The organism is Pseudescherichia sp. (assembly GCF_031979925.1).
Taxonomy (GTDB): domain Bacteria; phylum Pseudomonadota; class Gammaproteobacteria; order Enterobacterales; family Enterobacteriaceae; genus Pseudescherichia.
The window spans coordinates 325034-382704 of sequence record NZ_DALZFB010000004.1 but is presented as its reverse complement, the minus strand read 5'-3'; the positions used below and the strand labels follow the sequence as shown (position 1 = coordinate 382704).

Sequence of the window (57671 nt, the reverse complement as noted above, 5' to 3'; positions counted from 1 at the left end):
GCGGCTTCGCCCACGGGTTTTTCGCCTGCACGTCGGCTGGCAGCGTAGAGACGGCGCGTTTCGCTTCATCTTTCGAAGCATAGACGCCACTCACCAGCACATACCACGGCTGGCCGTTACGCGAGGTCTGATAAACGACGAAGTTTTTCAGATTCTCTTTCTTCGCCCACGCGTTCAGGTTGTTGTAGTTCGACGAGCTGCTCAGCTGCAGCGTGTAACTGCTGCCCGGCGCTGACTTCAGGGAGCCTACGTTGCCGGTAGAGGCGTTGCCAGAAGCCGCTGGCGCTGCTGCTGCCGGTGCGGCGGCGGCTGGCGTAGTGGTTGTGGCAGGCTTCGCCGACTGGGTTGGTGCCGTTGCCGTTACCGCTGCAGACGGTTTCGCTGCAGGGGCTGCGCTGGCCGATGCTTTAGGCTGGGCGCTGGCCGCTGGCGCGGTGGTCGCGGTCTCGGTGCGCTTCGGCTGGGCTGCTGCTTTCGGTGCGCTCTGGGCAGGCTTCGGCTCGATCGTTGTCTGCTGGCGCTCGGCACGTGGTGCAGCGCGATGTTCGGTGGCTGATGTCTGACGCTCAGAAGCGGCGGTCTGGCGCGACTCTGCTGCCTTGCTGTTGTGCACCGGAGCAACGGTAGCAGGCTCGGTTGGCAGGGTGGAGTTCACCGCCACGCTGTCTACCTGGTTTTGATTCTGCGGCTGCGCCAGAGCGTTGTTCAGATCGCCCTGCACTTCTACGCGCTGCTGCCCTTCCGGCGCGGCAGTGGTCTGCCCCTCGGTTGGGGTAGAGGCGATTGGCGGCAGGGAGACATCCTGCGGATTACCCGCCGTCTGCTCAGCGGACGTTGTACCCGGCGCAGGCTGCGTGCCGTTGGCCTGGTCGGCGGCGTTATCTGAGAGGTTGACGCTCTTCTCCGTCGAGGCCTGCTCGCTGCCGGATTTATCGGCAGGCGATTTCAGCGCGGAGCCGATGCCGACGATCAGCAGCAGCAGAACCAGGATCCCCAGCCCCATCATCAGGTACTGGCGCGAGGCGGGCTTGGCGGCAGGGGCTTTTTTACGCTTGCGAGGACGACGCTCTACGCGCTCCTCATCCACGGCGCTCTCTTCCAGCTCAGCCTCTTCTTCATAGCTTTCGTCAATCTCTTCACGTGCTTTACGCGTCCGTGAAGGGCGACGATCGTCAGCGTCCAGGTCGACATCATCAAAGTTGATCTGCGGATCGCTGTCGCGTTCAGAAGACGGGCGATTACGCCCAGGGCGACGATCGCTGGGATCGGTTTTCAGCTCGTCTTCTGGTTTGAATTCATCCATTTAACACCCCACTCAAAGGCTAATGCCAACCACTAGTGCGCATCGCCCGAAGTTAAACACCACGACTGGCGTGGCCAGACCTTTCTATTTTTACGCCTGCTGGCAATCAGCAATAGCGCCAAGAACAACATCGTGTGGCACTCCGCCACGCACTTCACTCTTCCCTATTGCCAGCGGCAGGACTAAACGCATCTCGCCCGCCAGCACCTTTTTGTCACGCAACATGTGAGGAATGTAGGCCTCTGCGGACATCTCCTGCGGACCGTTGACCGGCAGGCCAGCCCGCGTGAGTAAAGTGATGATTCGTTGCGTATCGTCACGGCTAAACTGCCCGAGGCGTTCAGACGCGCGTGCTGCCATAACCATTCCCGCCGCCACCGCTTCACCGTGCAGCCAGTTACCGTAGCCCATCTCGGCTTCGATAGCGTGACCAAACGTATGGCCCAGGTTGAGTAAAGCACGTAAGCCTGTCTCGCGCTCGTCTGCGGCGACAACTTCGGCTTTCAGCTCACAACAACGGCGAATGCAGTACGCCATGGCTGGACCGTCGAGGCGCAGAAGCGCATCAAGATTCTCTTCCAGCCAGCCAAAAAATGCGGCGTCAAGGATGATGCCGTACTTGATCACTTCAGCCAGACCAGAGGAGAGTTCACGCGCCGGAAGCGTCGCCAGGCAGTCGAGATCGACGACCACCGAGACGGGCTGGTAGAACGCGCCGATCATATTTTTGCCGAGAGGGTGATTCACCGCCGTCTTGCCGCCAACGGACGAATCGACCTGAGAAAGGAGCGTGGTGGGCACCTGAATAAAGCGCACGCCACGTTGATAGCTCGCTGCTGCGAAGCCGGTAAGATCGCCGACCACGCCGCCGCCAAGGGCGACCAGCGTTGTGTCGCGCCCGTGAGGTTTCTGCAACAGGGCGGTGAAGACCGTATCCAGTACCGCCAGGCTTTTGTACTGCTCGCCGTCCGGTAGCACGACGCTGTCAACCCGCACGCCCGCCTGTTCGAGAACATGGCGAATTTTTTCGAGATAGAGCGGAGCCAGCGTCTCGTTAGTGACCAGCATCACCTGGTCGCCAGACTTCAAAGGCAAGAAGGAAGCTGGATCGTTAAACAAACCAGCCGCGATGGTGATTGGGTAACTACGTTCCCCAAGAGTGACGGTAATCCTCTCCATGACGCGACATCCACCTCAATTGCTAAAACCTGCAGGCGTTATATTAAGCCAGAATCAGTTGCTTTCCAGCATATGAATAATCTGGTTTGCGACCACTTTTGCGCTCTGATCGTCGGTGCGGATGGTGACGTCGGCAATCTCTTCATAAAGAGGGTTCCGTTCGTCAGCCAGCGCTTCGAGAACTTCCCGCGGCGGCGTCTCCACCTGTAACAGTGGACGCTTTTTATCGCGTTGAGTACGAGCCAGCTGCTTTTCGATAGTGGTTTCCAGATACACCACTACGCCACGGGCGGAGAGACGATTACGGGTTTCGCGAGATTTCACAGAGCCGCCGCCTGTCGCCAGCACAATGCCCTGCTTCTCGGTCAGTTCGTTAATGACCTTTTCTTCGCGATCGCGGAAACCTTCTTCACCTTCTACATCGAAGACCCAGCCCACATCAGCTCCGGTTCGTTTCTCAATCTCTTGATCAGAATCGTAAAATTCCATATTGAGTTGTTGAGCTAACTGACGCCCAATAGTGCTTTTGCCGGCACCCATAGGCCCAACCAGAAAGATATTGCGTTTCTCTGCCATTTTTTCGGTACTACTATAAGACTATTCGTTAATGGTAAACCCACTTCGCAGACACCTGGCGGAGCAGGACATGAACTGAAACCTCATATGCGTAAGTTCGAGAATCAGACTGAAAATTATCTCAATACTCGCGCCGTTTTGGCAACTGAATAAATCACCAACCTTGCGAAGAGGTCAATTGAGGTAAGACGGGAGTAGCTGACGCTCAAAATCGGTACTCCTTGTAAGCTAATTCATCTCTCACGTCAAACACCTGAGTTCAGTTCACGGCAAAAATCATCATATTTAAGCTTTACCCTTTCCGCCTCCCTGCAGCGGCATGAGGCGTGGCGTGATAAAAACCACCAGCTCGCGCCGCTCGTTATCGTGGCCGTCGTGGCGAAAGAGGTGGCCCAGCCAGGGCAGCCTGCCAAGCCCTGGCACGCTCTCACTGCCGGATTTATTCTGTTGCTGAAAGATCCCCCCCAGCGCCAGCGTATCGCCGCTGCCCACCTCCACCTGAGTTTCAATCTCCTGCTTATCGATGGCCAGCACCTCACCGTCCGCCTGCTGGAGTACCTGGCCAGGCATATTCTGGCTGATGTGCAGCTTCAGGCGCACCCTGCCGTCCTGCAGCACCGTTGGCGTCACCTCCATGCCGAGCACCGCTTCCTTGAACTCCACCGAGGTCGCGCCGCTCTCCCCGCTGGAGACCTGATAGGGGATTTCGCTGCCCTGCTTAATGCTCGCGGGTTGCTGATGAGAGGCCAGCAGGCGCGGGCTGGCGATAATCTCCAGCTGCTGCGCCTGCTCAAGGGCTGACAGCTCAACGTCCAGCATTCGGCCATCGATGCGCCCGATGTTAAATCCGACCCGCGTCGTGGCCTCGCTCACCGCGAGATCGCTGCTCAGTGCAGTGATATCGCCGATCTTCCCAGTCGCCTGTGCCTCGGCTAGCGTCCACTTCACCCCCAGCTCGCGCAGGCTCTTTTCATTAATAGTCACAATATGCGCCGCCAGCTCCACCTGGGCGACGGGCAGATCCATCTCCGCTATCCAGCGCTCGATGGCCTGCAGCGTAGCCGCATTGTCGCGCAGTAACAGGCGGTTCATGCGCTTATCGGCCATCATCGTTCCCTGAGGGCTGAGCAGCTTGCCACCCGCTTTGGCCAGCTCCTCAGCCTCGGCATAGCGTAGCGTAATGCTCTTTCCCACCAGCGGCAGGGCGCTCTGCTGCTTCGCCTTTTTGGCCTCACGCCTCTCCTGCTGCTGCTGCCACCAGGCCTGAGTGTGCACCTGGAGAATGCTCCCCTCTCTCTGTAAAACCAGCCCGGCGCTGGCGATCACCGTCTGCAGGGCCTGCGTCCACGGGACCTCCACCAGATGCAGGGAGAGCGTACCGCTGATCTCTGGCGCAGCGATGAGGTTGTACTTTCCCAGCTCCGCCAGGGTCTGCAGTACCTGCACCACCGGCACATCATCGACGACCAACGTCACCGGTACGGGGCTTTTTGCCTCCGCCGTCAGTGCGCTGAGAAGCAGCCCTGCTGCTATCCACTTTTTCATTCCTGGCTCCTTGTCGCTGCCACTGCCACAGCGCCGGTTCGCAGCCTGCGGCAGTGGCAATCTGTAACGTCTGCTCTGTGACCGAGACGACGCGCCAGCCGGTCGGCAGGCTCTTACCCGCTACCGCTCTGTGCCATCCCCCCTCGGGGTTACGCAGCACGCCCCGGCGCTGGCCGTTAACGGTAATAAACCCCTGATAGCGCCACTGGGACAACGCCGCGGTCTGACAGCGGTCCGGCAGCGGCTGGAAAGGGTCGCGCATACCCAGCAGCAGCGGCAGCGCCAGCAGCAACGCTCTGCGCATGTCATGGATCATTGCCGCTCTCCAGCTCCAGCCGCAGATGCAGCACCTCCTCTTTTAACGCCAGCGAAAAGGCAGTGACCTGCATACCCTGCTCGGCGAGGCGGGCAAAGGTCTCTGGCACATCCTGCCATCCGCTTTGCAGCACCATCTCACCGCCATGCTCGTTCGGATGCCAGCTGAGCAGCCGGGCGCTGCCGGTCTGGAAAGCCAGGGCAGAAAAAGCGCGTCCGGATAGAGGCGCTGTTGCCGTCTGCTCTCGTGCCTGGCGCAGCGGCATAATGCTCGCCCACAGCTGGCTGCGGCTCTGCTGTTGCGCATGCAGCTCGGCCAGCCGCTGCGTCTGCTCGCTTGCATATGGCCGCACCATCAGGAGCCAGGCCAGCACGGCGCAGCACATCGTCACGCTTAGCCAGGCGGCTACCCGACTGCGGGCAGAGAGCGCGAGCCAGCCTTCAGGGCTAAGGCGCATGGCGCACATCCAAAACCAGAGCGTAATTAAATTGCCATCGCCCCTGCGCATCCCGCGAGGCTGGACCAGGTTTGCCCATTTGCAGGCCGGGGAGAGCATAGAGCGCCGTTTCAAGCTGGCTTAACGCCGTAAAGCCGAGTGCATAGCCCGCCAGCGACAGCGCTCCCTGCTGGTAGCGCAGCTCGCTCAGCCACGCCTGCTCCGGCAGCGTGTCAGCAAGGCCGGTTAAGATCTGCTGCCACTCCCGCGTAGCCTGCAATCGTTGTTGACGCTGCTGCTGTGCCTGCCGCTCTGCCTGTCGGGCGTGCAGGCGCGCCTGGCGCTGCGTCAGCCCTGCCTGCAATGTTACACCCGCCTGCTGCAACAGCCCCAGCCGCCGACTCTCCTGCAACGTCCGCATACGGATTACCGCGGCCAGCAGCACAATCAGCAGCAGGGTGACAGAGAAGATCGTCAGCCAGAGACGCAGGCATTGGCGCTGCCGCTGGGCGCGCCAGGGGAGAAAGTTGACCGCCTGCGCCACTACTCACCTCCCAGCGCCAGGCCAATGGCAATCGCCCAGGACCCGCCGTTTTCCGGCAGTGGCGGATAGCGGCGGGTAATCGCGCTCCAGGGATCGAAGCTCCCCGATTCGGCATCACAAAGCGTGGCCTCCTCCAGCGGCAGACCTAACACCTGCGCCAGTTCATCAAGGTTACTGGCATCCTCACGCGGTCGCCGCCCCCAGCCGCTGCGCGTTGCCCACAGCCACTGGTTTGCATCGCGCCAGGCCAGCCAGCGCAGCGGCGGAGCAAGCAGCGGGATAAAGCGCTGTAGTGCACAGGCGTCGGGGGTGATGGCCGAGAGGTGCAGGCTCAGGCTATCCGCCAGCGTCAGCAGCGCGGCAACCTCGCTGTTCTGCGCCGCCGTCACGCTGTACGCACGCTGCACGCTGTCGTCGGTGTAGTCAAAGCGCAGGTCGTCGGCAGGCATACCCAGCTCACGGGCGAGCGTATTTGCTACCCACTGTAGCTGGGCGCTCTCGCCTAGCCGTACGGCGGGACGGGGCATCCTCTTTTGCAGCGTACGCGCGGCGGGAAAGGCGAGGCTAATCTGGTGCCTGCGCGGCAGGGTTTTACTCCACGCCTGTAGCGCCGCGCGGAGGTGATCAGGCTGCTTGATCTGCCCATCGATAAGGGTGCCCGCTGCCAGCGGCAGCTGCCACCAGTGGCGTAACACAGAGTGGGATTTTTCCTGCGTTAGCGCGATGGCATAGATGCCATCCTGCTGAATATGAAGGCCTATTCGCCAGCGACTGATTGCCATAAATCACGATCTCCTTATCGTCCGTCAGGGTGACTGCTATATCAATGCATCAGGCTTGCCTTTATACTACCGCGCGATTGTTTATAAACTGCCCAAAGAAAACTAAATGGGAAATCTCCGGTGAAGTTCGTAAAGTATCTATTTATCCTTGCAGTCTGTTGCATTCTGCTGGGAGCAGGCTCGGTTTATGGCCTCTACAAATTTATTGAGCCACAGCTGCCCGACGTCGCCACGCTGAAAGACGTGCGGCTGCAAATTCCGATGCAGGTCTATACCGCTGACGGCGAGTTGATCGCGCAGTACGGCGAAAAGCGTCGTATTCCGCTGACCCTGGATCAGATCCCACCCGTTATGGTCAAGGCCTTCATTGCAACGGAAGACAGCCGTTTCTATGAGCATCACGGCGTCGATCCGGTGGGGATTTTCCGTGCCGCCAGCGTCGCGCTCTTCTCTGGCCACGCGTCTCAAGGGGCGAGTACCATTACGCAGCAGCTGGCGCGTAACTTCTTCCTGAGTCCGGAAAAGACCCTGATACGTAAGCTGAAAGAGGTTTTCCTCGCCATTCGCATCGAGCAGATGATGACGAAGGATGAGATCCTTGAGCTCTATCTGAACAAGATCTACCTCGGCTATCGCGCCTATGGCGTGGGGGCAGCAGCGCAGGTCTACTTTGGCAAGTCGGTCGACCAGCTTACCCTCAGCGAAATCGCGGTGATTGCCGGGCTGCCGAAAGCGCCCTCCACATTCAACCCGCTCTACTCCCTCGATCGGGCCACCTCACGGCGTAACGTGGTGCTGGCGCGTATGATGAGCGAGGGCTACATCAGCCAGTCGCAGTACGATAGCGCCCGCGGTGAAGCCATTGATGCCAACTACCACGCCCCGGAGATCGCCTTCTCCTCCCCTTATCTCTCGGAGATGGTGCGCCAGGATATGGTGTCGCGTTACGGCGAGAAGGCCTATGAGGATGGCTACCGGGTCTACACCACCATCACGCGGACGACACAGGAAGCGGCCCAGAAGGCGGTACGCGACAACGTGATGGATTATGACATGCGTCACGGCTATCGCGGACCGGCAAACGTGCTGTGGAAGCTGGGCGAAAGTCCCTGGGAGAGCAAAAAAATCACCGACTCTTTACGGGCGCTGCCGACCTACGGACCGCTGCTTCCCGCCGTAGTCATGCAGGCCAATGCCCAGGAGGCAACGGCGATGCTGGCCGACGGCACGTCAGTGTCGCTGCGCATGGATGGGGTGCGCTGGGCGCGTCCTTTCCGTTCGGATACCGCTCAGGGCGCGACGCCGCGCCGGGTGACCGATGCGGTGCAGGCCGGACAGCAGATCTGGGTTCGCCAGGTGAACGACGCCTGGTGGCTGGCGCAGGTGCCGGACGTGAACTCTGCCCTGGTCTCCATTAATCCGCAGAACGGGGCAGTCATCGCCCTGGTCGGCGGCTTCGACTTCAACCAGAGCAAGTTTAACCGCGCCACCCAGGCGCTGCGCCAGGTTGGCTCGAACATCAAACCGTTCCTCTACACCGCGGCGATGGACAAGGGGCTGACCCTGGCGAGCATTCTTAACGACGTGCCGATCTCACGCTGGGATGCAGGCGCAGGCTCTGACTGGCGACCGAAAAACTCGCCGCCGGAGTATGCTGGCCCTATTCGTCTGCGCCAGGGGCTAGGCCAGTCGAAAAACGTAGTGATGGTGCGAGCCATGCGGGCAATGGGCGTCGACTACGCTGCGGAGTACCTGCAACGCTTCGGCTTCCCGGCGCAGAACATTGTGCATACCGAATCGCTGGCGCTCGGGTCCGCCTCCTTTACGCCTTTGCAGGTCGCGCGCGGCTATGCGGTGATGGCAAACGGCGGCTTCCTGGTAGACCCGTGGTTTATCAGCAAGATCGAAAACGATCAGGGCAAGGTGCTGTTTGAAGCGCAGCCGAAGGTAGCCTGCGCAGAGTGTGATATTCCGGTGATCTATGGCGAAACGCAGAAGTCCAACGTGCTGGAGAACAGCAACGTTGAGGACGTGGCCGTATCGCAGGAGCAGCAGAATCTCACCGTGCCGATGCCGCAGCTGGAGCAGGCCAACCGGGCGCTGGTCGCGCAGACCGGTGCGCCACAGTATGCGCCGCATGTGATCAATACCCCGCTCTCCTTCCTGATCAAGAGCGCGCTGAACACCAATATCTTTGGCGAACCGGGTTGGCAGGGTACCGGCTGGCGCGCTGGCCGCGATCTCAAGCGTAACGATATCGGCGGCAAAACCGGCACCACCAACAGCTCGAAAGATGCCTGGTTCTCCGGTTACGGTCCGGGCGTTGTGACCTCGGTATGGATTGGTTTTGACGATCACCGCCGCGATCTTGGCCGCACAACCGCCTCTGGCGCGATTAAGGATCAGATCTCAGGTTATGAGGGCGGTGCGAAGAGCGCTCAACCCGCCTGGGATGCCTTTATGAAGAGCGTGCTGGACGGCGTGCCGGAAGCGCCGCTTACGCCGCCGCCGGGTATTATTACGGTGAATATCGACCGCAGCACCGGGCAGTTGGCCAACGGTGGCAACAGCCGTCAGGAGTTCTTCATTGAAGGCACGCAGCCAACGCAGCAGGCGGTGCATGAGGTGGGGACAACGCTTATCGATAACGGCGAGACGCACGAGCTGTTTTGAGTGGTTAACACGCCGGGTGGCGGCTTCGCCTGACCCGGCCTACATTTTGTCGCGGTAGGCCCGGCAAGCGTTAGCGCCGCCAGGCGTGATTAAATTTAAAGTCGTCCCTGCCCTTTCAGCCACTCGCGGACTAAAAACAGCGCGCTTACGTTGCGGGCCTCATTAAAATCGGGGTCTTCCAGCAGATCCATCAGATGTGCCAGCGGCCAGCGCACCTGCGGCAGCGGCTCTGGCTCATCCCCTTCCAGCGACTCCGGATAGAGATCTTCTGCAACCACGATGTTCATCTTGCTGGAGAAGTAGGAGGGCGCCATGCTGAGCTTCTTCAGGAAGGTCAGCTGGTTAGCGCCAAAGCCGATCTCCTCTTTTAGCTCGCGGTTAGCCGCTTCATAGACATTCTCGCCAGCGTCAATCAGCCCTTTCGGGAACCCCAGCTCGTAGGATTCAATGCCGACGGCATACTCACGGATTAGCATCACGTGCTCATCGACAATGGCCACAATCATAACGGCTTCACGGGTCGAGGGACGCATACGTTCATACACGCGGCGAACGCCGTTGCTAAATTCCAGATCCACGCTTTCGACGTTAAACAGGCGCGATTTAGCCACCGTTTCTACGTTAAGGATGGTGGGTTTTTGCAATGATTTGCTCATTCTGATGGGTCTTTCCAGTGAAAACTTTCGCCATTGTGCGGCAAACCGCACGGTTTCGGCAACGGCAATTGCCTTTTATTTACATATGTGCAACGTAGAATGAGTCATTAATCATTTAGCCAAAAAAGTCAAGAGGTTGAAATGAAACTAGGAATTTGCTGATATGGTCAACGATACGGCTTTGTTACTATCGGGCGCTGCTACTATTCGCTTCGCCAACAAGGTGCACTGACTACACCTCTGTAAGAAAAGTAAGATGGGAAAAGCATGAGCACCATTTTGATTTTTATCGCTGCTATGCTGGCCTGCGCACTCCTTGCAGGGTGGTTTTTCAGACGACGTTCACACCGTCGCTTCCGTCTGCCGTACCTGCCAGATTTTGCTGGCGCGGCGAACCGTAAGCTTACGCCAGAAGAGCGTAGCGCGGTTGAAGCCTATATCGAGACGCTGTCTCGTACCCAGCAGGCTCCCGGCCTGACGGGCGCAACCGCTGCCCCCGTCTCTCTCTCCCTGAATGCGCAAAGCAATACGGTGCTCTCCGTTACCCACTCGATCACCCGCTACGGTATTAACAGCGACGACCTAAACAGGTGGCGCTACTTTCTCGACTCGGTTGAAGTCCATCTACCGCCGTTCTGGGAGCAGTATATCACCGACGAGAACGTGGTTGAGCTTATCCGCACCGATACGCTGCCGCTGGTGATCTCCCTTAACGGCCATACGCTGAGCGACTATATCCAGGAAGCGCGCGGCTATGCGCTGGAGCTGCCCTCTTCCACCCAGACCTCTATCCGCGGGGAGGAGAGCGAACAGATTGAGCTGCTGAATATTCGTCAGGAGACGCGGGAGGAGTATGCCCTGAGTCGCCCGGATGGCCTGCGAGAAGCGCTCTTGATTGTGACCTCATTCCTGCTGTTCTATTTCTGCCTCGCGACGCCGGACGTCTTTGTACCGTGGATGGCCGGGGGCGCGGTTATGCTCCTCGCCGCCGGGCTGTGGGGGATCTTCGCCCCACCGGCTAAAAACACCCTGCGGGAGATCCACTGCCTGCGCGGTACGCCCCGGCGCTGGGGACTGTTTGGTGAAAACAATCAGGAGCAGATCAACAATATCTCGTTAGGGATTATCGATCTGATCTATCCCCGCCACTGGCAGCCCTACATCACCCAGGATCTGGGCCAGCAGACCGATATCGATATCTATCTTGACCGCCACGTCGTGCGCCAGGGACGGTTTTTATCCCTGCATGACGAAGCGATCAACTTCCCGTTACAGCACTGGCTGCGTAGCGCTATTATCTCCCTCGGTGCGCTGGTGGTGCTGGTTCTGCTGCTGATCTGGGTGCCGCTGGATATGCCGGTTAAATTCACTCTGTCATGGATGAAGGGCGCGCAGACCGTTGAGGCTACCAGCGTCAGTCAGCTGGAGCAGGCCGGGCTGCGGATAGGCGATACCCTAAGCATCCAGGGCACCGGGATGTGCAATATCCATATGCAGGAGAACTGGCGCGGGCGGCAAAACTCCCCCTTCTCGCCGTTCGACTGCTCGCAGATTATCTGGAACGACGCGCCGCCGCTGCCGCTGCCGGAGTCCGATATCGTTAATAAAGCGAACGCGCTGATCCAGGCGGTCAATCGCCAGCTGCACCCCTCCAGCGAAGAGGATTCCCACGTCAGCGCCGCGCTGCGCTCGGCGATTCAAAAGTCGGGCATGGTGCTGCTGGATGATTTCGCCGAGATTGTGCTAAAAACTCAGGATCTCTGCTCTGCTGACGACGAATGCGTGCGGCTGAAAAATGCGCTGGTGAATCTTGGCAACACCAAAGACTGGGAGACGCTGACCAAACGCGCCAGCGCTGGCAGGCTCAGCGGCGTCAACGTGCTGCTGCGTCCGGTCAGCGCCGAATCCCTTGATAATCTGGTGACCACCTCCACCGCCCCCTTCCTGCTGCGCGAGACCTCACGTGCCGCCCAGGCGTTGAATAGCCCGGCACCGGGCGGGTTTGTGATCGCCAGCGATGAGGGCAGCGAGCTGGTGGATCAGCCCTGGCCGCCGATTGCCCTGTATGACTATCCGGCTCAGGAGCAGTGGAACGAATTTCAACGGCTGGCGCAAATGCTGATGCAGACCCCGTTTAGCGCCGAGGGTATTGTCACTAACATCTATACCGATGCCAACGGAACGAAGCATGTCAGCCTGCACCGGATGCCATCCAGCGCCGGGCTGTGGCGCTATATTGGTACCGCGCTGCTGCTGCTGGCGATGATCGTCTGTACTCTCTATAACGCCGTCCAGGCAGTGCGTCGCTACCAGCGCCACCGCTCACGCCTTGCCGATATTCAGGAGTACTACGACAGCTGCCTGAACCCGCAGCTTCTTCAGGCCTCCGACAGCCTCATCTGATCGCCTCATCTGATAAATACGACGCGCGACAGGGTATGCTACCCTGTCGCGCTTATCCTCTCGCAGGAGTATCTCATGCATATTGATATTAACTGGCAGGACGTGGATACCGTGCTGCTGGACATGGATGGCACGCTGCTGGACCTCGCGTTCGATAACTACTTCTGGCAGACGCTGGTACCGGAAACCTTTGGTTCCGCACGTGGCTTAACGCCGCCCGAGGCGCAGGCGCACATGCAGGCGGAGTACCATGCCGTGCAGCATACGCTAAACTGGTACTGTCTGGATTACTGGAGCGAACGTCTCGGGCTCGATATTTGTGCCATGACCACCGCCGAGGGAGCACGTGCCGTTCTGCGTGAGGATACGGTGCCTTTTCTGGACGCGCTGAAAGCCTGCGGCAAGCGTCGCATTCTGCTCACCAATGCTCATCCGCATAACCTGGCGGTGAAGCTTGAGCATACCGGGCTTGGTGCACACCTTGATTTATTGCTTTCTACCCACACATTTGGTTATCCGAAAGAGGATCAACGATTGTGGCAGGCCGTTGTTGAGGCTACCGGCCTGAACCCGAAGAAGACGCTGTTTATTGATGACAGCGAGCCGATTCTGGATGCGGCGGCGACATTTGGTATTCGTTACTGCCTCGGCGTCACCAATCCTGACTCCGGGCTGGTGGAGAAGCGCTATCAGCGCCACCCTGGACTCAACGACTATCGCCGCCTGATCCCCTCCCTCAAATGAAGGAGACGCGATGAAAGAGAAGCCCGCGCAAGAAGTCCGCTTAGATAAATGGCTCTGGGCGGCGCGCTTTTACAAAACCCGCGCCCTGGCCCGCGAGATGATCGAGGGCGGCAAGGTGCACTACAACGGGCAACGCAGCAAGCCGGGTAAAATCGTCGAGCTGAATGCCACCCTGACCCTGCGTCAGGGAAACGATGAACGCACGGTAGTGGTAAAAGCCATTACCGATCAGCGCCGCCCGGCAAGCGAGGCGGTGGCGCTGTATGAAGAGACGGCTGAAAGTATTGAAAAACGCGAGAAGATGGCGCTGGCCCGCAAGATGAACGCGTTAACGATGCCGCACCCGGAGCGCCGCCCGGATAAAAAAGAGCGCCGCGACCTGATGAAATTTAAATACGGTGATGACGAGTAGTCGTCGCCCTCCAGAGAGATAATTATGGCCCAACACGACCAATTACACCGCTATCTGTTTGAAAACCACGCTGTTCGTGGCGAACTGGTAACGGTATCCGAAAGCCTGCGGCAGATCCTTGAAAACCACAGCTACCCGCAGCCGGTGAAAAACATCCTCGCGGAGCTGCTGGTGGCCACCAGCCTGCTGACCGCTACGCTGAAGTTTGCCGGTGACATTACCGTCCAGCTGCAGGGCGACGGCCCGATGAGCCTGGCGGTCATCAACGGCAACAACAAGCAGCAGCTGCGCGGCGTGGCCCGTGTTCAGGGCGAGATCGCGGACGATGCCGATCTGAAAACCCTGGTCGGCAACGGCTATCTGGTGATCACCATCTCCCCGGAAGAGGGCGAGCGCTATCAGGGCGTCGTCGGCCTGGAAGGCGATACGCTGGCAGCGTGCCTGGAGGACTACTTCATGCGCTCGGAGCAGCTGCCGACGCGCCTCTACATCCGCACCGGTGAAGTCGATGGCCTGCCAGCCGCAGGCGGTATGCTGCTACAGGTGCTGCCAGCCCAGAATACTGACGCTAATGACTTCGAACACCTGGCGACGCTGACCGACACCATCAAAACGGAAGAGCTGCTTACCCTGCCGGCGAATGAAGTGCTGTGGCGTCTCTATCACGAAGAAGAGGTGACGCTCTACGATCCGCAGGACGTTGAGTTTAAGTGCACCTGCTCTCGCGAACGCTGCGCCGGGGCGCTGAAGACGCTGCCGGATGAGGAGATCGACAGCATTCTGGAGGAGGATGGCGAAATCGATATGCATTGCGACTACTGTGGCAATCACTATCTGTTTAACGCCATGGATATTGCGGAGATCCGCAACAACGCCTCTCCTGCCGATCCGCAGGTACATTGATCCTTTTAGCGCGCCGTTGCCAGACGGCGCGCTGTTTGCTTACCGGAAAGCGATTACACTCACAATCTCACCGATAAATTGACCTGCGTTTTGCCTTTATAGAGCATTTTCGCTATGCATCTGATGAATCCTGCCATAATTTGTCTCGCTTACGGGTACCTGTAACAGCGTTTTCACCAGCGAAGGCTTGCCTGGATGCATAAATCTATGAGCCTCGTCGCGGTTAACCCCCTCAGAATAACCCTACAATCGCAGGCAATACATATTGGCTAAGGAGCAGTGACATGCGCGTTAAACGTTTAACCCCGCAGGATCTCAAGGCTTATGGTATCAATGATGTTCAGGATATCGTCTATAACCCCGACTACGATACGCTGTATCAGGAAGAACTCAGTCCAGACCTGGAAGGATTTGAGCGGGGCATAGTGACGAATTCTGGCGCTGTCGCTGTCGATACCGGCGTGTTTACCGGGCGTTCGCCGAAAGATAAGTACATTGTCCGCGATGACGTCACCCGCGACACCGTGTGGTGGGCAGATAAAGGCAAAGGCAAGAACGACAACAAACCGCTCTCTCCCGAGGTATGGCAGCAGTTGAAAGGGTTGGTGACTCAGCAGCTCTCCGGCAAGCGGCTGTTTATTATCGATGCCTTCTGTGGGGCGAATGCCGACACCCGCCTCGCGGTGCGCTTTATTACCGAAGTGGCCTGGCAGGCGCACTTTGTGAAGAATATGTTTATCCGCCCGACGGATGAGGAGCTGGCTGACTTTACGCCGGACTTTATCGTCATGAATGGCGCAAAATGCACAAACTCACAGTGGAAGGAGCAGGGTCTTCACTCTGAGAATTTCGTTGCCTTTAACCTGACCGAACGCATTCAGCTTATCGGCGGCACCTGGTACGGCGGCGAGATGAAGAAAGGGATGTTCTCGATTATGAACTACCTGTTGCCGCTCAAGGGCGTCGCCTCTATGCACTGCTCGGCGAACGTCGGTGAAGCGGGCGACGTGGCGGTGTTCTTTGGCCTCTCCGGCACCGGCAAAACCACGCTCTCCACCGATCCCAAGCGCCGCCTGATTGGCGACGATGAGCACGGCTGGGATGACGACGGCGTGTTTAACTTCGAAGGCGGCTGCTACGCCAAGACCATCAAGCTCTCTCGTGAAGCGGAGCCGGATATCTATAATGCTATTCGCCGCGACGCGCTGCTGGAGAACGTTACCGTACTCGACGACGGGACCATCGATTTTGACGACGGCAGCAAGACCGAAAACACCCGCGTCTCCTATCCCATCTACCACATCGATAATATCGTCAAGCCGGTATCAAAAGCGGGCCACGCCACCAAGGTTATCTTCCTGACCGCCGACGCCTTTGGTGTATTGCCGCCGGTCTCGCGCCTGACCGCTAACCAGACGCAGTACCATTTCCTCTCTGGCTTTACCGCCAAGCTGGCCGGTACCGAACGCGGCGTGACGGAGCCCACCCCAACCTTCTCCGCCTGCTTTGGCGCGGCGTTCCTCTCTCTGCACCCGACGCAGTATGCCGAAGTGCTGATCAAACGGATGCAGGCCGCGGGCGCGCAAGCCTATCTGGTCAATACCGGCTGGAACGGCACAGGGAAACGGATCTCTATTAAGGACACGCGGGCCATTATTGACGCCATCCTTGATGGCTCTATTGATAAGGCTGACACCTTTACGCTGCCGATCTTTGATCTGGCAATCCCCACCAGCCTGCCGGGCGTCGATCCGCAGATCCTCGATCCGCGTAACACCTACGCCTCTCCTGAGCAGTGGCAGGAAAAAGCCACCGCGCTGGCGAAGCTGTTTATTGAGAACTTTGAGAAGTATACCGATACGCCAGCGGGCGCGGCGTTGGTCAGCGCAGGGCCGAAACTATAAGCGTGTAAAACGCCGGGTGGCACTGTGCTTACCCGGCCTACGTCCTACACATTATTCTGACCACGGGTTACCGGAACGGGGAACCAGGCGCGAATCGAGAGACCGCCGCGTTCGCTGGTGCTTAGCTCCAGCATGCCGTTATGGTTGTCGACGATACGCTGCACGATTGCCAGCCCCAGGCCCGTACCGCTGGTGCTGCGGGCGCTGTCGCCGCGCACGAAGGGCTGGAACAGATGCTTACGCTGCTCCGGCTTAATGCCCGGCCCGTCGTCTTCTACCTGGAACCAGGCGCGGTTCGCCTCACTGCCGCTGCTAACCCGGATCCAGCCGTTGCCGTAACGGGCGGCGTTCACCACCATGTTGGCGATGGCGCGCTTAATCGACAGCGGGTGCATGCGCAGGTAGATCTCCTCCGGATGCAGCGCGGTATCAATTTCACGCTCGTAGCCGCTCTCTGCTGCAATTACCTCTCCCAGTACCGCATTCAGCTCGGCTATCTCCATCGGCATCTCCTGCCCGGTACGCAGATAGTCGATAAACTGCTCGATGATGGCGTTGCACTCTTCAATATCTTTGTTGATCGACTCCGACAGGTAGCCATCCTGCTCGCCCATCATCTCCGTCGCCAGCCGGATGCGGGTCAGCGGCGTACGCAGGTCGTGGCTGACACCGGCCATCAGCAGGGTACGATCGTCAGCAAGCTGCTTAACCCCTGCCGCCATCTGGTTGAAGGCCCGGGTTACCGAGCGCACCTCCGACGCGCCATACTCGCGCAGCGGGGGTGGGATCTGCCCTTTCCCCACCTTCAGTGCCGCGTGCTCAAGATCCACCAGCGGTCGGTTCTGAATACGTATAAAGAGCCATGCCCCGCCTATCGCCAGCAGCATAATCGCCAGGGTATAGCGGAACAGCGGCGAGAAGTCGCCCTGATGGATCTCAGTTAGCGGTACGCGTACCCAGATGTTGGGCGACAGCCAGGTCTTCAGCCACACCACCGGCGAGCTTTTGTTTACCTCAACGCGCACTTCCGTTGGGCCGCCCAGCTGTTGCGCCATCTGCTGGCTTAAAAAACCATAGTGCTGCGCCCAGCGCAGACCGGCATCTTCCGCCGCCTCGTTCGAGTAGAGGGAGATACCCAGCTCGCGATAGATCTCCCGGCGAAACGCCGGGGGCACCACCAGCTGCGTGCCATCCTCCAGCTGCAGCTTGTCGGTCATCAGCATACGCACTTCGTACGCCAGCACCTTATTAAACTGCTGCAGGCTGGGCAGAATGGCAAAGTTCAGCACCACCAGATAGGTTGTCACCAGGCTGACAAACAGCAGGGTGACAATCAGCAGCAGCGTGCGGGCAAAGGAACTTCGCGGCGAGAAGCGCAGTCGCCTCATGCTTTAGAGCCGTCCGGCACAAAGACGTAGCCCAGACCCCAGACGGTCTGAATATAGCGCGGGTGCGCCGGATCCTCTTCCACCATGCGGCGCAGGCGGGAGATCTGCACGTCAATGGAGCGCTCCATTGCCGAGTATTCGCGACCGCGCGCCAGGTTCATCAGCTTATCGCGGGAGAGCGGCTCACGCGGGTGGCTGACCAGCGCCTTCAGCACTGCAAACTCGCCGCTGGTGAGCGGCATCGGCTCATCTTCGCGGAACATTTCACGGGTGCCGAGGTTGAGCTTGAACTTACCAAACTGAATAACGGCTTCATCCTGCGACGGCGCGCCGGGCAGCTCGTTGGCCTGGCGGCGCAGCACCGCACGGATGCGGGCCAGCAGCTCGCGAGGGTTAAACGGCTTCGGAATATAGTCGTCCGCGCCGATCTCCAGCCCCACGATACGGTCAACTTCTTCCCCTTTCGCCGTGACCATAATGATCGGCATCGGGTTGCTCTGGCTACGCAGGCGGCGGCAGATGGACAGACCGTCCTCGCCGGGAAGCATCAGGTCGAGTACCATCAGGTGGAAGGATTCACGGGTAAGCAGGCGATCCATCTGTTCTGCGTTGGCCACGCTGCGAACCTGGAAGCCTTGCTCGGTGAGATAACGTTCCAGCAGTGCGCGCAGGCGCATATCGTCATCGACGACCAGAATCTTATAATTCTCTTGCATTGTTTGTACTCCCAAAGGTTCGGACAATATAAGTGCGTATTCTAAAAAAGTGTGCGCCGACCACCAGCTAAATCTGGTATACATTCTAGTCGAAATTGTTACAAAGCATATTTAACAGCAGCTTAAAGGCAGAAACCGGATGAAAACGCCACTTATCACCCGAGAAGGTTACGACAAGCTTAAACAAGAGCTGGACTATCTCTGGCGTCAGGAGCGCCCGGAGGTCACGAAAAAGGTGACCTGGGCCGCAAGCCTCGGCGACCGCAGCGAGAATGCTGACTATCAGTATAATAAAAAACGCCTGCGGGAAATTGACCGCCGCGTCAGATACCTGACGAAATGCCTGGAAAACCTGAAAATTGTTGATTACTCCCCGCAGCAGGAGGGCAAAGTCTTCTTTGGTGCCTGGGTGGAGATTGAAAACGATGACGGCGACAGCAAACGCTTTCGCATCGTTGGCTACGATGAGATTTTCGGCCGCAAGGACTATATCTCCATCGATTCCCCGATGGCCCGTGCGCTGCTGAAGAAAGAGGTCGGTGACCTGGCGATCGTCCAGACGCCGGGCGGCGAGGCGAGCTGGTACGTCAACGAAATCGAGTACGTTAAATAGTCCTGGAGCATCCTCCCCGGCTGGCATTTTTGCCAGCCAGTCCGTATAACTATCCCCCTGATTTTCGATCCACTACTCGATCCACTAGATGAAATAGCCATGATGAATGATTCGCTCTGCCGCATTATTGCGGGTGAACTTCAGGCCAGAGCCGAACAGGTAGAAGCTGCCGTTCGCCTGCTTGATGAAGGGAACACCGTGCCGTTTATTGCACGTTATCGTAAGGAAGTCACCGGCGGGCTGGATGATACGCAGCTGCGCAACCTGGAGACCCGGCTGGGCTACCTGCGGGAGCTGGAGGAGCGTCGCCAGGCGATTCTGAAGTCCATCGGCGACCAGGGCAAGCTGACCGACGAGCTGGCAAAAGCCATTAACGGCACCCTGAATAAAACCGAACTCGAAGATCTCTATCTGCCGTACAAACAAAAACGCCGCACCCGCGGACAGATCGCCATCGAAGCGGGCCTCGAGCCGCTGGCGGATCTGCTGTGGAACACGCCGTCTCACGATCCGCAAACCGAAGCGGAGAGGTTTATTGACGCCGATAAAGGCGTAGCCGACAGCAAAGCTGCGCTGGATGGCGCACGTTACATCCTGATGGAGCGTTTTGCTGAGGATGCCGCCCTGCTGGCGAAGGTTCGCGACTACCTGTGGAAAAACGCCCACCTGACGGCAAGCGTGGTCGCTGGTAAAGAGGAAGAGGGCGCGAAGTTCCGCGACTACTTCGATCACCACGAGCCGATCTCCAGCGTACCGTCCCACCGTGCGCTGGCGATGTTCCGCGGCCGCAACGAAGGCGTGTTGCAGCTGGCGCTGAATGCCGATCCGCAGTTTGACGAGCCGCCAAAAGAGAGCCACTGCGAACAGATTATTAGCGATCATCTTGGCCTGCGCCTGAACAACGCCCCGGCGGACAGCTGGCGCAAAGGCGTGGTGAGCTGGACCTGGCGCATCAAGGTGCTGATGCATCTGGAGACCGAGCTGATGGGCACGGTACGCGAGCGCGCCGAAGACGAAGCCATCAACGTATTTGCCCGCAACCTGCACGACCTGCTGATGGCCGCCCCTGCCGGGCTGCGCGCGACCATGGGTCTCGATCCTGGCCTGCGTACCGGCGTGAAGGTGGCCGTTGTTGACGGCACCGGCAAGCTGGTGGCGACCGATACCATCTATCCCCACACCGGCCAGGCGGCGAAAGCGGCCACCATCGTGGCTGCGCTGTGCGAAAAGCATAACGTAGAGCTGGTAGCAATCGGCAACGGTACCGCCTCCCGCGAAACCGAGCGTTTCTACCTCGACGTGCAGAAGCAGTTCCCGCAGGTGAAGGGGCAGAAGGTGATCGTCAGCGAAGCCGGAGCATCGGTCTACTCCGCCTCTGAGCTGGCGGCGCAGGAGTTCCCCGGTCTCGACGTTTCGCTGCGCGGCGCGGTCTCCATCGCCCGGCGCTTACAGGATCCGCTGGCGGAGCTGGTGAAGATCGATCCAAAATCCATCGGCGTCGGCCAGTACCAGCATGATGTCAGCCAGACCCAGCTGGCCCGTAAGCTGGATGCAGTGGTAGAAGACTGCGTGAACGCCGTTGGCGTCGATCTCAACACCGCCTCCGTGCCGCTGCTGACCCGCGTGGCGGGCCTGACGCGGATGATGGCGCAGAATATCGTGGCGTGGCGCGACGAGAACGGCCAGTTCCACAACCGTCAGCAGCTGCTGAAGGTGAGCCGCCTGGGGCCAAAAGCCTTTGAGCAGTGTGCAGGCTTCCTGCGCATTAACCACGGCGATAACCCGCTGGACGCCTCCACCGTTCACCCGGAAGCCTACCCGGTGGTCGAGCGCATTCTGGCCGCGACCGAGCACTCCCTGCGTGACCTGATGGGCAACAGCAGTAATCTACGCGGCCTGAAGGCATCCGACTTTACCGACGAGCGCTTTGGCGTGCCGACGGTAACCGACATCATCAAAGAGCTGGAGAAACCCGGCCGCGACCCGCGTCCCGAGTTCAAAACCGCTACCTTTGCCGATGGCGTTGAGACCATGAACGATCTGCTGCCGGGGATGATCCTTGAAGGTGCGGTAACCAACGTGACCAACTTCGGCGCGTTTGTTGATATTGGCGTGCATCAGGACGGCCTGGTCCACATCTCTTCCCTTGCTAATAAGTTCGTTGAGGATCCCCACACGGTGGTGAAGGCGGGCGACATAGTGAAAGTGAAGGTGCTGGAGGTTGACCTGCCCCGCAAGCGTATCGCCCTGACCATGCGTCTGGACGAGCAACCAGGCGAAGGCAACGCCCGTCGTGGCGGCGGCAATGGCGCACAGCGTGAACCCGCTTCACGCCCGGCGAAGCCGCGTGGCCGTGAGGCACAGCCGGCTGGCAACAGCGCGATGATGGATGCGCTGGCAGCGGCGATGGGTAAAAAACGGTAACGCGTTTCCTGCCCACGATGTAGGCCCGGTAAGCGTAGCGCCACCGGGCATTACCAGACTGACATTGTAATGCCGGGCGGCACTGCGTTTGCCCGGCCTACGACTTATTCGACCTACGCAATTTGCAAAGTGAATAAATATAATTTTATATGTTGCTACAACGTATATTAATTAATTCTCGCTGTTAAAAGAGTAGCGGCGAATATTGAGCTAAATCAAAACTAATAGTCATTCTTACCTAATTCAACACTCCCACACATTTTAATGATTGATGATAAAAACTATTATCATTACCATTGTTCTGTTGATTATTTAACCATTGATCTAGTAGGTCCTATGTCCTTCTCGCCAGCCAGCGCGTGGAAAATCGTGGGTTTTTCCCGTGAAATTAGCCCGGCCTACCGGCAAAAATTGCTCTCTCTGGGCATGCTCCCCGGATCGTCATTTAATGTGGTGCGTGTCGCACCTCTGGGCGATCCTATTCATATTGAAACCCGGCGCGTCAGCCTGGTATTACGCAAAAAAGATCTCGCGTTATTAGAGGTGGAAGCTCTGCCGCGTTAACGGCGCTCCACGCAATGAGTCTGCTATGATGAAAAAATTAACCCTTGGCCTTATTGGTAATCCTAATTCCGGCAAGACGACCCTTTTTAATCAGCTAACGGGTGCACGCCAGCGCGTGGGCAACTGGGCGGGCGTCACCGTCGAACGCAAAGAGGGCTCCTTTACTACCACCGATGCGCAGGTGACGCTGGTCGATCTGCCCGGTACCTACTCGCTGACCACTATCTCGTCGCAAACCTCTCTCGATGAGCAGATCGCCTGCCACTATATTCTCAGCGGCGACGCCGATATGCTCATCAACGTCGTCGACGCCTCGAACCTGGAGCGCAACCTCTACCTGACGCTGCAATTACTCGAGCTGGGCATCCCCTGCATCGTCGCGCTGAACATGCTGGACATTGCCGAGAAGCAGCAGATCCGCATCGATATCGACGCCCTCGCCGCCCGCCTTGGCTGCCCGGTGGTGCCGCTGGTCTCGACCCGCGGACGCGGCATCGAGGCGCTGAAGATGGCTATCGATCGTCATCAGCGCAACAGCGATATCGAGCGGGTTCACTACGCTCAACCCCTGATGGGGGAAGCCGAGACGCTGGCGCAGGCTATGGCAGCGAATATGCCGCTGCAGCAGCGCCGCTGGCTGGGATTGCAGATGCTGGAGGGCGATATCTACAGCCGCGCCTATGCCGGTGAAGCTGCGAACAGGCTAGAAGCGTCCCTGACGCGTCTCGGCAAGGAGATGGACGATCCGGCCTTACACATTGCCGATGCCCGTTACCAGACTATCGCCGCCGTTTGCGACACGGTCAGCAACACCCTCACCGCCGAGCCGAGCCGCTTCACCGCCGCGATGGATCGGATCATTATCAATCGTGTGCTGGGCCTGCCCATCTTTCTGCTGGTGATGTACGTCATGTTTGTGCTCGCCATCAACATTGGCGGCGCGCTGTCGCCCCTTTTTGACGCCGGTTCGGTCGCCGTCTTTATCCACGGTACACAGTGGCTGGGCTACACCCTGCACTTCCCGCAGTGGCTGACTATCTTCCTCGCCCAGGGTGTGGGGGGCGGGATCAACACCGTGCTGCCGCTGGTGCCGCAGATCGGCATGATGTACCTGTTCCTCTCCTTCCTTGAGGATTCTGGCTACATGGCGCGGGCGGCCTTTGTAATGGACCGCCTGATGCAGTCTCTTGGCCTGCCGGGAAAATCCTTTGTGCCGCTGATCGTCGGCTTCGGCTGTAACGTACCGTCGGTAATGGGGGCGCGGACCCTTGATGCACCGCGGGAACGCCTGATGACCATCATGATGGCACCGTTTATGTCTTGCGGAGCGCGGCTGGCCATCTTCGCCGTGTTTGCCTCCGCCTTTTTTGGTAAGGAGGGGGCGCTGGCGGTCTTCTCTCTCTATCTACTCGGCATCGTGATGGCGATCCTTACCGGGCTGATGCTCAAGCACACCATCATGCGCGGCGAAGCGTCGCCCTTTGTGATGGAGCTACCGGTCTACCATGTTCCCCATCTGAAGAGCCTGGCGATCCAGACCTGGCAGCGGCTGAAGGGCTTTGTGCTGCGCGCCGGGAAGGTGATTGTCGTCGTCAGCATCTTCCTTAGCGCCCTGAACAGCTTTACGCTCAGCGGGACGGCGGCGACCAGCATCAACGACTCGGCGCTGGCGGCCGTCAGCCGGGTCTTTACCCCGCTGCTCAAGCCGATTGGCGTCCACGAGGATAACTGGCAGGCCACCGTCGGTCTCTTCACCGGCGCAATGGCGAAAGAGGTGGTGGTCGGTACGCTGAACACCCTCTATACCGCTGAAAATATTGAGCAGGAGACGTTTGATCCCACCACCTTCAGCCTGACGGACGAGCTTGTTAGCGCATTGCAGGAGACCGGTCAGAGCCTGGCCGATACCTTTAGCCTGAGCGTGCTGGCTAATCCCATTGAGGCCAGCAAAGGCGACGGCGAGATGGCAACCGGCACGATGGGGGTGATGGGGGAAAAATTTGGCAGCGCCGCCGCGGCGTACAGCTATTTGATCTTTGTCCTGCTCTATATCCCCTGCATCTCGGTGATGGGGGCGATCGCCCGTGAAGCCAGCCGCGGCTGGATGGGCTTCTCGATCCTCTGGGGGCTGAATATCGCTTACTCGCTGGCAACGCTTTTCTACCAGACGACCAGCTTTAGTGCCCATCCACACTACAGCCTGGTCTGCATTCTGGCGGTAGTACTGTTTAACGTCCTGCTGCTGGGGAGCCTGCGCCACGCCCGAAGCCGAATCGACGTCAACCTGCTGGCAACCCGCAAAACGGCGGTAAGCTGCTGCGAGCGTTCGGCAAATAATTGTCGTGGATGTTGCGTTAAACGGTGAAGGCGGGCGCGCTGCCCGCCTGACTGAGCTTACTTATAGACGTCCGCCGTAGCGCGGATATCTTTGCCAGGCTGATCCGCGCTGGTGATGACATAGTACTTGCCGCCCAGCTCCTCAACCTTTTTGACCAGCTCCGCCCGGGCATCCATCGGCGCTGTGGCATCCGAGGTGCTGACGGTGCCGATTTTGGTCAGATTCATCTCTTTAATCTTATCTTTTTGCACCTCTTCCACAGCCATCGCGCCAAACGAGAGTGCGCCAATAACCAGAGATACGACGATACCTGCTGCACGTTTCATAGCTTTTACTCCATAAGGTAGTGGTTGCCATTACGCTTTTGTTGGAACGCCGAGTAGCTCAACACGTTTAAATTTTAGTCTTCTCCAGCCGTTTCGCCAGCTGCTGCTTAAATGCCACCAAAATCTGACAAAACGCCTCAGGGTGCGAGATAAAAGGCGCGTGTGCCGCTTTGGCAAACAGCTGCGACTCGCTCTGTGGCCATAGCTCGTCCAGCCACGGAACGATTTTGCGCGGCACCAGCCCGTCGAGACGCCCATAGAGGCGCAGGAACGGCTGCGTAAGCTCTGCCAGCGGGGCGCGCAGATCGGCGGTTTTCAGGATCTCCAGCCCGCCGTTGAGCACCTCAACCGACGGCATCGGCAACGCCAGCACGGCGTGCTTCAACTTGCGGGCATCATCCCGGGCGGTCTCCGTCCCCAGGGTTTGCAGGGCGAGGAAACGCTCTACCGTGCGCTGAAAGTTGTCGCTCAGCTGCTGCTGGAAGCCTGACAGCACCTCGGGCTTGATGCCCGGCCAGTCACCTTCAGCACTGAAGCAGGGTGAGGAGGCAACCGTCACCAGGGCGCTCACGCGATCGGGTGCGCTGAGCGCCGCCTGGCTTGCTACCAGCCCGCCCAGGCTCCAGCCAAGCCAGATCGCCTCTTTTGGCGCGTGGGCCAACACAATCTTCGTCATCTCGGCCAGCGTCATCGCGCCGAAGCCGGTGCTGCGACCATAGCCCGGCAGGTCCACCAGGTGCAGCGTAAAGTGCGGGGCCAGATCCGCCGTAATGCAATCCCACACCTCGGCATTCAGTCCCCATCCGTGCAGCAGCACAAGATGACAATTTCCTTCGCCTTTGGTTTGCCACCAGATGTCGTTCATCCGCTATTGTTCTCTTCTCTTATCCAGGAGGGTCTTTATGCTAACAGTGCCAGGCTTGTGCTGGCTATGCCGAATGCCGCTCGCCCTGCCCCATTCAGGACTCTGCTCCGTCTGCTGTCGAGCGGCTCGCCTCGCTGACAGGGTCTGCCCACAGTGCGGCCTGCCCGCCGCCAGCCCGACCCTACCCTGCGGACGCTGCCTGCAAAAGCCGCCGCCGTGGCAGAGGCTAGTGGCGGTCAGCGCCTATGCGCCGCCGCTTAGCGCGCTGATCCACCAGCTGAAATTTTCCCGTCGGCCGGAGCTGGCTGCGGCGCTGGCCCGGCTACAGCTGCTGGCGATACAGAATGCCCGACGTACGACGCAGCTCGCGCTGCCGGACCGCATCGTCAGCGTACCGCTCTATTCGCGCCGCCAGTGGCAGCGAGGCTTTAATCAGAGCGAGCTGCTCTGCCGCCCGCTGGCGCGCTGGCTGGGCTGCCGCTACGCCAGCGAAACCCTGACCCGCGTTCGCCCGGCCCTGACCCAGCACTTTCTCAACGCTCGCCGCCGAAAAAGCAATCTGAAAAATGCCTTTCGCCTTGAATTGCCTCTTCACGGCCTCCATATCGCTATCGTGGATGATGTCGTCACTACCGGCAGCACCGTTGCGGAGATCACCCGCCTGCTGATGCAGGGCGGCGCGGCGACTGTTCAGGTATGGTGCCTGTGTCGCACCTTGTAGAGGCGCGATGATGGGCGTATTATAACCAAGTAAAACAGTCAACTATTTAGGCCATTGCTATGATCCATATTTCCGACGCTGCCCAGGCGCACTTTGCCAAACTGCTGGCAAATCAGGAAGAAGGAACACAAATCCGCGTATTTGTGATCAATCCAGGCACTCCGAATGCCGAGTGCGGCGTCTCTTACTGCCCGCCGGATGCAGTGGAAGCAACTGATACCGCATTCACCTTTTCTCTGCTGACCGCGTATGTCGATGAGCTGAGCGCTCCGTATCTGGACGATGCGGAGATCGACTTTGTGACCGACCAGCTGGGTTCACAGCTGACGCTGAAAGCGCCAAATGCCAAAATGCGTAAGGTCTCTGACGATGCCCCACTGATGGAGCGCGTTGAGTATCTGCTTCAGTCGCAGATTAACCCGCAGCTGGCTGGCCACGGTGGCCGTGTGACGCTGATGGAGATCACCGACGAAGGCTACGCCATTCTGCAGTTTGGCGGCGGCTGTAACGGCTGCTCAATGGTCGACGTCACGCTGAAAGAGGGGATCGAGAAGCAGCTGCTGAACGAGTTCCCTGAGCTGAAGGGCGTACGCGATCTGACCGAGCACCAGCGCGGCGAACACTCCTACTACTGATCGACCTGCCTTCTGATGTTATGCCCGGTGGCCCGCCTGCCGGGCCTCTTCACCCCGCTTTATAATATGACCCACGTCGCACTTCTTAAATTTACCCGGCCGAAGTGATTCTATTCGCCCGCATGTTACCCGTATCATCCCTCCGTGCAGTTAAAACTACTTATTAAGCCAGCGACTTTTTAGATAAGCGTTACCCATAACATCATAAAGGCCAGGTAAATCATGCCACTCATCATCGTTGCTCTCGGTGTTGCTCTATTACTTCTGTTAATGATCCGCTTTAAATTGAACGGCTTCATTGCACTGATCCTGGTGGCGCTTGCCGTCGGGCTGTTGCAAGGAATGCCGGTGGATAAAGTGATCGCCTCGATTAAAGCTGGCGTCGGCGGTACCCTTGGCAGCCTCGCGCTGATCATGGGCTTCGGTGCCATGCTGGGTAAGATGCTGGCGGACTGCGGCGGTGCCCAACGTATCGCCACCACCCTGATTGCCAAATTTGGTCAGAAATATATCCAGTGGGCGGTAGTGTTAACCGGCTTCACCGTCGGCTTTGCCCTGTTCTATGAGGTGGGCTTCGTGCTGCTGCTGCCGCTGGTGTTCACCATCGCCGCGAAAGCGCGCGTGCCGCTGCTCTACGTCGGTGTGCCGATGGCTGCGTCTCTCTCCGTAACCCACGGCTTCCTGCCGCCGCACCCTGGCCCGACCGCTATCGCCACGATCTTCCACGCGGATATGGGTAAAACCCTGCTCTACGGTACGCTGCTGGCTATTCCGACCGTAATCCTGGCTGGCCCGGTCTATGCACGCTTCCTGAAGAAAATCGATAAGCCGATCCCGGAAGGCCTCTACAACGCGAAAACCTTTAGCGAAGCGGAGATGCCGAGCTTTGCGGTTAGCGTCTGGACCTCGCTGGTGCCGGTGATCCTGATGGCCGGTCGTGCTGTCGCCGAGATGATCCTGCCGAAAGGCCACCCGCTGCTCGCCTACGCTGAGTTCTTTGGTGACCCGGTGATGGCGACGCTGATTGCAGTGCTGATCGCCATCTTTACCTTCGGTCTTAACCGTGGTCGTTCGATGGATCAGATCACCGAGACCATCACCTCCTCGATTAAAATCATCGCCATGATGCTGCTGATTATCGGCGGCGGCGGCGCGTTCAAGCAGGTTCTGGTGGACAGCGGCGTGGATAAATACATCGCGGCTATGATGCACTCGACCAACCTGTCACCGCTGTTTATGGCGTGGTCGATTGCCGCCGTGCTGCGTATCGCCCTCGGCTCTGCTACCGTTGCCGCCATCACCGCTGGTGGTATCGCCGCTCCGCTGATCGCCACCACTGGCGTCAGCCCTGAGCTGATGGTTATCGCCGTCGGCTCCGGCAGCGTGATCTTCTCCCACGTGAACGATCCAGGCTTCTGGCTGTTCAAAGAGTATTTCAACCTGAGCATCGGTGAGACCATGAAGTCCTGGTCGGCGCTGGAGACCATTATCGCGGTGTGCGGCCTGATCGGCTGTCTGCTGTTGGGAATGGTGATTTAGTTGATGTGCCCGGCGGCGTAGCGCCGCCGGGTGATTATTTACTTCTTCACGGTCGCTCTGCGCCGCTTGTCCAGATCCTTCACCAGCCTGTTCACCTTCTCATCAGCAAACATCTTCTCCAGCGACGTCGACAGCTTGCGCCGCCAGTTTTTGTACTGGTAGCTGGTGCCCGGCACGTTGACCGGATCCGCCATATCCAGCCAGTCCTCCGGCTGTAGCCCCAGCAGCGCGCTGCTGCTGTCGGCAATATAGCGTTGCAGGCCCCGGTTGAGGGTGGCATTCATCGCCATGCGGGCAACCTTGCGCCCGGTGCTTTTCGGCAGGCAGCCGTGCTGATGCAGAGCGTCCAGAAGGCCCTGTTTAGCCCGCTCGCGATCCGCGTACAGCCCACGCAATACCTCTTCGTCCGGATACAACCCGAGCGTCTTGCCGAGGGTCAGATCGTCCGCTTCCCAGTAGCCGCGCAGGGTCGGCAGGTCGTGCGTGGTGGCGACCGCCATCGACTGGGCAGGCCAGTCCTGCGGGGCGCGCACCCGCTTTTTATCGTCGCTTTCGAAGTAGAGCACCTTGTAGGAGTAGACCCCGCTATCGCGCAGCTTGCTGACGATCTCCTTCGGCACGGTACCAAGATCTTCGCCAATCACCATGCAGCGGTGGCGTTGACTCTCCAGAGCAAGGATCGCCAGCATGTCATCCACCGGGTAGTGAACATACGCCCCCTGATCCGCCGTCTCTCCGTAGGGGATCCACCACAGGCGCAGGAGCGACATCACGTGGTCGATACGCAGCGCGCCGCAGCTCTTCATGTTGGCCCGCAGGAGCTGAACAAACGGCTCATAGCCACGGGCGGTGATGATATGCGGATCCATCGGCGGCAGGCCCCAGTTCTGCCCCAGCGGCCCCAGAATATCCGGCGGCGCACCCACGGAGGCTTCCAGGCAGTAAAGTTCGCGGTCGCACCAGGTTTCTGACCCGCCCTCGGCAACGCCTACCGCCAGATCGCGGTAGAGGCCAATCGGCATCGCAAAGCCCTGGCTGGTCTCCCAGCACTCAGCGAGCTGAACGGCGGCCAGCCACTGTAGCCAGAGATAGAAATCCACCTCGTCGGCATGCTCCTGGCAGAAAGCTTTTACCTGCGGGCTATCGGTGCGCCGATAGGCTTCCGGCCATACCGGCCAGCCCCAGCGCATCTCATCCTCTTTCACCTGGTACTCATGCAGAGCGTCAAACGCCGCTTGCCAGTAGAGCCCCTCCCCCTGCTGCTGCACGAAGCCGCGAAACGCTGCCATCTGCTCGTCATCATCAGCCCGATCGGCAAACAGCCGCCACGCCATTTTGAGCGCCGCTAGCTTGAGGGCGGTGACGCCGGCATAGTCGACCCATTCGCTGTCGCGTGCCGCATTGAGCGCCTTCTGGGTAGACTCCATCTTCCACCACGCCTGCGCCTCGTCGCTGCGTCGGTAATCCTCCACCGCGTTGACGTCGATATAGAGTACGTTAAGCCAGCGGCGCGAGGAGGGGCTATAGGGGCTGGCACTCTCCGGCATCGCCGGGTAGAGGGCATGAACCGGGTTAAGGCCGATAAAAGAGCCACCCCGCTTCGCCACCTCCACCAGCATCGCCTTCAGATCGCCAAAGTCGCCGATGCCCCAGTTAGTGTCCGAGCGCAGGGTGTAGAGCTGAACGGTCGCGCCCCACAGCTTCTTACCCGCCAGCAGCGCCTCGGGTTCATAGCAGCGCGGCGGGGCGACAATCACCCGGCACTGCCACTGCTTTTTACCCTGCCGCAGGGTCAGGGTGTGGTAGCCCTCTGCCAGCGAGGCTGGCAGCGTCATTCGCTTCTTATCGCGGAACGTTCCCTGGTGCTGCTCGCCCGTTTCGGTCGCGAGCGTCCAGCTGAACTCGCCGCTGCCCTCGATGGGCAACGACAGCCTTTTGCCGTGGATCAGCACCTTAACCTGTGGAACAGGCGCCGCTGCCGCCTTTTTGGCCGCAGCGGGGTGCATCGCGTTAAGCAAACGCCGTTTGGTGTCGGCACCAATTGACTGGGGTTTGCCGTGGGCGTTGATGTAGTTAGGACTAATGCCCGCCGCCAGCGCGGCGTCAGCCAGACGTTTACTTTCCATGGCGCTCCTTAGCGTTTGGCCTGCCAGATCAGGTTTTGATAGTCACGAATTGAGCGATCGGAGCTGAACATGCCGCAGCGGGCGGTGTTGAGGATCGCCGCGCGGGTCCACGCCTCCTGGTCGCGATAGAGCACGTCAACCTGTCTTTGCGCCTCAACGTAGGCGGCAAAGTCAGCGGCAACCAGATAGGGATCGCCCCCCTGCTTGCCGATGCTGTGCAGCATCAGGTCGAACGCATGCTTGTCGCCGTCGCTGTATTTACCGCTCTCCAGCTCTTTGAGGATCGCATTCAACAGCTTGTCTTTCTTACGCCACTTCACGGGATCGTAGCCTTTGGCCTTCAACGCCTTCACCTCTTCCACGGTATGGCCGAAGATGAAGATATTCTCTTCGCCTACCTTCTCGGCAATCTCGACGTTTGCCCCGTCCAGCGTGCCGACGGTGAGCGCGCCGTTCAGCGCCAGCTTCATGTTGCCGGTACCGGAGGCCTCTTTCCCTGCGGTGGAGATCTGCTCGGAGACGTCCGCCGCCGGGATCAGCTTCTCCGCCGCCGAGACGCAGTAGTCCGGCAGGAAGACCACCTTCAGCTTGTCGCCCACGCGTGGGTCGTTGTTGATCGCCTCCGCCACCTTATTGATAGCAAAAATAATGTTCTTCGCCAGGTAGTAGCCCGGTGCAGCTTTAGCGCCAAACAGGAAGACGCGCGGCACGCGGTCCACCGCCGGGTTCTCGCGGATCTCTTTGTAGAGCGCGAGGATGTGCAGCAGGTTCAGATGCTGGCGCTTATACTCATGCAGGCGCTTGATCTGAATATCAAAAATAGCGTCAGGGTTGATGACGATGCCGGTACGCGCTTTCACAAACTCCACCAGACGTGTCTTGTTCTCCTGCTTGATAGCGCGATAGCGCTGGCGGAAGTTGGCGTCGTCGGCATACTTCTCGAGGGCCAGCAGCTGGTCGAGATCGTTGACCCACTCTTTTTTCAGGGTGCTGTCGATTAAAGCAGCCAGCGCCGGGTTGCACTGCTTGATCCAGCGGCGCGGAGTAATGCCATTGGTAACGTTATGGAACTTGTTCGGCCACAGCTGGTGATACTCCGGGAAGAGATCCTTCACTACGAGGTCCGAGTGCAGCGCCGCCACGCCGTTGACCGCAAAGCCGCTGACGACGCAGAGGTTAGCCATGCGCACCTGGCCGTCATAGACCACCGCCAGCTTCGCCCATACTGCCTCATTGTTTGGCCAGGTTTTCACTACCTGCTTCTTAAAGCGGTCGTTGATCTCTTTGATGATCTGCATGTGGCGCGGCAGCAGCGGCTTCAGCAGCTGCACGTGCCAGTTCTCCAGCGCCTCCGGCATCAGCGTATGGTTGGTATAGGCAAACAGTCGGCTGGTAATCGACCATGCCTCATCCCAGCTCAGCTGATGCTCGTCGATCAGCACGCGCAGCATCTCTGGAATGGCGATGGTCGGGTGGGTATCGTTCAGTTGGATCACTTCGTAGTCCGGCAGCTCCGCCAGCTTGCGTCCGGCCAGATGGTGACGACGCAGAATGTCCGCCACCGAGCAGGCACACTGGAAGTACTGCTGCATCAGGCGCAGCTTCTTACCCGCGGTGTGGTTGTCGTTGGGATAGAGAACTTTCGTTAGCTTGTCGGCGTCGATGCCCTGCTGTTCAGCACGCAGGAACTCGCCGTCGTTAAATTTGGTCAGGTCAAACGGATGGGCGTGCTTTGCCTGCCACAGTCGCAGAGGCTGGGCCACGCCGTTACGGTAGCCCAACACCGGCAGATCCCACGCCTCGCCAATCAGGGAGAAGGCCGGCTCCCAGCGCCCGTCCCGGCTCACCTTGCCGCCAAGATTAACCTTCACATCCAGCGCGGAATTGTGCTGGAACCAGGGGTAGCTGCCGCGATGCCAGTCGTCCGGGGCCTCCTGCTGCTGTCCGTCAGCAAAGGACTGGCGGAAGAGGCCATACTGATAGTTCAGGCCGTAACCGGTCGCCGGCTGGCCTACCGTCGCCATCGAGTCGAGGAAGCAGGCCGCCAGCCGTCCCAGCCCGCCGTTGCCCAGCGCCGGATCGATCTCCTCCTCCAGCAGATCGGTCAGGTTGACGTTATGCGTTTGCAGCAGATCGCTCACCTCCTGATACCAGCCCATGTTAAGCAGGTTGTTGCCGGTGAGGCGGCCAATCAGGAACTCCATTGAGATGTAGTTTACGTGGCGCTGATCCTCTGCGGGTTTGACGACCGCCTGGGCAGCAAGCTGCTCTGCCAGCGCGCCGCTGACTGCGTGCCACCACTGGTGTGGCGTCATCTCATCGGCAGCATGGAGACCAAAACGCTGCCACTGACGCGTCAGGGCGGCGGCAAACTGAGCTTTGTTAAAGGTTGGCTGTGACATAGCAAACGGGGATCCTGTAAGTAAAAACAACGTTAATGCTAGTTTGCCTGGCCCCTACGTTGACTTCCTCATCCTGCCGGGGAAAAGGCCAGGAGGAGCCGCAGGGATGAGCCAAAAGTGTGATCGCTGCCACTTAAAGTTAGCTGTAAAAACGCGAATTACTCAAAAATTCAACGGCCAGACTGCATAGAAACTGGTACGAAAGTATGAGGAAATTAACGTCAGGTAACCGGGAGGCCGGTCAACAAAATGAAATGGCGTTTCATACATACATCCATGAATTTAAATTTACTCAGGCGAAACGTGGATACAAATATTAACAGCCCTCACCTTTCTCCCCTATTAATTACCACCTTTGACCTATGGATTGTGAATATCAACGGCCTACTCTTACTGTGCCAAAAGTGAATATTACATTCTGCTCCATTTGCCCGCAGGCTAGTTACCACCTGCCCTCGCTACCTGTCGGGCGTTTTATTCAGCCAGGTTATAGAAATGTGACTTGGTGCAAAATCAGCGCCGTAAAATTCGGACATAACTTGCAATAAAATCCATTCTGACCGAACTTATTGGTTATTAATTACGAAGCTCAAAAAAATTCCTTTTTTTCGTTCCCTCACAGTGAAGTGATAACTATGTTGATTCCGTCTAAATTAAGTCGCCCGGTTCGTCTTGACCATACTGTGGTCCGCGAACGCCTGCTGGCTAAACTTTCCGGCGCGAACAATTTTCGTTTAGCCCTGGTGACCAGCCCGGCTGGCTATGGCAAAACGACGCTTATCTCACAGTGGGCCGCCAGTAAAGACGACCTGGGCTGGTTCTCCCTCGACGAAGGGGATAACCAGCAGGAGCGATTCGCCAGCTATCTCGTTGCCGCCGTGCAGCAGGCCACCGGCGGCCACTGCGTCTCCAGCGAGGCGATGGCGCAGAAACGCCAGTACGCCAGCCTCCCCTCGCTCTTCTCGCAGCTCTTTATTGAGCTAGCGGAGTGGCAGCGCCCGCTCTATATCGTTATCGACGACTATCATCTGGTGACCAACCCGGTTATCCACGATGCGATGCGTTTTTTCCTGCGCCACCAGCCGGAAAACCTGACCCTGGTGGTGCTGTCGCGTAACCTGCCGCAGCTGGGCATTGCCAACCTGCGCGTGCGCGATCAGCTGCTGGAGGTGAGCAGCCAGCAGTTGGCCTTCACCCATCAGGAGGCGAAGCAGTTTTTTGACTGCCGCCTGAATGCACCGATTGAAGCGGCAGAGAGCAGCCGCCTGTGCGACGACGTGGCCGGATGGGCTACCGCGCTGCAGCTGATTGCCCTCTCGGCGCGGCAAAACAACAGCTCAACCCAGCACTCCGCCCGGCGTCTGGCGGGGATCAACGCCAGCCATCTGTCAGACTATCTGGTGGACGAGGTGCTGGACAATATTGATTCCACTACCCGTCAATTCCTGCTGAAAAGCTCCCTGCTGCGCTCAATGAACGATGCGCTGATTGTCCGCGTCACTGGCGAAGAGAACGGTCAGATGCGGCTGGAAGAGATCGAGCGTCAGGGGCTGTTTTTACAGCGTATGGATGACTCCGGAGAGTGGTTTAGCTATCACCCGCTGTTTGGCAGCTTTTTACGCCAGCGCTGCCAGTGGGAGCTGGCTACCGAGCTGCCGGATATCCACCGCGCGGCGGCAGAAAGCTGGATGGCACAGGGCTTCCCGAGCGAGGCCATCCATCATGCCTTAGCGGCGGGCGACGGCATAATGCTGCGCGATATTCTGCTGCACCATGCGTGGGGACTGTTTAACCACAGCGAGCTGACCCTGCTGGAGGCGTCGTTAAAGGCGCTGCCGTGGGAGAGCCTGCTGGAGAACCCACGTCTGGTGCTGTTGCAGGCCTGGCTGATGCAGAGCCAGCACCGCTATAGCGAAGTGAATACCCTGCTGGCCCGCGCCGAGCAGGAGATGGATATGACGGCGGATCACGCGCTGCACGGCGACTTTAACGCCCTGCGCGCCCAGGTCGCCATTAACGACGGCGATCCGGTGGAAGCCGAGCGGCTGGCGATGATCGCCCTCGACGAGCTACCGCTGGCTAACTTCTACAGCCGCATCGTGGCCACCTCGGTGCACGGTGAGGTGCTGCACTGCAAGGGGCTGCTCAGCCACTCCCTTACCCTGATGCAGCAAACCGAGCAGATGGCACGCCGCCACGACGTCTGGCACTACGCGCTGTGGAGCATGATCCAACAGTGTGAGATCCTGTTTGCCCAGGGCTTTCTGCAAGCCGCCTGGGAGTGTCAGGATAAAGCCTTTACGCTTATCCGCGAGCAGCATCTTGAACAGCTGCCGCTGCATGAATTTTTACTGCGCATCCGCGCCCAGCTGCTGTGGGCATGGGGACGTCTTGATGAATCCGAGGCTGCCGCCAGAGAGGGTATGACCGTGCTCTCTGCCTATCAGCCTCAGCAGCAGCTGCAGTGCCTGGCCCTGCTGGTACAGAACTCTTTAGCGCGTGGCGATCTGGATAACGCCCGCAGCCACCTTAACCGGCTGGAGAACCTGCTAGGCAACGGGCAGTACCATAGCGACTGGGTATCAAATGCTGACAAGGTGCGGGTGATCTACTGGCAGATGACCGGCGATAAACAGGCCGCCGCCCAGTGGCTGCGCCAGACGCCGAAGTCAGAGTTTGCTAACAACCATTTTCGTCAGAGCCAGTGGCGCAACGTAGCCCGGGCGCAGATCCTGCTGGGAGACGCGGAGTCAGCGGAGATGGTGCTGGAAGAGCTGAACGAGAACGCGCGCAGCCTGCGGCTGATGAGCGATCTGAACCGTAACCTGCTGCTGCTCAACCAGCTCTACTGGCAGTCCGGACGCAAAAACGACGCCCAGCGGGTGCTGCTGGAGGCCCTGACGCTGGCAAACCGCACCGGCTTCATTAGCCATTTCGTGATTGAAGGTGAGGCGATGGCGCAGCAGCTGCGTCAGCTGATCCAGCTTAACGCTCTGCCGGAGCTGGAGGGTCACCGCGCCCAGCGTATTCTGCGCGACATCAACCAGCACCACCGCCACAAGTATGCTCATTTTGATGAGCGCTTTGTTGAGCGGCTGCTGACCCACCCGGAGGTGCCGGAGCTGATCCGCACCAGCCCGCTGACCCAGCGGGAGTGGCAGGTGCTGGGTCTCATCTACTCTGGCTACAGCAACGAGCAGATTGCCGGCGAGCTGGCGGTTGCCGCGACCACCATCAAAACCCATATCCGCAACCTCTACCAGAAGCTGGGCGTGGCCCACCGCCAAGATGCGGTGCAGCACGCGCAGCAGCTATTACAGATGATGGGTTACGGAGTATAAGCGGTAGGCCGGGCAAACGCAGTGCCGCCCGGCGTTGCAGCATCAGCAGAGTTCCAGCTGGATATTGTGGCTCTTAATGACGTCCAGCACGCCAGCAGGCGGCAGCACGTCGGTATAGACCGCATCCACCATGCTGATGCTGCCCATGTTAACCATCGCGTTACGGCCATATTTGGAGTGATCCACCACCAGCATCACGTGACGTGAGTTGTCGATAATTGCCCGCTTGGTGCGCACCTCATGGTAGTCAAACTCCAGCAGCGAGCCGTCGGCGTCGATGCCGCTGATCCCAAGGATGCCGAAGTCGAGGCGAAACTGGGAGATAAAGTCGAGCGTCGCCTCGCCGATAATCCCGCCGTCGCGGCTTCGCAGCTCGCCCCCGGCCAGAATAATGCGGAAGTCCTCTTTTACCATCAGCGTGTTGGCGACGTTAAGGTTGTTGGTCACGATACGCAGGTTGCTGTGGTCCAGTAGCGCATGGGCTACCGCCTCCGGCGTGGTGCCGATATCGATAAACAGCGTCGCCCCGTCCGGGATCTGGCTGGCGACCTTGCGGGCAATCCGCTCCTTCTCTGCCGTCTGGGTGGCCTTGCGATCGTGCCACGAGGTGTTCACCGAGCTGGAGGGGAGCGCCGCGCCGCCGTGATGGCGCAGGATCATGTTCTGATCGGCCAGGTCGTTCAAATCGCGGCGAATGGTCTGGGGGCTGACGGCAAACTGCTCCACCAGCTCCTCGGTACTGACGTAGCCCTGCTTTTTTACCAGCTCGATGATGGCATCGTGGCGCTGTGTCTGTTTCATTGCAATGTTCCTGAGCTTTTATGTTCGTTTTCGCGTATCAACAAACGCCATTGCCAGTCCCACGGCCAGGCCGGTGACGTGCGCGCCGTTGGCGATAGACATGCCAAACAGATCAAACCAGCCGGCAATTAACCATATTAAGGAGAAGGCTATCAGGCCGCGCGGCAAATAGACACCGCTTTGCGGATCGCGCTCGCCCCGCAGCCAGGCATAGCCCATCAGGGCGTACACCACGCCGGAGAGGCCACCAAACCACGGGCCGCTAAACTTGTGCTGCACATAGCCGCTGAGCAGAGCGCTAATAAGGGTAATCACAATCAGCTTGCCGCTGCCGAGGCGCTTCTCCACCGCCCCGCCGATGTACCACCACCAGAGCAAGTTGAAGAGGATATGCATGACGGAAAAGTGCATCAGGGCGTGACTGAAGTAGCGCCAGAGATCGAACCGCAGGGAGGGATCGAAGGGCCACGCCAGCCAGACCATGACAATCTGGTCGCCGAGGGTGCTCATCAGGATAAACACCAGCACGCAGAGCAGCGCCACGATCAGCGTCACCGGCCCGGCCCTTTCGCGCAGGGTAGCGATAAAGGGGTAGCGGCGATAGTGCAGGCCGCTGTCAATCTGCCCTGATTGCCAGCTGGCCGCCAGGTAGCGCGGATCTTCCGGGTTCTGCTGGAAGCGCGCCAGCTCTTCACGCACGCGCCCGGCCTGGCTCTCGTCCGCCAGCCAGACGTCGCTGGTCTGGTGGTGTTGAATAGTCAAAACAACGCCCTGGGTTTGCATATAATCAACAAACGCCTGGGCGACGCGCGGGTTGGCAAAAGAGGTGATCATCAACATGCTGGCGGTCGCTTTTTCCACACAAAAGAGGGCAGTATAGCGGGTTATTGCTCCGCTGACTAAAGCGTACCGTGCGCCACTTCCGCCGGGAAATGGCGATGCCAGGCGTCAAAGCCGCCGTCGACGCTGTAGACCTGGTCAAAACCCTGTTGCAGCAGGTACTGGGCTGCGCCTTTACTGCTGTTGCCGTGGTAGCACATCACCATCACCGGCGTATCAAAGTCGTTTTGCTGCATAAAGGTGCCCAGCGTATCGTTGGTCAGATGAAACGCGCCTGGGGTATGACCCATGGCATAGCTTTGCGGATCGCGAATATCTACCAGCACCGCCAGCTTCTGATGCATCTTCTGGTGGGCCTCTTCTACATTAATACACTCAAACTGATCCATTGCGCTCTCATCTCTGTTGGGTATGCACGTTACACATTCTCTAATTTTACGTCGTTCCGCCAGGTAAACGCCATTATGTTATGCATATCACTCTAAATTGTTTTTTTGATGTTACCAAAGGCGCGTTCGTTTGCTATTATGAGCGATATCGAACATTTTTGAGCTTTTACGAAAGTGCATGAGGTGAGCATGGAAACCAAAGATCTGATTGTGATAGGTGGGGGCATCAACGGTGCCGGTATCGCGGCAGACGCCGCCGGGCGTGGCCTTTCCGTGCTCATGCTGGAGGCAAACGATCTGGCCTGTGCCACCTCTTCCGCCAGCTCTAAACTCATCCACGGAGGCCTGCGCTACCTGGAGCATTACGAGTTCCGTCTGGTAAGCGAGGCGCTGGCAGAGCGTGAGGTGCTGTTGCAGATGGCCCCGCACATCGCCTTCCCTATGCGCTTTCGTCTGCCGCACCGTCCGCACCTGCGTCCGGCGTGGATGATCCGCATCGGCCTGTTTATGTACGATCACCTGGGCAAGCGCACCAGCCTGCCTGGCTCTACTGGCTTGCGTTTTGGCTCAGAGTCGGTGCTGAAGCCGGAGATCGTGCGCGGATTCGAATATTCTGACTGCTGGGTCGACGATGCACGGCTGGTGCTGGCGAATGCGCAGATGGTGGTGCGTAAAGGCGGCGAGGTGTTAACCCGCACCCGGGCAACCTCGGCACGCCGGGAAAATGGCCTGTGGATCGTTGAGGCTGAAGACGTTGATACCGGCGAGACGTATCGCTGGCAGGCGCGCGGCCTGGTGAACGCCACCGGCCCGTGGGTAAAACAGTTCTTTGACGATGGGATGAAGCTGCCTTCGCCGTATGGGATCCGCCTGATCAAAGGCAGCCATATTGTGGTGCCACGCGTGCACTCCCAGAAGCAGGCCTACATTCTGCAAAACGAAGATAAGCGTATCGTGTTTGTGATCCCGTGGATGGACGAGTTCTCCATTATCGGCACCACCGACGTGGAGTATAAGGGCGACGCCAAACACGTTGAGATCGACGAGAGCGAGATTAACTATCTGCTGAAGGTCTATAACGCACACTTTAAAAAGCCGCTGACCCGGAACGATATTGTCTGGACTTACTCCGGCGTACGTCCGCTGTGCGACGACGAGTCCGATTCACCGCAGGCGATTACCCGCGACTATACCCTGGATATTCGTGACGACGAGGGCAAAGCACCCCTGCTCTCCGTCTTTGGCGGTAAGCTCACCACCTACCGTAAGCTGGCCGAGCATGCGATGGAGAAGCTGACGCCATACTACAGCGGCATCGGTCCGGCGTGGACGAAAGAGTGCGTGTTGCCAGGGGGTGATATTGCTGGCGATCGTGACGACTACGCGGCGAAGCTGCGTCGCCGCTACCCGTTTATCAGCGAGACGCAGGCTCGTCACTACGCCCGCACCTACGGCAGCAACAGCGAGCTTATTCTTGCCGGTGCGACGTCGCTTGAGGAGCTTGGCGAGAACTTCGGCCATGAGTTCTACGAAGCTGAACTGCGCTATCTGGTAGAGCATGAGTGGGTGCGCCGCCTCGATGATGCCATCTGGCGTCGGACGAAAGCAGGTATGTGGCTGAACGCGGAGGAGCAGTCGCGAGTGGCGCAGTGGCTGGCTAACTGGGCCAAGCGTGAACTGTCGCTAGCATCGTAGTTGATATTGCAACGCCGGGCGGCACTGCGTTTGCCCGGCCTACGTGTAGGCCCGGTAAGCATAGCGCCACCGGGCGTTTTGTTTTTACAGGCGTATCGGCTTGATGTTCCAGATTTTGTCCGCGTACTCCTTGATCGTCCTGTCAGATGAGAAGTAGCCCATATTGGCGATGTTATGCATCGCTTTAATGGTCCACTCTTCTGGCTGGCGATAAAGCTCATCCACCCTGTCCTGACAGTCAACGTAGCTGCGAAAATCGGCCAACACCTGATAGTGATCGCCGAAGTTAAGCAGGGAATCCACCAGATCGCGGTAGCGGCCCGGCTCGTCACGGTTAAACACGCCGGTAGCAATCTGCGTCAGGACGCTGTGCAGCTCTTCATCTTTATCGTAGTAGTCGCGCGGCTTATAGCCCTGACGACGCAGCGTCTCAACCTCTTCCGCCGTGTTACCAAAGATAAAGATATTGTCGTCACCCACATGCTCCAGCATCTCAACATTTGCACCATCCAGCGTGCCGATGGTCAGCGCGCCATTGAGGGCAAACTTCATGTTGCTGGTGCCGGAGGCCTCCGTTCCCGCGAGCGAAATCTGTTCGGAGAGATCCGCCGCCGGAATGATCAGCTGCGCCAGGCTGACGCTGTAGTTCGGAATGAACACCACCTTCAGCTTGTCGCCAACCTGCGGATCGTTATTGATCACCTTCGCCACATCGTTGATTAAGTGAATAATATGCTTCGCCATGTAGTAGGCCGAGGCCGCCTTACCGGCAAAGATATTAACGCGCGGTACCCAGTTCGCATCCGGATCGGCTTTGATTCGGTTATAGCGGGCAATGACGTGCAGGACGTTCATCAGCTGGCGCTTGTACTCATGGATACGCTTGATCTGCACATCGAACAGCGCCTTCGGGTTCACTACCACGTTAAGCTGCTGGCCGATGTAGAGCGCGAGGCGCTTTTTATTGTCCAGCTTCGCCTGGCGCACCGCCTGGTTTAGCGTCGGGAAATCGATGTGCTGCTCCAGCTCGCCGAGCTGGCTAAGATCGGTTCGCCAGGTGCGCCCGATATGCTCGTCGAGCACATCCGATAGCGACGGGTTCGCCAGCGCCAGCCAGCGCCTCGGCGTCACGCCGTTGGTAACGTTGGTAAAGCGCGTCGGGAACACCCGCGCAAAATCCGCAAACAGCGACTGTACCATCAGGTTGGAGTGCAACTCGGAGACGCCGTTGACCTTGTGGCTGGCCACTACCGCCAGCCAGGCCATGCGCACCCGACGCCCGTTAGACTCGTCGATGATCGAGACGCGGCTAAGCAGCCCGGTGTCGTTCGGATGCTGCTCCTGAACGGTCTTCAGGAAGTAGTCGTTGATCTCAAAGATAATTTGCAGATGGCGCGGCAGAATTTTACCCAGCATGTCTACCGGCCAGGTCTCCAGCGCCTCACTCATCAGCGTGTGGTTGGTATAGGAGAAGATCTGACAGGTCGCCTCAAAGGCGTCATCCCAGGAGAACTTATGCTCGTCGATGAGCAGGCGCATCAGCTCAGGAATACCCAGTACCGGATGGGTATCGTTGAGGTGAATGGCGACCTTATCAGCGAGGTTGGCGTAGGTCTTATGCAGCAGGAAGTGGCGGTTAAGGATATCCTGCACCGTCGCGGAGACAAGGAAATACTCCTGACGCAGGCGTAGCTCACGACCAGAGTAGGTGGAGTCATCCGGGTAAAGCACCCGGGAGACGTTTTCCGAGTGGTTTTTATCCTCTACCGCGGCAAAATAGTCGCCCTGGTTGAATTTACCGAGGTTAATGGCGCTACTGGCCTGGGCATTCCACAGCCGCAGCGTATTGGTGGCGTCGGTATCAAAGCCAGGGATGATCTGATCGTAGGCGACCGCAAGGATCTCTTCGGTCTCCAGCCAGCGGGTCTTTTTCCCCTCCTGCTGGATCCGACCGCCGAACCGCACCTTGTAACGGGTGTTGTGACGCTTGAACTCCCACGGGTTACCGTACTCCAGCCAGTAGTCCGGGGACTCTTTCTGGCGGCCATCCACGATGTTCTGCTTGAACATACCGTAGTCGTAGCGGATGCCGTATCCGCGCCCCGGCAGGCCAAGGGTAGCCAGCGAGTCGAGGAAGCAGGCGGCAAGGCGGCCCAGACCGCCGTTGCCGAGGCCCGGGTCGTTCTCTTCGTCGATCAGCTCTTCGAGATCCAGCCCCATCTCTTCCAGCGCGTTTTTAACATCGCCATAGATGCCCAGCGCAAGCATTGCGTTGGAAAGGGTGCGGCCAATCAGAAACTCCATCGACAGATAGTAAACCTGGCGCGTCTCCTGAGAGAGTTGCGCACGGTTTGAGCGCAACCAGCGCTCGACCAGGCGGTCACGTACGGCAAACAGCGTGGCGTTCAGCCACTCATGTTTGTTGGCGATAGCCGGATCTTTACCAATGGTAAACATCAGCTTATAGGCAATAGAGTGCTTTAACGCCTCGACGCTGAGTGTCGGTGATGTATAGGTAAAGGGTGCATTCATAAACGTGATTCCTGGTGCTCTACTTCAACCGATAATAGAGATCCCGGTAGGACTGAGCGGCAACCTGCCAGCTAAAATCCATATTCATCGCCTGACGCTGAACAAAACGCCACAGCGAAGGCCGGGACCACAGCACAAAAGCACGCCTTATCGCCCTGAGCAGCGACCAGGCATTGCTGTCTTCAAAGACAAATCCGCTGGCGATACCGTCCGCCAGGTTCTCCAGTGAGCTGTCGGATACGGTGTCAGCCAGCCCACCGGTACGCCGCACCAGCGGCAGCGTGCCGTACTTCAGACCGTAGAGCTGGGTCAGGCCGCACGGCTCAAAACGGCTCGGCACCAGAATCACATCCGCGCCGCCCATAATGCGGTGCGAGAAGGCTTCGTGATAGCCAATCTGAACCCCGACCTGCCCCGGATGCTCGGCGGCGGCGGCCAGGAAGCCCTCCTGCAGTACCGGATCGCCTGCGCCCAGCAGGGCCAACTGTCCGCCCTGCTCCAGCAGGCCCGGCAGTGCCTCCAGCACCAGATCCAGCCCTTTCTGGCTGGTCAGGCGGCTGACCACGGCGAAGAGCGGAACCTTCTCGTCTACCTTCAGCCCCATGGCAATTTGCAGCTGACGCTTGTTCTCCGCCTTATCTTCCAGCGAATCACGAGTAAAGCGCGACGCCAGCAGCAGGTCGGTTTCCGGATCCCAAATCTGCTCATCAACGCCATTGAGGATCCCCGAGAGGCGTCCCTCCGCATGGCGCTGCCGCAGCAGCCCTTCCATACCGTATGCAAACTGCGGCTCGGTGATCTCCCGCGCATAGGTCGGGCTAACCGCCGTAATGTGGTCGGCAAAGTAGAGTCCCGCCTTCAGGAACGAGATCTGACCGTTGAACTCTACGCCATTAATATTAAAGAATGACCATGGCAGTTCTATTTCAGCCATATGTTGAGCATAAAACATACCCTGGTAGGCTAAATTATGCACGGTAAATACCGATTTCGCTGGATGGCCACGTGCGGCAAGGTAAGCAGGAGCCAGCCCGGCATGCCAGTCGTGGGCATGGACAATGTCCGGACGCCAGAAAGGATCCAGGCCACAGGCCATCTCGCTGCCTACCCAACCGAGCAAGGCAAAGCGCAGAACGTTATCGGTATAGGCAAAAAGGTTAGTGTCGTGATACGGACTGCCGGGTCGGTCATAGAGGTGTGGAGCATCAATCAGATAGATGCCAACGCCGTTATAGTGGCCGTAAAGCAGCGTGATGTGTCCGGCAAAGGTTTCACGTCGGGTCACCACTTTCGCATCGGTAATGCCGCGCCGAATATCAGGAAATGCCGGCAGCAGTACGCGAGTATCAACACCACCGGCTATTTGCGCCGCAGGGAGTGCACCAAGTACATCTGCCAGACCACCGGTCTTGAGCAACGGGAACATCTCAGAACATACATGTAAAACCTGCATTCTCGCTCCTGTTAAAAACCGCTACCGTATGCGAGCGGTAGCGGTAAACCAGCGCGCGGACCCCTTCCGCGCAAGGTTATGAGTTGATGCCGTCACTCTTTTAATTTGCTTAACATCTCGCGCGTGACCAGCACAATGCCTTCCTCTGAACGGTAGAACCGGCGAGCATCCTCCTCTGCGTTTTCACCGATGACCATGCCTTCAGGTATCTTACAGGCGCGGTCAATGACGCAGCGGCGCAGGCGGCACGAACGTCCTACCCAGACGTCCGGCAGCAGTACCGACGAGTCGATATTACAGAATGAGTTAACGCGCACGCGCGGGAACAGCACCGACTGCACTACCACCGAACCGGAGATAATGCAGCCTCCCGACACCAGCGAATTGAGCGTCATACCGTGGCTACCCGATCTATCCTGTACAAATTTAGCAGGCGGTAGCGATTCCATGTGGGTTCGGATAGGCCAATTTTGATCGTACATATCCAGCTCTGGCGTCACGGAGGCGAGATCGAGGTTAGCCTTCCAGTAGGCCTCGAGGGTTCCCACGTCGCGCCAGTAGGGCTCTGCGTCCGGATCCGACTGCACGCTGGAGAGCGGGAACGGGTGCGCGTAGGCCATGCCGGCGCGGGTGATCTTAGGAATAATATCTTTGCCGAAGTCGTGGTTGGAGGTGGGATCCTGATCGTCCTCCTCCAGCAGCTCATAAAGATAATCAGCGTCAAAGATATAGATCCCCATGCTCGCCAGCGCCCGGGTTGGATCGTTAGGCATTGATGGCGGCTTAGGGGGCTTCTCAACGAAATCGATGACTTTTTCGTTTTCATCGACCGCCATAACGCCAAACGCCGTTGCTTCCGCTACCGGTACCGGCAGACAGGCCACGGTGCAGCGTGCACCCTTCTCGACGTGGTCGATCAGCATGCGCGAGTAGTCCTGCTTGTAGATATGATCGCCTGCGAGGATCACCACGTACTCCGCATTATAGCGACGAATAATGTCGAGGTTCTGGGTGACCGCATCCGCCGTGCCGCGGTACCAGTTTTCACCGTGCACGCGCTGCTGAGCGGGGAGCAGATCGACAAACTCGTTCATCTCTTCGCTAAAGAAGGACCAGCCGCGCTGGATGTGCTGTACCAGCGTATGCGACTGGTACTGGGTGATCACGCCGATACGGCGGATACCGGAGTTAAGACAGTTGGAGAGAGCAAAATCGATAATACGGAACTTGCCGCCAAAGTGTACCGCAGGCTTGGCACGCGTGGTGGTCAAGTCTTTGAGACGCGTGCCGCGCCCGCCCGCCAGGATCAGGGCTACAGATTTTAAGGGGAGCTGGCGCGCTAACATTAGCGGATCGTTGTTATCTAATCTAACCATGATGAACTCCTTTTTTATGACCTTCGAAAAACGCATACTCCATGCGCGGGCCCATGCCAGACAGCCACTACCACCGGATTGTCCTCACCGGCAAATGGGGGAACGGCGCGCCATTCCCCTTCGGGTAATACAATTTCTGTAACCTTATCCGTATTGTTCAGCGTAATCAGAAGACGGTCTGAAAGCAGGATTTGCAAACGCCCCACCCCATGCTCCCACTCCCGTACGCTTAAAGGCTGGGCATCCTTATTCAGCCAACTGACGTTGCCGTCACCCTCTTCCCACCAGGTATTATTGGTTAATGCCGGTACCTGCTGGCGAAGATGAATTAACGTGGCCACAAAGGTGGTCAGCCCGTCGTTTGCCTGTTCCCAATCAAGCCAGGTCAGCGCGTTGTCCTGGCAATAGGCATTATTGTTACCATGCTGGCTGTGACCCTGTTCATCACCTGCCAGCAGCATTGGCGTACCTTGTGATAAAAGCAGCGTGACCAGTAGGGCATGGACACTGTCTCGCCGCCGTTCAATCACATACAACGACCCGCCTAATCCCTCTGTACCATGATTATTGCTGTGGTTATTGTTAGTGCCGTCGCGATTCTCTTCGCCGTTGGCCTCGTTGTGTTTATGGTTAAAGCAGACGCAGTCGCGCAGCGTAAAGCCGTCGTGCGCCGTCACCAGGTTAATCGACGCGGCGGGAAGACGTCCGCTGCGCCTGAACACGTCGCCAGAGCCGGCAAAGCGCGTGGCAAACCGGCCCAGAGAGATATCTTTTGCCAGCCAGAAACGGCGCGAGGCATCGCGAAACTGATCGTTCCACTCGGCAAACAGCGGTGGAAAATTGCCGACCTGGTAGCCACCTTCCCCTACGTCCCACGGCTCGGCAATCAGCTTGACCGCCGACAGCACAGGATCGTTTTTTATCGCCTCAAACAACGGCGCGCAGGGATCAAAATGCGGTGTACGCCCCATTACCGACGCTAAATCGAAGCGGAAACCGTCGATGTGATAAGTATCTACCCAATGTCGTAGACACTGGTGGGCATACTCCACTACGCCGGGATGGCTCAGATTCAGGGTGTTACCGCAGCCGGTCCAGTTCGCGTACTCGCCGTTCTCCCTGATCCAATAATAGCTACGGTTATCGATTCCGCGCAGGGAGAAAGTAGGGCCTTCAATATCGACCTCGGCGCTGTGGTTCAGGACGATATCGAGGATCACCTCAATACCGGCAGCGTGCAGCGCTTTCACTGCCGTACAAAACTCCTGCTGGGCGCGGGCAGGCTCACTGGCGTAGCGCGGATCGAGGGCAAACATCGCCAGCGGGTTGTAGCCCCAGTAGTTGCTTAAGCCCAGCCGCTGCAGGCGCGGCTCGCTGGCGAAGTGCGCCACCGGCAGCAGCTCAAGAGCGGTGATCCCGAGGCGCTTGAAGTAGTCGATCATCACCGGATGACCCAGCGCCTTATAGGTGCCGCGGATCTTTTCCGGAATATCAGGGTGCAGCCAGGTCAGCCCTTTGACGTGGGCCTCATAGATCACCGTGTTGCCCCAGGGGATACGCGGCGGCGCATCGTCTTCCCAGTCAAAGGCTTCGTTAACCACCACGCTCTTCAACGCAATCTTTGCGTTATTATGCGGATCGGCAATATCGAAGCCGCTGTGAAAGAGATCGTGATCGATGGCGTCGCCGTCAACGCGGCGAGCGCAGGGGTCGATCAGCACCTTTGCCGGATTAAAGCGGTGGCCCGCTGCTGGATCCCACGGACCATGCACCCGGTAGCCATAGCGCAAACCGGGACGCGCCTTCTCCAGAAAACCGTGCCAGACGTCGCCGCTGCGGGCAGGCAGATCGTAGCGCTGCTCATTCTCCTCATCGTCAAAGATGCAGAGCTCAACCCGCTCTGCGTTTGCCGAGAAGAGCGTGAAGTTCACGCCATTGCCTTCGTAATGCGCGCCAAGTGGCGCAGGCTTGCCTGCCGCCAGCTTCGTCATTCACCCTCCCTGACCAGCCAGATGGTAGAGAGCGGCGGCAGCGTCAGGCTGAGCGAGTTATCGCGACCGTGACTTGGGATCTCATCGCTGTGCACGGTACCGTAATTTCCCATATTGCTGCCGTGATAGTGTACCGAGTCGGTATTCAGTGCCTCACGCCAGCGGCCCGGCTGGTTGACGCCAAAGCGGTATTCATGGCGCGGCTCCGGCGTAAAGTTGCTGGCAACGATAATTTCATTACCGGCTTTATCCCGGCGCACGAAAATAAACACCGAACGCTCGTTGTCATCGGCCACCAGCCATTCGAAACCGTACCGATCAAAATCCAGCTCGTGCAGCGCCTTGTGGTGACGATAGGTAGTATTAAGATCGCGTACCAGCCGCTGAACGCCGTGGTGCCAGTTATCACCGCCCTCAAGCAGATGCCAGTCAAGGCTGCTGTCGTGGTTCCACTCGCGCCCCTGGGCAAACTCGTTACCCATAAAGAGCAGTTTTTTACCCGGGAAGGCCCACATCCAGCCGTAGTAGGCACGCAGGTTGGCAAACTTCTGCCATGCGTCACCCGGCATCCGGTCAAGAATGGATTTTTTGCCGTGCACCACTTCATCGTGCGACAGCGGCAGAATGAAGTTCTCGGTGTAGTTGTAGAGCATCCCGAACGTCATCTGATTATGATGATACTGACGGTAGATAGGATCGAGCTTGAAGTAGTCGAGGGTGTCATGCATCCAGCCCAGGTTCCACTTATACCAGAAGCCCAGCCCGCCGTTAGACGGTGGTCGCGATACCCCAGGGAAATCGGTGGACTCTTCCGCCATGCTTACCGCGCCGGGAACCTGCTCCCCCAGCTTGCGGTTGGTGCTGCGCAGGAATTCGATGGCTTCAAGGTTCTCACGACCGCCAAACTCGTTAGGGATCCACTCCCCCTCTTTGCGGCTGTAGTCACGGTAGATCATGGAAGCCACCGCATCGACGCGCAGAGCGTCAATACCAAAGCGTTCTACCCAATAGAGGGCGTTGCCCACCAGATAGTTGCTGACCTCACGGCGACCATAGTTGTAGATCAGCGTGTTCCAGTCCTGATGGTAGCCCTCGCGCGGATCGCTATGTTCATAGAGATCGGTTCCGTCGAACTCGGCGAGGCCGAACTCATCGCTCGGGAAGTGGCCCGGTACCCAGTCGAGGATCACGTTCAGACCTGCCGCATGGGCTGCCTTAATGAAGTAGCGGAAATCATCCCGCGTGCCGAAGCGGCGGGTTGGCGCATAGAGGCCCGTCGGCTGGTAGCCCCAGCTGCCGTCAAACGGATGCTCGTTGACCGGCATCAGCTCTAAATGGGTAAAGCCCATCCATTTGGCATAGGGAACCAGCTGCTCTGCCAGATCGCGGTAGCTAAGCCAGAAGTGGTTGTCGGTATGGCGACGCCAGGAGCCGAGGTGCACCTCATAGATGGAGATGGGCTGGTCAAACTCGTTGGCCCGCTTACGCTCTTCGCTCTGCTCGACCTTCTCCGGCAGGCCGCAGATCATGGAGGCAGTATCCGGGCGCATCTGCGCCTCGAAGGCATAGGGATCGGCCTTAATGCGCAGGTTGCCGTGGGCATCGATCATCTCGAATTTATAGATCTGCCCGTGCTGCGCGCCAGGGATAAAGAGCTCCCAGATGCCGGACTCTTTGCGCAGGCGCATCGGATGGCGGCGGCCATCCCAATAGTTAAACTCGCCTACGACCGAGACGCGTCGGGCATTAGGTGCCCAGACGGAGAATTTGGTACCGGTGACGCCATCCATTGTATCGGCGTGTGCGCCAAGAGTTTCATAGGGCCGCAGGTGCGTCCCCTCTGACAGTAGCCAGGCATCTAAATCCTGGAGCAGCGGGCCGAAGCGGTAGGGATCGTCCAATAGATTGGAGTGATCGTGCCAGTTAACGGCAAGCTGATAGCGGAAATGATTTTTACGGCGTTGAATGATACCGGCAAAGAAGCCGCGTGAATCAAGGCACTCTAGCCTGGCCAGTTTACGTCCGGTTTTCGTTTCGATAACCCACACTTCGGTGGCGTCAGGTAGCAACGCGCGGACTTCCAGCCCGGCATTAGTGCGATGCATACCGAGTACGGAAAAGGGATCCGCAAAATGGCCTGCTATTAGCGCGTTAATCACGTCTCTATCGACAAGACTGGACATGGTTTTTTTATCCTGTTCTATATGTGCCACATTTTTTCGCCAGCCACATCAACGCTGGCCTGAAGCTGATCCAACTTAAGCATAGACAAGGGTTCCCCTGTCTCCTGATAAATTTGGATGAATTGCGACTACATTATGTATTTAACAAAAAACTCAGCGCGCGGGTTCACAAAAAATGTGCAAAAAAAAGGAGGTGACGCTGCACCTCCTCCTAAACAGTGTTCGTTACGCCAGCTGGCGCAGCATCCGCCGCAGCGGCTCGGCGGCTCCCCACAGCAGCTGATCGCCGACGGTGAAGGCGGAGAGATACTCCGGCCCCATGTTGAGCTTACGCAGACGGCCAACCGGGGTGGTCAGCGTGCCGGTTACCGCCGCCGGGGTCAGCTCGCGCATGGTGATTTCGCGATCGTTCGGCACCACTTTAGCCCACTGATTGTGTGCCGCCAGCAGGGACTCAACGGTCGGGATAGAGACATCTTTCTTCAGTTTGATGGTGAAGGCCTGGCTATGGCAGCGCAGCGCGCCCACGCGCACGCAGAGGCCATCCACTGGAATCACCAGGTCGGTATTGAGGATCTTGTTGGTCTCCGCCTGCCCCTTCCACTCTTCACGGCTCTGGCCGTTATCAAGCTGTTTATCAATCCACGGGATCAGGCTGCCCGCCAGCGGTACGCCGAAATTATCTACCGGCAGCTCGCCGCTGCGGGAGAGGGTCGTGACCTTACGTTCGATATCGAGGATAGCCGAGGCCGGATCCGCCAGCTCGCCCGCAACGTGGCTGTGCAGCTGACCCATCTGCGCCAGCAGCTCACGCATGTGGCGTGCGCCGCCACCGGAGGCTGCCTGGTAGGTCGCAACCGAGACCCAATCCACCAGATTCTCAGCAAACAGGCCGCCCAGCGACATCAGCATCAGGCTGACGGTACAGTTGCCGCCAACAAAGGTTTTCACGCCATTGTTCAGGCCCTGGGTAATGACCTCCTGGTTGACCGGATCGAGAATGATGATGGCGTCATCTTTCATGCGCAGCGAGGAGGCTGCGTCGATCCAGTAACCCTGCCAGCCGCTTTCACGAAGCTTTGGATAGATTTCGTTGGTATAATCGCCGCCCTGGCAGGTGACAATAATGTCGAGTGCCTTCAGCGCCTCCAGATCAAACGCGTCCTGAAGCGTGCCCGCCGCGCCTGTACCGAACGTCGGGGCTGGCTGGCCAAGCTGGGACGTAGAGAAGAAGACAGGGCGAATGGCATCGAAGTCGCGCTCTTCTACCATGCGTTGCATGAGTACAGAGCCGACCATACCGCGCCAGCCGATAAAACCAACATTTTTCATAGCGTATTTCCTGCAGAGGTGTGTGCTGTTTGAGCGATCCAGATCTTTTTACTGGTATACCGCACACATTACAAAATGCAGCTAAAGTCGCAAGTGAAATTAATCAATGATAGTGTCGCCGTCAGAAATAGCGCTTATCAGCGGCCGTTTATGGCGTGCCTCAGGGACAAGAAGCAATGAATGATATCCTCTCCATCGCGGTGCTGTTGATCCTGATTATGGATCCGCTTGGCAACCTGCCTATCTTTATGTCAGTGCTGAAGCACACCGAGCCGAAACGCCGCCGGGCGATTATGATTCGCGAGCTGCTGATCGCCCTGCTGCTGATGCTGATTTTCCTGTTCGCCGGTGAGAAGATCCTCTCCTTCCTGAACCTGCGCGCCGAGACCGTCTCTATTTCCGGCGGCATCATTCTGTTTTTAATCGCCATTAAGATGATCTTCCCCAGCCCGGAGGGCGGCAGCTACGGTATGCCCGCCGGTGAAGAGCCGTTTATCGTGCCGCTGGCGATCCCGCTGGTGGCTGGCCCCACCCTGCTCGCCACGCTGATGCTGCTGTCGCACCAGTATCCCAACCAGATGGGACATCTGGTGATCGCCCTGATGCTGGCCTGGGGCGGCACGGTAGCCATTCTGCTGCAATCGTCGCTGTTTTTACGCCTGCTCGGTGAGAAAGGGGTTAACGCGCTGGAGCGCCTGATGGGGCTGGTGCTGGTGATGCTGGCGACCCAGATGTTCCTGGACGGCATTCGGGTGTGGATGAAGGGGTAGTCGTTTAAACGTGCATTCAAACTGTAGGCCCGGTAAGCGAAGCGCCACCGGGCATATCGGATATTAACTCAGCAGCGAAAACGCAATCATTCCGACAATCGCGCCCGTGGTGCCAAGGATAGTCTCCATCATCGTCCACGTTTTCAGCGTCTGTCCTTCGGTTGCGCCAGTAAACTTACCGAACAGCCAGAAGCCAGCGTCGTTGACGTGGCTGACCACAATAGAGCCGCCCGCGATGCAGATCGACAGTGCGGCCATCTGCGCGCCAGAGAAGTGCAGCTGCTCAATCACCGGCATGACCAGACCCACCGCGGTTAAGCAGGCCACCGTCGCCGATCCCTGAATAATACGCACCGCTGCGGCCAGTACGAAGCAGGTGATGGCGATGGGCAGGCCCATGCCGGTCAACGCTTCGCCCAGTGCCGGACCGACGCCGGAATCCACCAGCACCTGCTTGAAGACGCCGCCCGCACCGATCACCAGCAGGATAATGCCCGCCGGCTGTAGCGCCGTGCCGCAGATCGCCATCACTTTATCTTTCTCCATGCCCTGACGATACGCCAGGCCATAGATTGCCACCAGGCACGCCACCAGGATGGCGGTAAACGGATGGCCGATAAACTCCAGCCACTCGTAGAGCGTAGAGCCTTGCTCAACGAAGCGTGCGGCGATGGTTTTCAGACCTACCAGCACCAGCGGCAGCAGGATCAGCGCCAGGCTGAAGCCGAACGACGGCATCTTGCCTTCGCCGAGATGCGGCTCGCTGATGTCATCCGGAATATGCAGCTCAACGTAACGGCTGATAAAGTTGCCCCACAGCGGACCGGCAATCAGCATGCCCGGAATGGCGGCGCAGAGGCCGATGAGGATCATCCAACCAAAGTCGGCGTGCATCTGGGATGCCAGCAGCATCGGCGCTGGCCCCGGCAGCAGAAAGGCCGCCGCCGCCGCAACCCCGGCAAAGAGCGGAATGACCAGCTTGACCAGGTTAGTGCCGGTGTGGCGCGCCATGGAGAAGGCGACGCTGATCAGCAGCACGATCGCGACCTCAAAGAAGAGCGGCAGCGCGCAGATTAGCCCGGCGAGGCCGATAGCGTAGTGCGCCCGGCTGTGGCCAAAGGATTTCAGCATCTTGACCGCAATCTGATCTACCGCGCCGGTCTCATGCAGAATTTTACCGAACATCGCCCCCAGCGCGACCACAATCGCGAGGAAGCCCAGCGTGCCGCCCATGCCTTTTTCCATGGTTTTGGCAATGGCGTCGAGCGGCATTCCGGAAAACAGCCCTGCTCCAATAGAAACCACCATCAAAGCAATGAAAGCGTGAAGACGTGCCTTCATCACTAAAAACAGCAGCAGCAAAACCGAGCCGACCGCTGTCAAAACAAGCGTTAAAGTACCCACTGTACTGCCTTAATCTTTTTATTTATTAATCACATCAATAGTGCTGGCCACCACGCCGTTCAGCGGCTGGTCGATATCCACAATCAATACGTCGCGCTCGTCTGCGCCCGGCTCCTCCAGCGCTTCAAACTGGGTCACCAGCATCTGCGTTTTGAAGAAGTGGCCTTTACGCGCCTTCAGGCGGGTTTCGATCACGTCGAAATCACCCTTCAGGTAGATAAAGGAGAGGTTCGGGTTGCCGTCGCGCAGCAGATCGCGATAGCGCTTTTTCAGCGCCGAGCAGACGATCAGCGACACTTTGTTGGTACGCTGCATGGCAAAGGCGGCATCGTTCAGCGCCTGCAGCCAGGGTTTACGGTCGTCATCGTTCAGCGGCTCGCCAGCGGCCATTTTGGTGATGTTGCTGCGCGGATGCAGGAAGTCGCCGTCCAGGAACGCGGCGTGAAGCTGATAAGCCACTTCGCTGGCAACGGCGGATTTACCACTGCCGGATACGCCCATCAGGACATAGACGTGGTGATCGTGATTAGTCGTGCTCAAAGGTCGCTCCCACAGAGACAAAAGGTAGATTGTTACGCGTAACAGTTATCGGTAACATTTTCCTGCCGGGGCTGGTGAGAAGCAATAACCGGCGGCCTCAGAAGTGAATAAGTGTGAGCTACTTCAAATTTGTCAGACTAAATAGATCCACCCGGTGACAAAGTGAAACCTAAATCTAACATTTTTGGCGTCACTACCTCACCGCGAATGCGTGCCAGCAGGCGCTCTGCGCCAATGCGGCCCATGCGTTCACGCGGCGTCAGCACGCTTGCCAGCCGTGGCTCCATCACCTGGCCGATATCATGGCCGTGGAAACCGGCAATTGCTATATCATCCGGAATTTTCAACCCTAAACGCTGGCACTCAAAGGCCGCGCCTACCGCGAGATCATCGTTGGTACAGAAGATACCGTTGAGCTGCGGATATTCGCGGCGCGCCTGGCGCATCAGCTCAATGCCGGATGAGTAAGAGGAGGACTGCTCCACCATCACGCTGTACGGCGTCAGGCCCGCATCACGCATCGCCTGCTCATACCCCTGCTGTTTGATAATAGTACGTTCGTCCAGACGTGCACCCAGATAGGCGACATGACGATGGCCGCGCGCAACGATCGCGGCGGTCATCTGCCGGGCGGCCTCAAAGTTATCAAAGCCCACGGCGATATCGAGGCACGGCGAACGGCTGTCCATCAGCTCTACGACCGGAATGCCCGCTACCTCGATCATTTTCAGCGTGCGCGGAGTGTGGCTGCGCTCGGTCAGGATCAGACCGTCGATATTCCACGACAGCATCGACTCCAGCCGCTCCTCCTCCATTTCCGGCTTGTAGCCGTAGTGGGCCAGCATGGTCTGGTAGCCATAGGCATCGGTGACGCTTTCGATTCCGCGCAGCACTTCGGCGAAAACCTGGTTGGTCAGAGAGGGCAGCAGCACGCCGATAGCGCGGCTGGTGGCATTGGAGAGAATGTCAGGTGCGCGATTAGGAATGTAGCCCAGCTCATCCAGCACCGCTGCAATTTTGCCACGCAATGCCACGGAGACTTGCTCCGGGTTGCGTAAAAAACGGCTGACGGTCATTTTGGTCACGCCAACGCGATCTGCAACGTCCTGAAGTACGGGTCTTTTCTTTTTCATCGTCCTGAGCGGGGTAAACGGGAAAACATTGTTTTAGTTTACCACGCCACGCACGCAACCTCCCCGCTGATAAGGAGAGGTTGCGCACTTTATTTAACTCATCATACCGGTGGCAGGTCAAACAGCAGGATTTCACTGTCGCTGTCAGCGCGAATCGACAGAGCTTGCTCGTCCCAGATGGCCAGGCCATCAGCGGTGGTGGCGGTAGTCCCATTGATAGAGACGCTACCCTTCACTACCTGGATCCAGACTTTGCGCCCGGCGGCAATCTGATAATCCTCCTGCTCATCTTTCTGCAGCGGCCAGCGAGAAAGCTCCATATCCTGGTTCACCTTCAGCGAGCCGTCTCGGGCATCCGGGGAGAGCACCAGTTGGCGACCCTGCGCGGCGTCAAAGCGGCGCTGCTCGTAGCGCGGCGCGATGCCGGTTTTTTCTGGAATGATCCAGATTTGATACAGGTGCAGACGTTCGGTTTCGCTCGGGTTGTACTCGGAGTGACGTACCCCGGTTCCGGCGCTCATGATCTGGAACTCACCGGCAGGCACCTGCTCTTTGTTACCCATGCTGTCCTGATGCTCAACCGCCCCTTCCAGCACGTAGGTCAGGATCTCCATATCTTTATGGGGATGGGTACCGAAGCCCTGGCCTGCGTCGATCACGTCGTCGTTAATGACGCGCAGCGCAGAGAAGCCCATGAAATTCGCATCGTAATAGTTGGCAAAAGAGAAGGTATGCCATGAATCTAACCAGCCATGATTTGCATGACCACGTTCGTTTGCTTTGCGTAAGAAAATCATTTTTTCACCCCCGTCTGTTTTCGATGGAGTAAGTGTGTACCCGATCGACCCAGGATGATAGAGGGTGAAAATTGACTCCTCTGTTCAAAAATTATGAACAACTTATTAACCAGCAAAAAACCTTATTTTGCGAGGGTTACCGTGGCAGGTGCCGCCTGCTCAAACCCACGTTCGAGGATCTCAAGGTTAGTTAAAACCTCAGATTCCTTGACGTAGTTTTCTGCTCCTTTTGTCAGGGTAGCGTAGAGGGCATCGTAGACGCGGCCATAGTCGCCTGGCTCCGGCTGCCACTCTTCGCGTACCGTCTCCCCTTCATCGTTGATATACGCCAGAGTGGCTACGCTGTCGTCAGCGGCAAACCCCGGTTCGCCGGGCATGATATTGGCCTTCAGGCTGGTCTCCTGCTGGTCAATGCCGTACTTAATAAACGAGCCGCGGGTCCCGTGGATGATAAATTTCGGGTAGTCGATTTTGACGAAGTGGCTGGTCTTCACAATCGCCTTTAGATCGCCGTAGAAGAGCTGCGCCTCAAAGGTGTCGTCCGGGTTGGCCTTGTTGCGCAGGCTGCGAATGTCATAGGAGACATGATCCGGTCGGCCAAACAGGGAGATGATCTGATCCAACGTATGCACGCCCAGGCCAAAGAACATGCCGTCCTGCGGCAGGCCCGGTTTGGTCTCTGCTATCGGGCGGAAGTAGTCGATATGGCTCTCGATTTCGACGATCTCACCCAGCTTGCCGCTCTCAATGGCTTTTTTCGCCGTCAGGAAGCAGCTGTCAAAGCGACGGTTCTGGTATGGGGTAACGGTGAGATCCTTGCTTTTCGCCAGCTCGAACAGGGTAATGGCCTCAGCCATCGAAGGAGTAAAGGGTTTCTCTACCAGTACGTTTTTACCCGCCTCCAGCGCGCGTTTAGCGTACTCAAAGTGGCTATCGGCGTGGGTACAGACGATCACCAGCTTCACCTGCGGATCGTTGAGCACTTCATCGAGATCGCTGGTGAAATGGATGTGCTGATACTGGGGATACTGCTCTTCCGGCTTGGGATGGCGGCGGAAGATATGCGCCACGTGCCAGCTCGCTTTGCGGTTGAGAACGTAGGGAAGATGGTAGCGGGTGGTGCTTTTACCAAAGCCAATAAATGCGCAGTGCAGAGTCATGAATCAGTCCTTTTGTTAAATCACTGTCCATAACCATAGCGCAAAGTTGAGCCCGGCAACACGCTCCCAGATGTCCCCCTTCAACCGTCGGCGTCGCAGCCAGTTTGTTCACGGCAAGCGCGCAACAACCGGAGCGTACTTAATGTACGTGAGGATTGTGAGCACTTCCCGAGGACAAAATGGCAAGTAAGCCAGGTTGATACACACGCAAAAAAAAGCCAGCATAAGCTGGCTAAACAATACTGGAAGCAATGTGAGCAATGTCGTGCTTTCAGGTTCACCGTAGCATCCCCTGAACGCATCGCAATAATAATCATTATCATTCGCACTTGTCCAATACTTTTTGCAAAAAATGGTACTTGACGGAAATTTTAAATTCCCTGATGTTGGAGAGGAGAGCTAACTAACTGAGGATAGAGGAAAATGAGTGAGATAGTGATACGCCACGTCGAAGCCCGCGATGCCGAGCCATTACGCCTGATGTCTGCGCAGCCGGAGATGTATCACCATCTACTACAGCTACCCTACCCTTCACAGGAGCTTTGGCAGGAGCGGGTTAAGCCTCGTCCCGATCACCGTATGCTGGTGGCGTCCATCGACGGAGAGGTAGCCGGACATATTGGTATCCGCATTGAACAGAATCCGCGCCGCAGCCACGCGGCAGAGTTTGGCCTTGCCGTTTCGCCAGCCTTTCGCCAGCGGGGCGTCGCCAGCGCCCTGATGAAGGCGATGATTGATGTTTGCGAGAACTGGCTGCGCATCGAGCGCATTGAGCTATCGGTATATGCCGATAACGAAGCCGCTATCGCGCTCTACCGCAAGCATGGCTTTGAGATTGAGGGCACTGCAAGGAAGTACGCTCTGCGCAATGGCGAGCTGGTGGACTCCTACTTTATGGCAC

The 57671-nt window shown here is 58.2% G+C and carries 46 protein-coding genes (2 of these 46 running past the window's edge); 17 read left to right on the top strand and 29 right to left on the bottom strand.

Going from position 1 to position 57671, the window contains the following annotated elements; genetic code table 11:
• From damX to RTM13_RS09995, 8 genes are all read right to left on the bottom strand, one after another.
• Window positions 1-1303, bottom strand: the 5' portion of a protein-coding gene (gene damX, locus RTM13_RS10030) for a cell division protein DamX (protein WP_312211894.1). 29 nt of this gene lie to the left of the window's left edge; 1303 of the gene's 1332 nt are visible here — the first part of the coding sequence; the start codon lies at window positions 1301-1303; its stop codon lies off the left edge, out of view.
• A gap of 90 nt (window positions 1304-1393) precedes the next feature.
• Window positions 1394-2482: a 3-dehydroquinate synthase gene (gene aroB / locus RTM13_RS10025; protein ID WP_312211893.1), complete on the bottom strand. Its 1089-nt coding sequence runs from the start codon at window positions 2480-2482 to the stop codon at window positions 1394-1396.
• 54 nt (window positions 2483-2536) lie between these two features.
• The gene (gene aroK, locus RTM13_RS10020) at window positions 2537-3058 is read right to left on the bottom strand and encodes a shikimate kinase AroK (RefSeq protein ID WP_003861630.1); all 522 of its coding nucleotides are present in this window, start codon (window positions 3056-3058) and stop codon (window positions 2537-2539) included.
• A 285-nt stretch (window positions 3059-3343) separates the two neighbouring features.
• The gene (gene hofQ / locus RTM13_RS10015; RefSeq protein WP_312211892.1) at window positions 3344-4603 is read right to left on the bottom strand and encodes a DNA uptake porin HofQ; all 1260 of its coding nucleotides are present in this window, start codon (window positions 4601-4603) and stop codon (window positions 3344-3346) included.
• Window positions 4515-4919 carry a HofP DNA utilization family protein gene (locus RTM13_RS10010; RefSeq protein ID WP_312211891.1) on the bottom strand — a complete coding sequence of 135 codons (405 nt, stop codon included), beginning with the start codon at window positions 4917-4919 and terminating at the stop codon, window positions 4515-4517. Before RTM13_RS10010 ends, hofQ begins: the two co-directional genes overlap by 89 nt.
• On the bottom strand, window positions 4909-5376 hold the full coding sequence (locus tag RTM13_RS10005; protein ID WP_312211890.1) for a hypothetical protein: 468 nt from the start codon (window positions 5374-5376) through the stop codon (window positions 4909-4911). The genes RTM13_RS10010 and RTM13_RS10005 overlap by 11 nt, the downstream gene beginning before the upstream one ends.
• Window positions 5366-5899: a PilN domain-containing protein gene (locus RTM13_RS10000; protein WP_312211889.1), complete on the bottom strand. Its 534-nt coding sequence runs from the start codon at window positions 5897-5899 to the stop codon at window positions 5366-5368. The genes RTM13_RS10005 and RTM13_RS10000 overlap by 11 nt, the downstream gene beginning before the upstream one ends.
• The gene (locus RTM13_RS09995; RefSeq protein ID WP_312211888.1) at window positions 5899-6681 is read right to left on the bottom strand and encodes a DNA utilization protein HofM; all 783 of its coding nucleotides are present in this window, start codon (window positions 6679-6681) and stop codon (window positions 5899-5901) included. The genes RTM13_RS10000 and RTM13_RS09995 overlap by 1 nt, the downstream gene beginning before the upstream one ends.
• Before the next feature lie 120 nt (window positions 6682-6801).
• On the opposite strand from RTM13_RS09995, the gene mrcA reads away from it, so the two are divergent.
• Window positions 6802-9354: a peptidoglycan glycosyltransferase/peptidoglycan DD-transpeptidase MrcA gene (gene mrcA / locus RTM13_RS09990; RefSeq protein ID WP_312211887.1), complete on the top strand. Its 2553-nt coding sequence runs from the start codon at window positions 6802-6804 to the stop codon at window positions 9352-9354.
• 95 nt (window positions 9355-9449) lie between these two features.
• Here the strand turns inward: mrcA and nudE are convergent, their stop codons facing one another.
• Window positions 9450-10010 carry an ADP compounds hydrolase NudE gene (gene nudE, locus RTM13_RS09985; RefSeq protein WP_103820318.1) on the bottom strand — a complete coding sequence of 187 codons (561 nt, stop codon included), beginning with the start codon at window positions 10008-10010 and terminating at the stop codon, window positions 9450-9452.
• Window positions 10011-10277: 267 nt separating this feature from the next.
• On the opposite strand from nudE, the gene RTM13_RS09980 reads away from it, so the two are divergent.
• The 5 genes from RTM13_RS09980 (at window position 10278) to pckA (ending at window position 16376) form a co-directional block, all read left to right on the top strand.
• The gene (locus RTM13_RS09980) at window positions 10278-12413 is read left to right on the top strand and encodes an intracellular growth attenuator family protein (protein WP_312211886.1); all 2136 of its coding nucleotides are present in this window, start codon (window positions 10278-10280) and stop codon (window positions 12411-12413) included.
• 75 nt (window positions 12414-12488) lie between these two features.
• The gene (yrfG, locus tag RTM13_RS09975; protein ID WP_312211885.1) at window positions 12489-13157 is read left to right on the top strand and encodes a GMP/IMP nucleotidase; all 669 of its coding nucleotides are present in this window, start codon (window positions 12489-12491) and stop codon (window positions 13155-13157) included.
• Between the two features lie 10 nt (window positions 13158-13167).
• Complete coding sequence (gene hslR, locus RTM13_RS09970) at window positions 13168-13569, top strand: ribosome-associated heat shock protein Hsp15 (RefSeq protein ID WP_312211884.1); 402 nt, start codon at window positions 13168-13170, stop codon at window positions 13567-13569.
• A 24-nt stretch (window positions 13570-13593) separates the two neighbouring features.
• The gene (gene hslO / locus RTM13_RS09965; protein WP_312211883.1) at window positions 13594-14472 is read left to right on the top strand and encodes an Hsp33 family molecular chaperone HslO; all 879 of its coding nucleotides are present in this window, start codon (window positions 13594-13596) and stop codon (window positions 14470-14472) included.
• A 284-nt stretch (window positions 14473-14756) separates the two neighbouring features.
• Window positions 14757-16376 (top strand): phosphoenolpyruvate carboxykinase (ATP), encoded by a 1620-nt coding sequence (gene pckA / locus RTM13_RS09960; protein ID WP_312211882.1) that lies wholly within the window; start codon window positions 14757-14759, stop codon window positions 16374-16376.
• A 44-nt stretch (window positions 16377-16420) separates the two neighbouring features.
• On the opposite strand, the gene envZ is transcribed toward pckA, so the two are convergent.
• Both envZ and ompR read right to left on the bottom strand, forming a co-directional pair.
• Window positions 16421-17764 (bottom strand): two-component system sensor histidine kinase EnvZ, encoded by a 1344-nt coding sequence (envZ, locus tag RTM13_RS09955; RefSeq protein ID WP_312211881.1) that lies wholly within the window; start codon window positions 17762-17764, stop codon window positions 16421-16423.
• Entirely contained in the window at window positions 17761-18480 is a 720-nt protein-coding gene (gene ompR, locus RTM13_RS09950; protein ID WP_042393138.1) for a two-component system response regulator OmpR, read from the bottom strand. The genes envZ and ompR overlap by 4 nt, the downstream gene beginning before the upstream one ends.
• Before the next feature lie 139 nt (window positions 18481-18619).
• Between ompR and greB the strand changes: the two genes are divergently transcribed.
• From greB to feoB, 4 genes are all read left to right on the top strand, one after another.
• On the top strand, window positions 18620-19093 hold the full coding sequence (greB, locus tag RTM13_RS09945; RefSeq protein WP_312211880.1) for a transcription elongation factor GreB: 474 nt from the start codon (window positions 18620-18622) through the stop codon (window positions 19091-19093).
• Between the two features lie 99 nt (window positions 19094-19192).
• On the top strand, window positions 19193-21517 hold the full coding sequence (locus tag RTM13_RS09940; RefSeq protein ID WP_312211879.1) for a Tex family protein: 2325 nt from the start codon (window positions 19193-19195) through the stop codon (window positions 21515-21517).
• A 336-nt stretch (window positions 21518-21853) separates the two neighbouring features.
• On the top strand, window positions 21854-22081 hold the full coding sequence (gene feoA / locus RTM13_RS09935) for a ferrous iron transporter A (protein WP_312211940.1): 228 nt from the start codon (window positions 21854-21856) through the stop codon (window positions 22079-22081).
• A 28-nt stretch (window positions 22082-22109) separates the two neighbouring features.
• A complete protein-coding gene (gene feoB / locus RTM13_RS09930; RefSeq protein WP_312211939.1) occupies window positions 22110-24446 on the top strand; it encodes a Fe(2+) transporter permease subunit FeoB in 2337 nt (778 codons plus the stop codon).
• 29 nt (window positions 24447-24475) lie between these two features.
• On the opposite strand, the gene RTM13_RS09925 is transcribed toward feoB, so the two are convergent.
• Both RTM13_RS09925 and bioH read right to left on the bottom strand, forming a co-directional pair.
• The gene (locus tag RTM13_RS09925; RefSeq protein ID WP_312211878.1) at window positions 24476-24745 is read right to left on the bottom strand and encodes a YdgH/BhsA/McbA-like domain containing protein; all 270 of its coding nucleotides are present in this window, start codon (window positions 24743-24745) and stop codon (window positions 24476-24478) included.
• A gap of 67 nt (window positions 24746-24812) precedes the next feature.
• Window positions 24813-25610 (bottom strand): pimeloyl-ACP methyl ester esterase BioH, encoded by a 798-nt coding sequence (bioH, locus tag RTM13_RS09920; RefSeq protein ID WP_312211877.1) that lies wholly within the window; start codon window positions 25608-25610, stop codon window positions 24813-24815.
• A gap of 37 nt (window positions 25611-25647) precedes the next feature.
• Here bioH and gntX point away from each other — a divergent pair, with 37 nt between their 5' ends.
• From gntX to gntT, 3 genes are all read left to right on the top strand, one after another.
• A complete protein-coding gene (gene gntX, locus RTM13_RS09915; protein WP_312211876.1) occupies window positions 25648-26331 on the top strand; it encodes a DNA utilization protein GntX in 684 nt (227 codons plus the stop codon).
• Window positions 26332-26390: 59 nt separating this feature from the next.
• Window positions 26391-26966 (top strand): Fe-S biogenesis protein NfuA, encoded by a 576-nt coding sequence (nfuA, locus tag RTM13_RS09910; RefSeq protein ID WP_312211875.1) that lies wholly within the window; start codon window positions 26391-26393, stop codon window positions 26964-26966.
• Window positions 26967-27188: 222 nt separating this feature from the next.
• A complete protein-coding gene (gntT, locus tag RTM13_RS09905) occupies window positions 27189-28505 on the top strand; it encodes a gluconate transporter (protein ID WP_312211874.1) in 1317 nt (438 codons plus the stop codon).
• 38 nt (window positions 28506-28543) lie between these two features.
• Here the strand turns inward: gntT and malQ are convergent, their stop codons facing one another.
• On the bottom strand, window positions 28544-30631 hold the full coding sequence (malQ, locus tag RTM13_RS09900; protein ID WP_312211873.1) for a 4-alpha-glucanotransferase: 2088 nt from the start codon (window positions 30629-30631) through the stop codon (window positions 28544-28546).
• 8 nt (window positions 30632-30639) lie between these two features.
• Window positions 30640-33033, bottom strand: a complete 2394-nt coding sequence (malP, locus tag RTM13_RS09895) for a maltodextrin phosphorylase (protein ID WP_312211872.1) — start codon at window positions 33031-33033, stop codon at window positions 30640-30642.
• A gap of 635 nt (window positions 33034-33668) precedes the next feature.
• Here malP and malT point away from each other — a divergent pair.
• Window positions 33669-36374, top strand: a complete 2706-nt coding sequence (malT, locus tag RTM13_RS09890) for an HTH-type transcriptional regulator MalT (protein WP_312211871.1) — start codon at window positions 33669-33671, stop codon at window positions 36372-36374.
• 42 nt (window positions 36375-36416) lie between these two features.
• On the opposite strand, the gene RTM13_RS09885 is transcribed toward malT, so the two are convergent.
• Genes RTM13_RS09885 through glpE form a run of 3 tightly spaced genes read right to left on the bottom strand, consistent with a single transcriptional unit; the run spans window position 36417 to window position 38404 of the window.
• Window positions 36417-37175, bottom strand: coding sequence for a DeoR/GlpR family transcriptional regulator (locus tag RTM13_RS09885; RefSeq protein WP_312211870.1), 759 nt, complete (start codon window positions 37173-37175; stop codon window positions 36417-36419).
• A gap of 18 nt (window positions 37176-37193) precedes the next feature.
• Complete coding sequence (gene glpG / locus RTM13_RS09880) at window positions 37194-38015, bottom strand: rhomboid family intramembrane serine protease GlpG (protein ID WP_312211869.1); 822 nt, start codon at window positions 38013-38015, stop codon at window positions 37194-37196.
• 59 nt (window positions 38016-38074) lie between these two features.
• Complete coding sequence (gene glpE, locus RTM13_RS09875) at window positions 38075-38404, bottom strand: thiosulfate sulfurtransferase GlpE (protein ID WP_103820339.1); 330 nt, start codon at window positions 38402-38404, stop codon at window positions 38075-38077.
• Between the two features lie 189 nt (window positions 38405-38593).
• Here glpE and glpD point away from each other — a divergent pair, with 189 nt between their 5' ends.
• Window positions 38594-40099 (top strand): glycerol-3-phosphate dehydrogenase, encoded by a 1506-nt coding sequence (glpD, locus tag RTM13_RS09870; RefSeq protein ID WP_312211868.1) that lies wholly within the window; start codon window positions 38594-38596, stop codon window positions 40097-40099.
• Between the two features lie 84 nt (window positions 40100-40183).
• On the opposite strand, the gene glgP is transcribed toward glpD, so the two are convergent.
• The 6 genes from glgP to asd all read right to left on the bottom strand — a co-directional run bounded on the left by glgP (window position 40184) and on the right by asd (window position 50966).
• Window positions 40184-42631 carry a glycogen phosphorylase gene (gene glgP / locus RTM13_RS09865; RefSeq protein WP_312211867.1) on the bottom strand — a complete coding sequence of 816 codons (2448 nt, stop codon included), beginning with the start codon at window positions 42629-42631 and terminating at the stop codon, window positions 40184-40186.
• 19 nt (window positions 42632-42650) lie between these two features.
• Complete coding sequence (gene glgA, locus RTM13_RS09860; RefSeq protein WP_312211866.1) at window positions 42651-44084, bottom strand: glycogen synthase GlgA; 1434 nt, start codon at window positions 44082-44084, stop codon at window positions 42651-42653.
• A gap of 92 nt (window positions 44085-44176) precedes the next feature.
• Complete coding sequence (glgC, locus tag RTM13_RS09855; RefSeq protein WP_312211865.1) at window positions 44177-45460, bottom strand: glucose-1-phosphate adenylyltransferase; 1284 nt, start codon at window positions 45458-45460, stop codon at window positions 44177-44179.
• A 14-nt stretch (window positions 45461-45474) separates the two neighbouring features.
• Window positions 45475-47451 (bottom strand): glycogen debranching protein GlgX, encoded by a 1977-nt coding sequence (gene glgX, locus RTM13_RS09850; protein ID WP_312211864.1) that lies wholly within the window; start codon window positions 47449-47451, stop codon window positions 45475-45477.
• Entirely contained in the window at window positions 47448-49634 is a 2187-nt protein-coding gene (gene glgB / locus RTM13_RS09845; protein WP_312211863.1) for a 1,4-alpha-glucan branching enzyme, read from the bottom strand. Before glgB ends, glgX begins: the two co-directional genes overlap by 4 nt.
• 225 nt (window positions 49635-49859) lie before the next feature.
• On the bottom strand, window positions 49860-50966 hold the full coding sequence (asd, locus tag RTM13_RS09840) for an aspartate-semialdehyde dehydrogenase (protein WP_312211862.1): 1107 nt from the start codon (window positions 50964-50966) through the stop codon (window positions 49860-49862).
• Between the two features lie 176 nt (window positions 50967-51142).
• Between asd and RTM13_RS09835 the strand changes: the two genes are divergently transcribed.
• On the top strand, window positions 51143-51736 hold the full coding sequence (locus tag RTM13_RS09835; RefSeq protein ID WP_312211861.1) for a YhgN family NAAT transporter: 594 nt from the start codon (window positions 51143-51145) through the stop codon (window positions 51734-51736).
• Between the two features lie 63 nt (window positions 51737-51799).
• On the opposite strand, the gene gntU is transcribed toward RTM13_RS09835, so the two are convergent.
• The 5 genes from gntU to RTM13_RS09810 form a co-directional block, all read right to left on the bottom strand.
• Entirely contained in the window at window positions 51800-53140 is a 1341-nt protein-coding gene (gene gntU, locus RTM13_RS09830; protein ID WP_312211860.1) for a gluconate transporter, read from the bottom strand.
• 18 nt (window positions 53141-53158) lie between these two features.
• Complete coding sequence (gene gntK, locus RTM13_RS09825; RefSeq protein WP_312211859.1) at window positions 53159-53680, bottom strand: gluconokinase; 522 nt, start codon at window positions 53678-53680, stop codon at window positions 53159-53161.
• Window positions 53681-53817: 137 nt separating this feature from the next.
• Window positions 53818-54813, bottom strand: a complete 996-nt coding sequence (gene gntR / locus RTM13_RS09820) for a gluconate operon transcriptional repressor GntR (protein ID WP_312211858.1) — start codon at window positions 54811-54813, stop codon at window positions 53818-53820.
• Between the two features lie 101 nt (window positions 54814-54914).
• The gene (locus tag RTM13_RS09815; protein WP_312211857.1) at window positions 54915-55610 is read right to left on the bottom strand and encodes a pirin family protein; all 696 of its coding nucleotides are present in this window, start codon (window positions 55608-55610) and stop codon (window positions 54915-54917) included.
• 122 nt (window positions 55611-55732) lie between these two features.
• Window positions 55733-56770 carry an oxidoreductase gene (locus RTM13_RS09810; protein ID WP_312211856.1) on the bottom strand — a complete coding sequence of 346 codons (1038 nt, stop codon included), beginning with the start codon at window positions 56768-56770 and terminating at the stop codon, window positions 55733-55735.
• Window positions 56771-57193: 423 nt separating this feature from the next.
• Here RTM13_RS09810 and yhhY point away from each other — a divergent pair, with 423 nt between their 5' ends.
• On the top strand, window positions 57194-57671 hold the 5' portion of the coding sequence (gene yhhY / locus RTM13_RS09805) for an N-acetyltransferase (RefSeq protein ID WP_312211855.1). Its footprint extends 11 nt past the window's final position; 478 of the gene's 489 nt are visible here — the first part of the coding sequence; the start codon lies at window positions 57194-57196; its stop codon lies off the right edge, out of view.

Excerpts from the sequence above, each read along its gene's own strand:
- RTM13_RS09810 (WP_312211856.1), bottom strand. The coding sequence starts at position 56,770 with ATGACTCTGCACTGCGCATTTATTGGCTTTGGTAAAAGCACCACCCGC.
- ompR (WP_042393138.1), bottom strand. The coding sequence starts at position 18,480 with ATGCAAGAGAATTATAAGATTCTGGTCGTCGATGACGATATGCGCCTG.
- RTM13_RS09940 (WP_312211879.1), top strand. The coding sequence starts at position 19,193 with ATGATGAATGATTCGCTCTGCCGCATTATTGCGGGTGAACTTCAGGCC.
- glgA (WP_312211866.1), bottom strand. The coding sequence starts at position 44,084 with ATGCAGGTTTTACATGTATGTTCTGAGATGTTCCCGTTGCTCAAGACC.
- nudE (WP_103820318.1), bottom strand. The coding sequence starts at position 10,010 with ATGAGCAAATCATTGCAAAAACCCACCATCCTTAACGTAGAAACGGTG.
- glgC (WP_312211865.1), bottom strand. The coding sequence starts at position 45,460 with ATGGTTAGATTAGATAACAACGATCCGCTAATGTTAGCGCGCCAGCTC.
- RTM13_RS09980 (WP_312211886.1), top strand. The coding sequence starts at position 10,278 with ATGAGCACCATTTTGATTTTTATCGCTGCTATGCTGGCCTGCGCACTC.
- malT (WP_312211871.1), top strand. The coding sequence starts at position 33,669 with ATGTTGATTCCGTCTAAATTAAGTCGCCCGGTTCGTCTTGACCATACT.
- nfuA (WP_312211875.1), top strand. The coding sequence starts at position 26,391 with ATGATCCATATTTCCGACGCTGCCCAGGCGCACTTTGCCAAACTGCTG.
- feoB (WP_312211939.1), top strand. The coding sequence starts at position 22,110 with ATGAAAAAATTAACCCTTGGCCTTATTGGTAATCCTAATTCCGGCAAG.
- RTM13_RS10010 (WP_312211891.1), bottom strand. The coding sequence starts at position 4,919 with ATGATCCATGACATGCGCAGAGCGTTGCTGCTGGCGCTGCCGCTGCTG.
- gntR (WP_312211858.1), bottom strand. The coding sequence starts at position 54,813 with ATGAAAAAGAAAAGACCCGTACTTCAGGACGTTGCAGATCGCGTTGGC.
- hofQ (WP_312211892.1), bottom strand. The coding sequence starts at position 4,603 with ATGAAAAAGTGGATAGCAGCAGGGCTGCTTCTCAGCGCACTGACGGCG.
- RTM13_RS10005 (WP_312211890.1), bottom strand. The coding sequence starts at position 5,376 with ATGCGCCTTAGCCCTGAAGGCTGGCTCGCGCTCTCTGCCCGCAGTCGG.
- pckA (WP_312211882.1), top strand. The coding sequence starts at position 14,757 with ATGCGCGTTAAACGTTTAACCCCGCAGGATCTCAAGGCTTATGGTATC.
- glgB (WP_312211863.1), bottom strand. The coding sequence starts at position 49,634 with ATGTCCAGTCTTGTCGATAGAGACGTGATTAACGCGCTAATAGCAGGC.
- yrfG (WP_312211885.1), top strand. The coding sequence starts at position 12,489 with ATGCATATTGATATTAACTGGCAGGACGTGGATACCGTGCTGCTGGAC.
- hslR (WP_312211884.1), top strand. The coding sequence starts at position 13,168 with ATGAAAGAGAAGCCCGCGCAAGAAGTCCGCTTAGATAAATGGCTCTGG.
- glpG (WP_312211869.1), bottom strand. The coding sequence starts at position 38,015 with ATGTTGATGATCACCTCTTTTGCCAACCCGCGCGTCGCCCAGGCGTTT.
- malP (WP_312211872.1), bottom strand. The coding sequence starts at position 33,033 with ATGTCACAGCCAACCTTTAACAAAGCTCAGTTTGCCGCCGCCCTGACG.
- RTM13_RS09995 (WP_312211888.1), bottom strand. The coding sequence starts at position 6,681 with ATGGCAATCAGTCGCTGGCGAATAGGCCTTCATATTCAGCAGGATGGC.
- malQ (WP_312211873.1), bottom strand. The coding sequence starts at position 30,631 with ATGGAAAGTAAACGTCTGGCTGACGCCGCGCTGGCGGCGGGCATTAGT.
- feoA (WP_312211940.1), top strand. The coding sequence starts at position 21,854 with ATGTCCTTCTCGCCAGCCAGCGCGTGGAAAATCGTGGGTTTTTCCCGT.
- glgP (WP_312211867.1), bottom strand. The coding sequence starts at position 42,631 with ATGAATGCACCCTTTACCTATACATCACCGACACTCAGCGTCGAGGCG.
- RTM13_RS09925 (WP_312211878.1), bottom strand. The coding sequence starts at position 24,745 with ATGAAACGTGCAGCAGGTATCGTCGTATCTCTGGTTATTGGCGCACTC.
- aroK (WP_003861630.1), bottom strand. The coding sequence starts at position 3,058 with ATGGCAGAGAAACGCAATATCTTTCTGGTTGGGCCTATGGGTGCCGGC.
- RTM13_RS09815 (WP_312211857.1), bottom strand. The coding sequence starts at position 55,610 with ATGATTTTCTTACGCAAAGCAAACGAACGTGGTCATGCAAATCATGGC.
- asd (WP_312211862.1), bottom strand. The coding sequence starts at position 50,966 with ATGAAAAATGTTGGTTTTATCGGCTGGCGCGGTATGGTCGGCTCTGTA.
- gntX (WP_312211876.1), top strand. The coding sequence starts at position 25,648 with ATGCTAACAGTGCCAGGCTTGTGCTGGCTATGCCGAATGCCGCTCGCC.
- hslO (WP_312211883.1), top strand. The coding sequence starts at position 13,594 with ATGGCCCAACACGACCAATTACACCGCTATCTGTTTGAAAACCACGCT.
- RTM13_RS09885 (WP_312211870.1), bottom strand. The coding sequence starts at position 37,175 with ATGAAACAGACACAGCGCCACGATGCCATCATCGAGCTGGTAAAAAAG.
- glpE (WP_103820339.1), bottom strand. The coding sequence starts at position 38,404 with ATGGATCAGTTTGAGTGTATTAATGTAGAAGAGGCCCACCAGAAGATG.
- aroB (WP_312211893.1), bottom strand. The coding sequence starts at position 2,482 with ATGGAGAGGATTACCGTCACTCTTGGGGAACGTAGTTACCCAATCACC.
- glpD (WP_312211868.1), top strand. The coding sequence starts at position 38,594 with ATGGAAACCAAAGATCTGATTGTGATAGGTGGGGGCATCAACGGTGCC.
- glgX (WP_312211864.1), bottom strand. The coding sequence starts at position 47,451 with ATGACGAAGCTGGCGGCAGGCAAGCCTGCGCCACTTGGCGCGCATTAC.
- greB (WP_312211880.1), top strand. The coding sequence starts at position 18,620 with ATGAAAACGCCACTTATCACCCGAGAAGGTTACGACAAGCTTAAACAA.
- bioH (WP_312211877.1), bottom strand. The coding sequence starts at position 25,610 with ATGAACGACATCTGGTGGCAAACCAAAGGCGAAGGAAATTGTCATCTT.
- envZ (WP_312211881.1), bottom strand. The coding sequence starts at position 17,764 with ATGAGGCGACTGCGCTTCTCGCCGCGAAGTTCCTTTGCCCGCACGCTG.
- RTM13_RS09835 (WP_312211861.1), top strand. The coding sequence starts at position 51,143 with ATGAATGATATCCTCTCCATCGCGGTGCTGTTGATCCTGATTATGGAT.
- gntT (WP_312211874.1), top strand. The coding sequence starts at position 27,189 with ATGCCACTCATCATCGTTGCTCTCGGTGTTGCTCTATTACTTCTGTTA.